At 64.6% G+C, this 57,671-nt stretch carries 45 protein-coding genes (1 of these 45 running past the window's edge); 14 read left to right on the forward strand and 31 right to left on the reverse strand.

The window, feature by feature from the left end; translation table 11 throughout:
* A partial coding sequence (locus tag ACXR2T_RS12675; RefSeq protein WP_489945539.1) for a transposase occupies positions 1 to 388 on the forward strand: 388 nt, incomplete at its 5' end.
* A gap of 55 nt (positions 389 to 443) precedes the next feature.
* On the opposite strand, the gene ACXR2T_RS12680 is transcribed toward ACXR2T_RS12675, so the two are convergent.
* From ACXR2T_RS12680 to ACXR2T_RS12710, 7 genes are all read right to left on the reverse strand, one after another.
* Positions 444 to 911: a hypothetical protein gene (locus ACXR2T_RS12680; RefSeq protein ID WP_458839980.1), complete on the reverse strand. Its 468-nt coding sequence runs from the start codon at positions 909 to 911 to the stop codon at positions 444 to 446.
* Positions 908 to 2,074 (reverse strand): hypothetical protein, encoded by a 1,167-nt coding sequence (locus ACXR2T_RS12685; protein ID WP_458839978.1) that lies wholly within the window; start codon positions 2,072 to 2,074, stop codon positions 908 to 910. Before ACXR2T_RS12685 ends, ACXR2T_RS12680 begins: the two co-directional genes overlap by 4 nt.
* A 64-nt stretch (positions 2,075 to 2,138) precedes the next feature.
* The gene (locus tag ACXR2T_RS12690) at positions 2,139 to 3,269 is read right to left on the reverse strand and encodes an AbiH family protein (protein WP_458839976.1); all 1,131 of its coding nucleotides are present in this window, start codon (positions 3,267 to 3,269) and stop codon (positions 2,139 to 2,141) included.
* Positions 3,270 to 3,711: 442 nt separating this feature from the next.
* Positions 3,712 to 4,317, reverse strand: coding sequence for a hypothetical protein (locus tag ACXR2T_RS12695; RefSeq protein ID WP_458839974.1), 606 nt, complete (start codon positions 4,315 to 4,317; stop codon positions 3,712 to 3,714).
* Positions 4,318 to 4,354: 37 nt separating this feature from the next.
* Positions 4,355 to 4,645, reverse strand: a complete 291-nt coding sequence (locus tag ACXR2T_RS12700; protein WP_458839973.1) for a hypothetical protein — start codon at positions 4,643 to 4,645, stop codon at positions 4,355 to 4,357.
* Positions 4,646 to 4,734: 89 nt separating this feature from the next.
* Entirely contained in the window at positions 4,735 to 5,250 is a 516-nt protein-coding gene (locus ACXR2T_RS12705) for an Abi family protein (protein ID WP_458839971.1), read from the reverse strand.
* A 175-nt stretch (positions 5,251 to 5,425) separates the two neighbouring features.
* The gene (locus tag ACXR2T_RS12710; protein ID WP_458839970.1) at positions 5,426 to 7,348 is read right to left on the reverse strand and encodes an S-layer homology domain-containing protein; all 1,923 of its coding nucleotides are present in this window, start codon (positions 7,346 to 7,348) and stop codon (positions 5,426 to 5,428) included.
* Between the two features lie 54 nt (positions 7,349 to 7,402).
* Here ACXR2T_RS12710 and ACXR2T_RS12715 point away from each other — a divergent pair, with 54 nt between their 5' ends.
* Together ACXR2T_RS12715 and ACXR2T_RS12720 are read left to right on the forward strand one after the other, a co-directional pair.
* Entirely contained in the window at positions 7,403 to 9,307 is a 1,905-nt protein-coding gene (locus tag ACXR2T_RS12715; protein ID WP_458839968.1) for a DUF6020 family protein, read from the forward strand.
* A 118-nt stretch (positions 9,308 to 9,425) separates the two neighbouring features.
* The gene (locus tag ACXR2T_RS12720; RefSeq protein WP_458839966.1) at positions 9,426 to 11,363 is read left to right on the forward strand and encodes an HNH endonuclease signature motif containing protein; all 1,938 of its coding nucleotides are present in this window, start codon (positions 9,426 to 9,428) and stop codon (positions 11,361 to 11,363) included.
* A 47-nt stretch (positions 11,364 to 11,410) separates the two neighbouring features.
* Here ACXR2T_RS12720 and ACXR2T_RS12725 read toward each other — a convergent pair whose 3' ends face one another.
* The 9 genes from ACXR2T_RS12725 to galE all read right to left on the reverse strand — a co-directional run bounded on the left by ACXR2T_RS12725 (position 11,411) and on the right by galE (position 23,413).
* On the reverse strand, positions 11,411 to 11,830 hold the full coding sequence (locus tag ACXR2T_RS12725) for a GtrA family protein (protein ID WP_458839965.1): 420 nt from the start codon (positions 11,828 to 11,830) through the stop codon (positions 11,411 to 11,413).
* The gene (locus ACXR2T_RS12730; RefSeq protein ID WP_489945540.1) at positions 11,827 to 12,777 is read right to left on the reverse strand and encodes a glycosyltransferase; all 951 of its coding nucleotides are present in this window, start codon (positions 12,775 to 12,777) and stop codon (positions 11,827 to 11,829) included. The genes ACXR2T_RS12725 and ACXR2T_RS12730 overlap by 4 nt, the downstream gene beginning before the upstream one ends.
* Positions 12,778 to 12,832: 55 nt before the next feature.
* Positions 12,833 to 13,879 (reverse strand): S-layer homology domain-containing protein, encoded by a 1,047-nt coding sequence (locus ACXR2T_RS12735; RefSeq protein ID WP_489945541.1) that lies wholly within the window; start codon positions 13,877 to 13,879, stop codon positions 12,833 to 12,835.
* Positions 13,880 to 13,969: 90 nt separating this feature from the next.
* Positions 13,970 to 17,446 carry a CHAP domain-containing protein gene (locus ACXR2T_RS12740; protein ID WP_458839961.1) on the reverse strand — a complete coding sequence of 1,159 codons (3,477 nt, stop codon included), beginning with the start codon at positions 17,444 to 17,446 and terminating at the stop codon, positions 13,970 to 13,972.
* Positions 17,406 to 18,260, reverse strand: coding sequence for a glycosyltransferase (locus ACXR2T_RS12745; protein WP_458839959.1), 855 nt, complete (start codon positions 18,258 to 18,260; stop codon positions 17,406 to 17,408). Before ACXR2T_RS12745 ends, ACXR2T_RS12740 begins: the two co-directional genes overlap by 41 nt.
* A gap of 183 nt (positions 18,261 to 18,443) precedes the next feature.
* Positions 18,444 to 19,862, reverse strand: a complete 1,419-nt coding sequence (locus ACXR2T_RS12750) for a CAP domain-containing protein (protein ID WP_458839958.1) — start codon at positions 19,860 to 19,862, stop codon at positions 18,444 to 18,446.
* 67 nt (positions 19,863 to 19,929) lie between these two features.
* Positions 19,930 to 20,907, reverse strand: coding sequence for a glycosyltransferase (locus ACXR2T_RS12755; protein WP_458839956.1), 978 nt, complete (start codon positions 20,905 to 20,907; stop codon positions 19,930 to 19,932).
* Between the two features lie 83 nt (positions 20,908 to 20,990).
* Positions 20,991 to 22,403: an LCP family protein gene (locus tag ACXR2T_RS12760; RefSeq protein ID WP_458839955.1), complete on the reverse strand. Its 1,413-nt coding sequence runs from the start codon at positions 22,401 to 22,403 to the stop codon at positions 20,991 to 20,993.
* On the reverse strand, positions 22,400 to 23,413 hold the full coding sequence (gene galE, locus ACXR2T_RS12765) for a UDP-glucose 4-epimerase GalE (protein WP_458839953.1): 1,014 nt from the start codon (positions 23,411 to 23,413) through the stop codon (positions 22,400 to 22,402). The genes ACXR2T_RS12760 and galE overlap by 4 nt, the downstream gene beginning before the upstream one ends.
* Before the next feature lie 244 nt (positions 23,414 to 23,657).
* Between galE and ACXR2T_RS12770 the strand changes: the two genes are divergently transcribed.
* On the forward strand, positions 23,658 to 24,767 hold the full coding sequence (locus ACXR2T_RS12770; RefSeq protein ID WP_458839951.1) for a glycosyltransferase: 1,110 nt from the start codon (positions 23,658 to 23,660) through the stop codon (positions 24,765 to 24,767).
* A gap of 173 nt (positions 24,768 to 24,940) precedes the next feature.
* On the opposite strand, the gene purE is transcribed toward ACXR2T_RS12770, so the two are convergent.
* The gene (purE, locus tag ACXR2T_RS12775) at positions 24,941 to 25,453 is read right to left on the reverse strand and encodes a 5-(carboxyamino)imidazole ribonucleotide mutase (protein ID WP_458816678.1); all 513 of its coding nucleotides are present in this window, start codon (positions 25,451 to 25,453) and stop codon (positions 24,941 to 24,943) included.
* Between the two features lie 767 nt (positions 25,454 to 26,220).
* On the opposite strand from purE, the gene ACXR2T_RS12780 reads away from it, so the two are divergent.
* The 4 genes from ACXR2T_RS12780 (at position 26,221) to ACXR2T_RS12795 (ending at position 31,343) form a co-directional block, all read left to right on the forward strand.
* Positions 26,221 to 26,877 (forward strand): FHA domain-containing protein, encoded by a 657-nt coding sequence (locus ACXR2T_RS12780; protein WP_458839949.1) that lies wholly within the window; start codon positions 26,221 to 26,223, stop codon positions 26,875 to 26,877.
* 16 nt (positions 26,878 to 26,893) lie between these two features.
* Entirely contained in the window at positions 26,894 to 28,480 is a 1,587-nt protein-coding gene (locus ACXR2T_RS12785; protein WP_458839947.1) for a variant leucine-rich repeat-containing protein, read from the forward strand.
* Positions 28,481 to 28,529: 49 nt separating this feature from the next.
* Positions 28,530 to 30,230, forward strand: a complete 1,701-nt coding sequence (locus ACXR2T_RS12790) for a DUF7937 domain-containing protein (protein WP_458839945.1) — start codon at positions 28,530 to 28,532, stop codon at positions 30,228 to 30,230.
* Between the two features lie 192 nt (positions 30,231 to 30,422).
* Positions 30,423 to 31,343, forward strand: coding sequence for a DUF3800 domain-containing protein (locus ACXR2T_RS12795; protein WP_458839943.1), 921 nt, complete (start codon positions 30,423 to 30,425; stop codon positions 31,341 to 31,343).
* 122 nt (positions 31,344 to 31,465) lie between these two features.
* Here ACXR2T_RS12795 and ACXR2T_RS12800 read toward each other — a convergent pair whose 3' ends face one another.
* From ACXR2T_RS12800 to ACXR2T_RS12830, 7 genes are read right to left on the reverse strand one after another with little or no spacing between them, the layout of a single operon-like run.
* The gene (locus ACXR2T_RS12800) at positions 31,466 to 32,614 is read right to left on the reverse strand and encodes a 5-(carboxyamino)imidazole ribonucleotide synthase (RefSeq protein WP_458839941.1); all 1,149 of its coding nucleotides are present in this window, start codon (positions 32,612 to 32,614) and stop codon (positions 31,466 to 31,468) included.
* 30 nt (positions 32,615 to 32,644) lie between these two features.
* Positions 32,645 to 33,460 carry an ABC transporter ATP-binding protein gene (locus ACXR2T_RS12805; protein WP_458839940.1) on the reverse strand — a complete coding sequence of 272 codons (816 nt, stop codon included), beginning with the start codon at positions 33,458 to 33,460 and terminating at the stop codon, positions 32,645 to 32,647.
* Positions 33,457 to 35,208, reverse strand: a complete 1,752-nt coding sequence (locus ACXR2T_RS12810; RefSeq protein WP_458839939.1) for a dipeptide/oligopeptide/nickel ABC transporter permease/ATP-binding protein — start codon at positions 35,206 to 35,208, stop codon at positions 33,457 to 33,459. Before ACXR2T_RS12810 ends, ACXR2T_RS12805 begins: the two co-directional genes overlap by 4 nt.
* Positions 35,201 to 36,217: an ABC transporter permease gene (locus ACXR2T_RS12815; protein WP_458816692.1), complete on the reverse strand. Its 1,017-nt coding sequence runs from the start codon at positions 36,215 to 36,217 to the stop codon at positions 35,201 to 35,203. Before ACXR2T_RS12815 ends, ACXR2T_RS12810 begins: the two co-directional genes overlap by 8 nt.
* On the reverse strand, positions 36,210 to 37,535 hold the full coding sequence (locus ACXR2T_RS12820) for a M20 metallopeptidase family protein (RefSeq protein WP_458839937.1): 1,326 nt from the start codon (positions 37,533 to 37,535) through the stop codon (positions 36,210 to 36,212). The genes ACXR2T_RS12815 and ACXR2T_RS12820 overlap by 8 nt, the downstream gene beginning before the upstream one ends.
* Before the next feature lie 34 nt (positions 37,536 to 37,569).
* Positions 37,570 to 39,141, reverse strand: coding sequence for an ABC transporter substrate-binding protein (locus ACXR2T_RS12825; RefSeq protein ID WP_458816696.1), 1,572 nt, complete (start codon positions 39,139 to 39,141; stop codon positions 37,570 to 37,572).
* A 56-nt stretch (positions 39,142 to 39,197) separates the two neighbouring features.
* On the reverse strand, positions 39,198 to 40,181 hold the full coding sequence (locus ACXR2T_RS12830; RefSeq protein ID WP_458839935.1) for an MBL fold metallo-hydrolase: 984 nt from the start codon (positions 40,179 to 40,181) through the stop codon (positions 39,198 to 39,200).
* A gap of 152 nt (positions 40,182 to 40,333) precedes the next feature.
* On the opposite strand from ACXR2T_RS12830, the gene ACXR2T_RS12835 reads away from it, so the two are divergent.
* On the forward strand, positions 40,334 to 41,602 hold the full coding sequence (locus ACXR2T_RS12835; protein WP_458839934.1) for an ROK family protein: 1,269 nt from the start codon (positions 40,334 to 40,336) through the stop codon (positions 41,600 to 41,602).
* A gap of 5 nt (positions 41,603 to 41,607) precedes the next feature.
* Here ACXR2T_RS12835 and ACXR2T_RS12840 read toward each other — a convergent pair whose 3' ends face one another.
* Positions 41,608 to 42,321 (reverse strand): MgtC/SapB family protein, encoded by a 714-nt coding sequence (locus tag ACXR2T_RS12840; RefSeq protein WP_458816701.1) that lies wholly within the window; start codon positions 42,319 to 42,321, stop codon positions 41,608 to 41,610.
* A 132-nt stretch (positions 42,322 to 42,453) separates the two neighbouring features.
* Between ACXR2T_RS12840 and ACXR2T_RS12845 the strand changes: the two genes are divergently transcribed.
* Complete coding sequence (locus tag ACXR2T_RS12845; protein WP_458839932.1) at positions 42,454 to 44,208, forward strand: DHA2 family efflux MFS transporter permease subunit; 1,755 nt, start codon at positions 42,454 to 42,456, stop codon at positions 44,206 to 44,208.
* Entirely contained in the window at positions 44,205 to 44,780 is a 576-nt protein-coding gene (locus ACXR2T_RS12850; protein ID WP_458839930.1) for a MarR family winged helix-turn-helix transcriptional regulator, read from the forward strand. The genes ACXR2T_RS12845 and ACXR2T_RS12850 overlap by 4 nt, the downstream gene beginning before the upstream one ends.
* Positions 44,781 to 44,801: 21 nt before the next feature.
* On the opposite strand, the gene ACXR2T_RS12855 is transcribed toward ACXR2T_RS12850, so the two are convergent.
* The 5 genes from ACXR2T_RS12855 to ACXR2T_RS12875 form a co-directional block, all read right to left on the reverse strand.
* Positions 44,802 to 47,978, reverse strand: a complete 3,177-nt coding sequence (locus tag ACXR2T_RS12855; protein WP_458839928.1) for an S-layer homology domain-containing protein — start codon at positions 47,976 to 47,978, stop codon at positions 44,802 to 44,804.
* A gap of 322 nt (positions 47,979 to 48,300) precedes the next feature.
* Positions 48,301 to 49,176, reverse strand: a complete 876-nt coding sequence (gene phnE / locus ACXR2T_RS12860) for a phosphonate ABC transporter, permease protein PhnE (RefSeq protein ID WP_458816710.1) — start codon at positions 49,174 to 49,176, stop codon at positions 48,301 to 48,303.
* Positions 49,177 to 49,260: 84 nt separating this feature from the next.
* Positions 49,261 to 50,085, reverse strand: coding sequence for a phosphonate ABC transporter ATP-binding protein (locus ACXR2T_RS12865; protein ID WP_458816712.1), 825 nt, complete (start codon positions 50,083 to 50,085; stop codon positions 49,261 to 49,263).
* A gap of 4 nt (positions 50,086 to 50,089) precedes the next feature.
* The gene (locus tag ACXR2T_RS12870) at positions 50,090 to 51,010 is read right to left on the reverse strand and encodes a phosphate/phosphite/phosphonate ABC transporter substrate-binding protein (protein ID WP_458816714.1); all 921 of its coding nucleotides are present in this window, start codon (positions 51,008 to 51,010) and stop codon (positions 50,090 to 50,092) included.
* Positions 51,011 to 51,047: 37 nt separating this feature from the next.
* Complete coding sequence (locus tag ACXR2T_RS12875; protein WP_458816716.1) at positions 51,048 to 52,211, reverse strand: TIGR03364 family FAD-dependent oxidoreductase; 1,164 nt, start codon at positions 52,209 to 52,211, stop codon at positions 51,048 to 51,050.
* A 164-nt stretch (positions 52,212 to 52,375) separates the two neighbouring features.
* Between ACXR2T_RS12875 and ACXR2T_RS12880 the strand changes: the two genes are divergently transcribed.
* Both ACXR2T_RS12880 and ACXR2T_RS12885 read left to right on the forward strand, forming a co-directional pair.
* Positions 52,376 to 53,140, forward strand: coding sequence for a GntR family transcriptional regulator (locus tag ACXR2T_RS12880; RefSeq protein WP_458816718.1), 765 nt, complete (start codon positions 52,376 to 52,378; stop codon positions 53,138 to 53,140).
* Between the two features lie 45 nt (positions 53,141 to 53,185).
* Complete coding sequence (locus tag ACXR2T_RS12885; RefSeq protein ID WP_458816720.1) at positions 53,186 to 53,917, forward strand: phosphonatase-like hydrolase; 732 nt, start codon at positions 53,186 to 53,188, stop codon at positions 53,915 to 53,917.
* 55 nt (positions 53,918 to 53,972) lie between these two features.
* Here the strand turns inward: ACXR2T_RS12885 and ACXR2T_RS12890 are convergent, their stop codons facing one another.
* Positions 53,973 to 54,938 (reverse strand): LysR family transcriptional regulator, encoded by a 966-nt coding sequence (locus ACXR2T_RS12890; protein ID WP_458816722.1) that lies wholly within the window; start codon positions 54,936 to 54,938, stop codon positions 53,973 to 53,975.
* 162 nt (positions 54,939 to 55,100) lie between these two features.
* Between ACXR2T_RS12890 and ACXR2T_RS12895 the strand changes: the two genes are divergently transcribed.
* Positions 55,101 to 57,671: the 5' portion of a proline dehydrogenase family protein gene (locus ACXR2T_RS12895; protein WP_458839926.1), read on the forward strand. 1,074 nt of this gene lie beyond the right edge of the window; the window shows 2,571 of its 3,645 coding nt (coding positions 1-2,571); its start codon is at positions 55,101 to 55,103; its stop codon lies beyond the right edge, outside the window.

Here is a 57,671-nt window from a genome sequence, read left to right on the forward strand (position 1 = left end):
TCACCAGACAATAACTGCGCTTCAGCGGGCGGTGCTCAACCGGAATACTGGCGGTGCTCAGAAGTCCGAATACTCACCGGCGGTCCATCGTCTATTCGCGCTTGCAAAGCGCATGATTGAAGGCACCTACCAAGGTGCGGGTACTGCCGCTCACCTTCAGGAGTACCTGGATGAGTTTGTGTTCCGGTTTAACCGGCGACACAGCACCCATCGAGGGCTTGTGTTCTTCAGGCTGCTCCAGCGTGCCGTCGCGGCAATGCCGGTGACCTACCGAGAACTCGTGCGGGACTCCAAACCAAAAGCCGCGAAGCTTCGTGGCGTCAGTGGTGAACGCGAAAAGCCGGGCACGTTGACCGCGCTCTCGCCGTTACGTCCATGGCGGGAGTGAATGCTCAGGCACCGAAATTTAAGTCAATGACTCGGCGCTTAAATGGATACCCCTTCTATTCAAAAAGCTGGCCGTCCGGCAACGTCCCAGTTGTTGGAATTTCACCACGGTCAATAGCGCCGAAATAGAGCTTTGCTCTATACACGCGCTCCGCCCGCTTGTTCATGCCTCGGAAGTCGGCGAAGCAATGTCCCGGCGCTCGTTTGCCGTTGGGTGGGAGTGGTGTCTTCGAATCATCGACAGCAACCAGGCCGGCACCCACGACTTCTGCAACTGAAACGGCCCAAACTCCGAGCGATGGGCGTGAAGCGTTGCCGGTGTGCCAGTCCCTAGCCTGCTGGGCGGAGACCTCGTTCGATCGTGAGTACGAGGGCTTCCCCCTGTCGATCGATGCCGGCCCGAATGCTGAGGTCGAGGGGCTTCCGTTGTCCATCATCAGGTCTGTGATCTGCCGATACATGAGCTCGGCAGCGATATCCATGAGCTCTTCGCCGTCGGCCAGCTGCACGTTAGGGACGCTCACTCGCCACCTCCACGCAGGAAATCCAGTGCCTTCTTAACGTCTCGTGTCTCCTCATGCTCGCCGTCATCATCGCTTCGACCCATGGCGAACAATTCGAAGGCTCCCTCGCTAGTTATCTCCGCGCTGAGAACACTCTCACGATCAGCCCACTCCACGAGGATGCCACCGTCTTCAGTGGGAAACACTCCTGGCGTCTCATCGTAGAATTCAAAGGCCTCACGAAGCAGTACCTGCGCGGCGTCGAGAGCGACAGAAGAAATTTGCTCCCCTTCGCCGTCCGACCACCCTGGGAGCAGCGAGGCAAACTTAGCAAGGCGAAGGCCCCAGCTAGTTTCATCGAATTCAAGTTGCTCGATGGAGTCAACCGGGTTGATGCGGAATGGCTTGCCGTCCTTAAAGGAAAGCGTCCCAGTTACGCGTGTGAGCGGTGCTTCGGAGGGAGAATCTATGACCTCGCGCAGGTCTTCGATCTTTTCTTGGTCCTTCTTGTACCAGCCTTTGACGGTGTGCCCATCGGCGAGTTCCAGCGTGAAGGTCTTTTTCCCTGCTTCAATGACGATCACTCGCCCGACAAGGGAAGCTTCTCTCGGCTCAATCTTGGCAACCGAGAGCTGCTCTGCCTCAGATACGAGAAAGTCCTCCTCAAACACGAGGTTCTTTACCGCCTCAGGCCGAGTCACAAGGCTAATACTTACCGCCGGGGAGTCCGGAGACGCTCGATACACCTCGATCGTCTGTTCACCCTTGAGGGTTTCACCGAATTCGGTCGCAGTATGCCGGAACTCAACACTCTCGTCATCGCTGATGTATTCGGGCAACAGCACCGCATGATCGGAGTTAGAGTATGCGGATGCAATAGCTGAATCCACCGCATCCTCGGCCGCGACGCGATACTCGGCATACACGGCTATCTGTTCAAAACCGAGCGCAATATCAGCACTGCCCTCGTTGATGCTCTCGATAGCTAGACGGACGGAATCATCGAAATCTGCCGGAATCTCTTCACCGGGATTGTCATGACGCCACTTGGCACGAGCAGCGATCCGGTGCAGCTCCTGATACTTCTGCAGCTCTACTAGCGAGTCAATAGGGAGGTGGCCGTGCTCAAAACGCGCACCTGTAAGCCGGAGCCTCTTCACCTCCGGCGTCTTCTCTTCGCCCATTCGGCCATCCTATGCGATTTGTGATCTCGGGTGTACAACTCGCGAAGTGAGTAAGGCTAAACCCTCATTTGACCTCCTCACGTTTGGTACTAAGAAAAATCCGGTCTTCTGAGTCCGTGTAGCTGACAACTGCAATCTTTCTGGCCAACTTCATCTTTTCGCCCGGATCCGTGATCTTGGCACCTGCAAAAAACTCTTCCGTCACCTCATCGTCGGAAAGCTTGGAATCGCTCGAGCCGTTCCATTTGTAGATCATGAGGCCAACCTTGTAGGCCTCGTCAGCGAGCAGTGCTTTGGCGATATTTGACCACCACCAAGCATCTGCAACCCCCATCGAGCAGCCGAAGATCACGAAGAGTGCCGTCTCGTTGAACATATGGCTATAGCGCTGCTCCACCCGCGCCCAGTATGACTTTGAGACCTTAGCCACAGCGTCACGCGACATCCCGTCACCATCAATGCCGAACAGCAAGGAACGCGGTGTGTTTTGAAACCCATGCGGATGAATTACAGGTTGGCATTCCAAAAATACTGAATGGCTGTAGTTCCATGGAATTTCACCCGCAAAGTCGCGAGGATTCGTGTCAAACCAGAAGTTCGTGTCCACGGTCGAATTCGGCAGCGGCTTGAACTGCTCCGAATCCATGTAGATGTAATTGTCGAGTATTGAGGTGTAGTTAAAATTCACAAACTGAAAGTTATAGAGCTCATAGTTCCCGCGTCGCATTCCAAAAGGAACCTTGCTTAGCTCTTGAGAGTTTTTGATGTCCCTCAAGAACTTTCCTAGCGTCCGCTCAGTCCATTTCATTCTCACTGTATCCGAGCTAAGCGCAGTGAGCAGGTCAGTATCCACAACATAATTCAGGAATTCTGCGAACCAATGCTGGATCTCTTGGACGGAAGCCCTGATGTCTTCAATTGGCTTCCCGTCAGCAACCAACTTCTCAATTCCGGCTTCAATGTCGCTCCAGTTTTCCGAGCGGGGCTTGGAGTTGAATGCTTCGGCCATCTGCTCAACTACTAGGTTGGACTTAGAAACCTTCTTCATCATTAGGAAATGAAAGAAATCCACGTAGCTCGTTGTGGTTTCGCGGCCATATTCGTGCAATACCTGAAGGTCGAAACCGTTCCCAACAAGAACCATGACGTTGTTGGTTCCAACTGCACCCTTTGGTTTTGGCTGGGTTGAGTACATTAGGCTTCCTTATCATTCGTTTTATACATCGTCGGACTACACCTCTTACGTCGATCAGGGCCCCACCGCCCCAAGACAGCCCAATCGCTTCCCGGTCTGCGTAATGTGGCGCACCGGCGCGCCTACCCGATATAGCTCCCGCTCCATCTGCTTGCGACTGATCGCCCGCCAGCACGGTACCGCAAATTATTTCATTCGCCGGTCCCCCAACGCCCTTTACCCTCAGGTATCAGATCGCTGGATGGTCGGCACCCCGCACGCACCTCACCCATGACTCGCCCACTGCACAGTGGGCAGGTAGCCACAGCGACAGTCGCTCCCGTAGCGTCCCTGATCCGGCGCGGCGTGACCATGTTGAACTTCGGCTCCCCGGCTCCCGCCACCCGGTGCTCCTCTAGAAACCCGCAACTACCGCAGGTCATCGAGTAGATGCGTGCACCACTCACCGCCGGATCCCCGCCCACGCGTCCTGCGCGAAATCGCCAGTGATCGTGTGGCTAACTGCGATGAGCACATCACCATCAATAATGATGCGATCGGTGTATTGGTGCTCCGCACTCTGCCCCTGCGTAAATCGCGCTTCCGCGCCCTCCGCCGCTACCTCCTCGTAGACCGAGTCGCGCAGTGCCGTCACCAACTCCGCTTTCGCAGCCTCGTTGACAACCGCAGCGCCGAGATACGCGAGCGCGCCGGTACCAGTAATCCCCCAGTCGCAGTAGAGCTGCTGGCCGCCGGCACGGAGCGTCGCCATCGTCTTCGGGCCGATCATCCCCGCAAGCTGTGTCTCAGCATCGACACCGGGGTGCGCCTCTAACCGCGGATCATACGTTTGCACCGTCGCCAGCGGCAGAAGCTCCTCACACGTCGAGGGAATCGCCGTGGTGGCGGGCTCTTCGACTGGCTCCGCCGGTGCCTCGGGCATCTCAGTGACCTCCGCCGCCCGCGGCGCCTCCGGCGTTTCTGGCATTGGTTCGGCAGCACAGCCGACGGCGGTAGCAGCGAGAGCGATGAGCGTGAGTGGGGAAAACAGGAAGCGGCGAGCAGACATGCCTGCCAGCCTATCTACACCCTCCCGCCGACCGTCCTCACCCGAGCCGCTCCATCAAGGCTCCAACTTCTTTGAGTAGTTCTACAGCCTTTGGCGCAGCAAGAAGGAATAGCGATCCAGCCGCGAGATACCCGGCAACCGCGTTCTCGTCGAATAGCTCTTCTACACTCACTGGCTCGCCCAGTCTCAGCGTGAAGGCTCGACTTCCCCGTGCCCGGTTGGTACTGACCCACAGAACTATGGCGGAGGTAATCGCAAATAGGTAGCTAGTGACGCGTTCGCCACCCACATGAACGATGGTGAGCAGCACAATCAAGAAGAACGCCACCCATAACCTTTGCCATCCCGCGCTCACCTGTTTTGGACTTAATGCATTGCTCAAATGGCCAAGTTATCGCTGAGCTGCAAGGTACATGTTCAGCCCTCCCGAGAGCCAGGGAATTGAGGGTGTAGTCGGAATGGCCGGGTACACACCAAGGCCGACGTTCCATAGTCGACGGTTCTATCGTCGTTGTGCGACCCAGTCGGCTCCGCGACGGCCTGCAACCTCGCATCAACCGTCTCTCGGACGATCCTGAGAAGCCCGTTGTGCTTCCCCTGGTCACGAAAATGATCAGGGTTAATGTACCAGTGTGCGTCGTCATACGCCGTGGACATGTGGTCTGTCAGTGCCGCACGCACCGCGACTTCTACCCGTTCGATCGCGTCAAGCACGAGCAGCCGCAGAGAGCGGTCGAACACGTAGAGGTCTAGGACTTCGTCGAAGGTGGTGCCTTCCTCGAACAGGTGGCCGGGCCCAGGCCGTTGAAAAGGGATCGTGTACGGGGAAAGGCGGTAGTAACCGATGTGACGCAAGTACCTCACTGCACGTTCTTTATCGGGGATGACCAGGCCCCTGTCTGCGAGACGAACGGCCAACGTGTCGAGCGACATGGGCGGCTTGTCGAAGAGGAGCTTTCCACGAGGTCGCGACGCACGCCGTTGACCCGCCATCGGGCTACCACTTCCTTCAGATAGAAAATCCCCCAAGTGCGCTTCATGGAGAGGCGTGGGGGATGTAGTGGCCTTATATTATCACGGGTTCCCCCTCGAAGGGGAGGACGGGACGCTAGTGTTTCAGGCGGTAGATGAACGCCGCCATCGCCTCACGCGACACCGCCGAGTAGGGTGCGTACGTCGGCTTGCCGCTGGGCTGCTTGTTGCCGTACGAGAGGCCCTGCTTGCGCATCCAAGTGATCTCTTTGTAGAATTTGTGCCCTTGCGAGATGTCGGCGAACGGTGACGTGGCCATGCCCGCGTAGCTGCTCTCTTGGAAGCGATAGAGAAACGCCGCCATCGCTTCACGCGACACGTTGTCTTTCGGGGCAAACTTGGGCTTGCCGCCCGGGTTTTTGTTGCCCGTGGAGACGCCCTCGGCATACATCCACGTGATCTCGTTGTAGAACTTGTCACCGGGCTGCACGTCTTCAAACGGCGACTCGGCGGGGCCCTTGTACTTCGACTTCTCGAGTCGGTACAAGAACGCAGCCATCGCCTCGCGCGTCACGCCCGAGCCCGGTTGGTATATGACACCGCGCCCATCAGAGACTTTTGTGCCGGTGCTGAGTCCACTCTGGCCCATCCACTCAATTTCCGTGAAGAACTTGTGCGTCTCGGGCACGTCAGGGAAGAACGTGTTCGGCGACCCAAACCAGGCGCGATAGTACTGATAGAAGTTACGGTTGCCGTAGGTAGCGCACGGGTGACTCGCGGCGTTCCATCCCGCGTCAAGCGCCGCCTGATTAGGACGGTAGGGGGTATAGATGTAGAGCGCCGCAGTAGCGTCGTTCTCAATGTACACATTTGATGTGCCGCAGCTCACGTCTGGATTCCACTGGATCGGGTTTATGCGACGTGGCTTGTATTTATAGTCGTTCGGTTTTGCTTGATAGCGCTTAATTTGCCAGGCCGAACCATAAATTTGGTCCATCAATCCCGCCGAACCTTTATTGCAGTTCGCAGAATTGCCTGGCCCCGAATCCGGGCAGTTCCACCCCATCGCGAAAGAGTAATTGTATACGGATGGCCAGGTGTCCGTAACTAGGCGTTGCTCAATCTGCAACCGCACTAATAGGACTTTCGGACTGATCCCGCAAGCTTGCCCAACTTTTACAATAATTTGAGCGGCTGTTTCGCTGTTCGCCCCACGATATGGTTGGCAATACTCATTCGCTGCGCGATTCTGGGTCGCAATTTTCACGTCCCTCAAACAATGAGTCGAAACGGTAGATTCGAAGACCGGAGTCCCTGCTTTACGTTCGGGATATCTTGGATCGTTGATCGTACATTTCGGGACTTCTTGATTTAAAATGGTCTGAATTTGCGGTGCAGTCAACGCCGTACCGTCGTACATATTGGCGTCAGAAATAATGTAGCCCGCTTTGAAGCCAGCGGATGGCAGCCCGCCCGATGCCGCCAGCAGTCGCGGCACTTCAACATCGCCCTTCGCGTCAGGATCATCAAACGGCACTAACGGCTTCGGATCAGATTGCTTACCAGGGCGCTGTGTCCCCTGCTCATCGTCAGGTTTGCCGTCTGCGTTTCCCGCTCCGCCAGAGTCACTGCCGCCGGCGTTGTTCGAGGCTGCCCCGGCATCGGCTCCCGCGTCAGCGCCCGAGTTCGCACCAGCACTCGCATCAGCACCGGTACCCGCATCAGACCCAGCACCAGCACCAGCACCAGCACCAGCACCGGCACCAGCACCCGCCCCCGCGTCAGACCCCGCGCCTGCACCTGCACCACCATCGGCCGCGGCATCGGAAGCACCGTCCGCAGCTGATCCGGCACTCGCGTTTGCGCTCGCGTCGGCGCTCGCAGCAGCGCTCCCGTCGGCACTCGCGTCGGCAGCCGACGCGGCTCCGGCGTCAGTGCGCCCGCTGGCGGCGGTGTCGGTGGCGAACGCGGGCGCGGTGAGGCCGAGCTGCCCTACAAGACCCGCGCCAAGAACGATCGCCAGCGCGGCGGTGGTGAGCGTGCGAAGCGGGCGAGACATAGCCCCCACTCTACGGGACACCGAATGATTACACCCCTGATAAAGTCAGGAGCTATGTCGATGCACAAGGCGGGTAGCGGCCCGAAGAGCGGGCTTGCACGTACCTGGCGAAACTCTTGGAAGACCGCCACCCCCGCGACGTGGTGGCTCGCCATCGTCGTGGCGCTCGCCTTTGGGTTCGCGAAGATGGCGGGCTGGCGCATTGTGCAAGAACAGAGCCTTAAACTCACCTCATTGTTACGCATCGTCGCGTTCGCGGGCGAGGTTCTGCTCGCGGCAGCCGTGTTTCTTGTCATTCTGCTGCCCATCTTTCATGCCGCGCGCAACTGGACGGGATGGTCGCTGCCCAGTCGTCGGTCAAAGTTCTGGGGGCTACCGTTCTGGCCGCTCGCCGCGGCTTTGTTTGGCATTTTCGCGGTAGGGTGGGGCGTTTACTGGGTGCTGCTTTGGCCTGGTACCATCTCGCCCGACACGCTGGTGCAGATTCGGCAGGCCCTCGGTAAGACACCATACGCCGACCATCACCCGCTCGCTAACACGCTCGCGATCCAGGCCGTGCTGCGGCCGGCGCTCGCGCTCACTGGCGACGTGCAGACCGCGCTGGGCATCGTCTCTCTTGTGCAGCTGCTGGTGCTCGCGGTGATCTACGCGCTGTGCGTCGCCTCGCTCAGAGAGTTCGCTCCGCCCCGCTGGCTGCTCACGACTTCGCTGGTGCTGCTCGTCGCGCACCCCATGATGGGCTGGTTCTCGGTGACGCTGTGGAAGGACGTCTGGCTCACCGCGTTTGTGACCGCATTTGCGACCGCTGCCGCCCTCATCGTAGTTCGCATGCGACGCGGGGTGGCGCCAGGTTGGCTGCTGTGGCTCGCGTTTGTCACGACCGCTCTCGGGGTGATGTTCTCGAAGAAAACGGGCATCTACCTCGTCGTGCCGATGCTGCTCATCGTGCTTTTCTTCTTGGGCCGTGACCGCCTGCAGGGGCTCTGGCGGGGCTTCTACCTGCGTCGCGCGCAGTGGCTCGGACTCGGCGGCACCGCCGTCATTTTGTACGTCGCGGGTCACGCCGCGCTGATCACCACGCTCGATGCGCTGCCCGGTGACAAGCGTGAAATGTTCTCGCTGCCGTCGCAGCAGATCGCGCGCGTGGTGCGAGACTACCCCGAGCAGCTCGACGCGTCGTCGCGCGAGGCCATCGACCGGTACTACGCTGGCGCCGACATCGGCAAGGCCTACGTCTTCGACCGGGCCGACGCCGTGAAGAACCGCTTTGATTCAGAGGCGTTCGATGCCGACCCTGCGGGCTTCGTGAAGCTCTGGCTGCGTCAGGGGGCCGAGCATCCCGCGAGCTACGTCGACACGCTGCTCGCGTCAACCACGGGCTACTGGTACCCCGACATGCCCTACGCTAAGCGCGGGCCCGCCTACCGTCTCGTGAGTCACGACGACTGGGTGATGATGCTCAACGCTTCGAGTACTGCGTTTAAGGGTGAAAACACCGCGCACGAACTCGACCCCAACCTTGACTCGGATCGCACCGAGCCCGGGCGGTACCGTGCATTCTTTGCGCACGAGATCAATCACAAGCTGCCGCAGCTGCCCATAATTGGTTGGGCCCTGAATATTGGTGTCTGGACCTGGGCCGCGGTGTTCCTCACCGCGATCGCGATGCTGCGGCGTCGCAGCGCTGCCGCCCCGGTCTCGGTACTGCTGCTGCTCGTCTGGGGCACGGCCATGATCTCGCCGGTGTTTGCCGAGGCGCGCTATGCCGCCCCGCTGCTCTCGATGCTGCCGCTCTTGGCTGTCATCGCCGGATCACGGCGCACCGCCCCCGGCGCCGGTGCCGGTGGTGGTACGGGTGCTGGTGGTGTTGGTGTTGGTGTTGGTGTTGGTGCTGGTTCCGGTGCTGGTGCTGGTGCTGGTGCTGGTGCTGATGCTGATGAAACCTTTGTAGGCCGCTAACCTAACGATCCAGTCGTTTGTTGTGGGATACCGAGAAGATCTCGCGACTTTCGTCGAGGCACGTGTTTTCGCCGTTTTTCGATGAGGCGATGTCGGTGGTCCCTGTTGTAATGAAATCATGCAACATCCATTCGACGTCGAAAGCCCTAACCGGGGGCAGCTCGCCGACCTGGTCACCCGGGTCGCCGACGTCGACGCGCGCATTCGTGGCCTGCAGGCCGAGCGAACCAAGCTGTTAGCAGCGGCGTTCGATCTCGCCGAGTGTGAAGGCGACAGGCCGGTCCTCCCCGAGCCCGGGTCGATGGAGGCAGAACTCGCCGAGGCACGCGAGGAGCTCGCTCGTAAGAATGAGACAGCGCATGCAACGCGCGAGACGGATCCGGCAGTGGGCGAGGCGGATCCGGCAGTGGGCGAGGCGGATCCGGCAGGCGCAGAGCCAGGCGCAGAGCCAGGCGCAGAGCCAGGTGCAGAGCCAGCTCCAGCGGCAGGCGTTGAGACGCGCCCCGCAGCGAGCAATACCCCGCGCCGGTCGGCGGTGTGGCGCGATCGGTGTCACCGGGTCGTGCGTGCTGAAATGAGCGCGGTTCTGCGCGTCTCTGAGGGCCGGGTCGCGAACGACATCACCCAGGCTACCCACGCGGTTACCCACTGCAGTGGCATGGTCGAAGCCCTGTCGCGGGGCGAAGTAACTGAACAACACGTGCGCAGCGTCGTCAACGCGGGCCATGTGATCGGGCACCTCGCCACTGAACAGCTCGGCACAACTCTCACCGATGCCGACGGGGCCCCATTGGACGACGAGGCGGCCGAGCGTGAGATCGCCCACCGATACGAAGTGTTCGATCTCGCTGTCGTCGCGCACGCGCGCGAGCTCACCCCACAGCAATTACAACCGGTGGCGAAGCGACTAGCCGAGAAGCTGGCCGGGGTGACCTTTGACGAGCGGCATCGCATAGCGAAGCGTGACCGGTGCGTGAAACTCATCGAGCGGGACGACGGCATGTGCGAGGTGCGAGCCCTCGTGACCACGTTTGAAGCGCACGCCGTGTTCGACCGGTTGACGCAGTACGGCAAGATGCTGCAGACCCACGACCTCGCGGCCGCAAAGTCGGCGACCTGCACAGCAACCCCCGCGGAGCCCATCTCAGCAGCGGGCGCAGCGGCCCTGAAGCGGCCCCTGGGCGAGGCGCGCGCCGATAGCTTGATCGCCCTGCTACTACACGGGGAGGTCGATGACGACGAACTTTACGGCCCGGGCAACGGTAACGGTAAGCGGCGCGGGCCTCGCGTAACCGCTCGTGTACAGGTGCTCGTGCCGGTGTCGCTCACCGGCCGTCTTGACGGTGCCGCCGACCAGCCCGACGGGGCCGATCAGTCCGACGCTGGGCAGGCCTTCCGCCCCGAAGATCACGAGGGTGGCTTCCAGCCCGAGCTCGTGGGTGTTGGGCCGATCGACTCCGACACAGCGACTCGAGTGATGCACGACACCCCCACCTGGGACACGGTCATCGTCACCGACGGCACCACCGAAGGCGCCACCGACGGCACCACCGACGGTGCAGCCGACGGTGCAGCCGGTGGCAACGAATCCAGCGGCGACATTCTCTCCGTAGACACCTATCGCGTACCGGCGCACCTGAGGCGATACCTGGCAGCGCGAGACCCGCACTGTCGCTTCCCTGGGTGTACTCTGCCCATCTACCGGTGTGACATTGACCACACCATCGCAGCCGAACATGGCGGCCCCACATCATTAAGCAACACTGGTAGTTTATGTCGCGGTCACCATGTGATTAAACATCACGGCGGTTGCCTCGTTGAACAGGGCGAGCGCGGCGAGTTCACCTGGACCTTCCCGTCGGGGCGCGAGTATCGCACCAAACCGCCTTCAAAGGTTATGTTTCGCACCGCGCTCGAATCGCCCGATGCCGCGGCGATCGCCGCCGAGAACAGAGCGAAGTATCCATTCGGGTACGACGAGTGGGATGACGACCCCGACCATCAACCAGCACGGCCACCCAATCGCTTCGATCCTAAGAACCGAGAACCGTTCTGATCCGCGGTCCTGGCCGGGATCCAGGTCCTGGCCCGGGCCCGGCAGCACTACGCCTGTTGCCGCCGGGGCTCAAGAATGAATCGATACCCAAAGTAGTTGCAGAGCGCCCCCACTCCCATCGCAACCACCTTTGCTGCTGGCGCGAGCACGCCGTGAGGCAGTCCCGGCGCGACAGCGACACCGAGCGAAATAACTCCCCACACAATGAATGACTGCACAAGCAGCCCCGTTACCAGCGTCAACCCCGCGAACGAGAAGAATGCCTGCCAACCCGAGCGGGCACCCTGAAACACAAAACGTCGGTTGAGCTGGTAACTCACCAGCACCGTAATGATCGTCGACGCGACGTTCGAGGGAATCTCTGGCACGCCAAACGCCACCGCAAACAGGCTAAACAGCCCTAGGTCGAGTGCGCTCATGCCGCCCCCTACGAGCAGGTAGCGAAAGAACGACCCCCCGAGTTTCACGCGCGCGTCGCCGGTCGGAACCGTAGGTAGGCGAGCCTGGCTGCTTCTCGCCTGCTCTTCAATACCGCGGCGATAATGGCCCCGGTAGTTGCCACGAACGCCGAAATGATGGCGAGCGCCGCGGCCAGCACAACCGTAGGCATGCGCGGTACGAGGCCCGTCTCGAGGTACTCAGCGATCACCGGCAGCCCGAAGATAAGGGCCAGTACCATGCTGATCGTCGCGATCAGCCCGTGAAACGCAAAGGGGCGCTCGTGCGAGAACAGGCGGGCAATGAGCCAGAGAATCTTGAACCCGTCAGAGAACGTGTTTAGCTTCGACTCCGACCCCTCGGGCCGGTCCTTAAACCCAACGGGCATTTCGCACTGAGGCACCCGCAGCGCCATCGAATGCACCGTTAGTTCTGTCTCGATCTCAAACCCCGCCGACAGGGCCGGAAACGACTTCACAAAGCGCCGCGAAAACACGCGGTACCCCGAAAGCATGTCGGTGACCCGTTCACCAAAGAGCCAGCCAACGAGGCTGTTAAACATGCGGTTACCCTGGGCGTGGCCCACACGGTATGCGGTTTGGGTGGGGTCGTCGACGCGGCAGCCGAGCACGTGGTCGTAGGGTCCCGACAGCAGCTTCTCGATCATCGCGGGAGCCATCGCTGCCTCGTACGTGTCGTCACCGTCGATGAGCAGGTACACGTCGGCATCGATGTCAGCGAAAGCGCGCCGCACCACGTTGCCCTTGCCGCGACGTTCTTCGCGGCGCACAATTGCGCCCGCCGCAGCCGCCACCTCTGCGGTGCGATCTGCCGAGTTATTGTCGTACACGTACACGACGATGCCGGGCACCGCGTCGCGCAGGTCGGTTACGACCTGCGCGACCGAGGCTTCTTCGTTGTAGCACGGCACGATAGCGGCGATTCTCTGGGCGGAATCTGGGCGAAGGTCAGTCACGCCATCATCTTACTGGAGCCCCGCACTACCTACTCACCTACCCCTGGACGGGTGCTTACTTCCCTTCGAGTCGGAAGAGGAACGCCGCCATCGCCTCGCGAGAGATTCGCTCCTTGGGCACATAGGCAGGCTTACCCGAGGGCTGCTTGTAGCCTCCCGAAAGCCCGGTTGCCGACATCCAGGCGATTTCCTTGAAGAACTTGTCCTTGGCCGAGACGTCCTTAAATGGTGTCTTGTCTGGAGCCTTCGCCTTGCTTGCTTCAAGCCGATAGATGAACGCGGCCATCGCTTCACGCGAAACCGTGTCTTTGGGCAGATACTTCGGTTTACCGGCCGCTTGCTTCGTACCCGTTGACACTCCCGTCTCGTACATCCATGCGATCGCGTCATAGAACTTGTCGCCCGGCTTCACATCCGCGAAGGGAGAATCAGTCGGCCCCACATAGCGCGTCGCTCCTTGGAATCGGAACATGAACGCAGCCATTGCTTCACGAGACACTCCGTCTTTCGGTAGGTACTCTCCTGCTGCGGTTCCGGTCGACACGTTTGACTTTTTCATCCATGCAATCGGCTGGTAGAACTTGTCTGCCGTGGTGACATCGCCGAACGGGCTCTTGGCGGGGGCCTTATATGCGGCATCGGTGCGCACTGGCCCGACAGAGAGTCCGGTCTTTCTCGTGCAGTTATTATTGGCGAACGCACGAAGTTCGAAGGTTATCCACTTGCCAATATCTGCCGTAGTCGGCTTGTACGTCAACCCCGTCGCGCCGCTGATGGGAACCATGCCTGCATTCGCATTTACGTCAGTGCTGTACCACTGGTAAACGGCGGTAGCCCCCGCGGGCACCACCGGCTCGTGGGAAGCTGAAAGCGTCTTGCCTACCTGAACTCGCCCCGTGACGATCGGCTCCGGAAAATCCCACCACGAGTCATTGCCGCACGGCAACGCAGACTGCGCAACCGGCTGGTCAGCGAGTTCACCAGTGACCGCCACCGGCTCTTCGACAGCCACCGGCTCGTCAGCGAGGGCAGGCGATGCCGCACCCATAACTAGCCCTGAGCTGAACATTGCAAAACCTGCCAGCAGAGCTAGCGCCTTCATACTCTTACGTCCCCCGGTACGGGGCTGGGCGGCTACTACTGGTGCGATCACACGAATCTCCCTATATTGGCAACCCGCCCAGTGTAGTCGTCAATGTTCCTGCCGCCCAGTTTCAAGTCGGTACAAGAACGCCGCCATCGCCTCACGAGTTACCGTGTCTTTCGGCGCATAGAAGGGTTTTCCACTCGCCTGTTTGTTGCCCGTTGACAGCCCCTCATTACCCATCCAGGCAATCTCCTTGAAGAACTTGTCGCCCTTCTTCATGTCACCGAACGGCGACTCAGACGGGGCCTGCGCAGTAGCTCCTTCAAGCCGGTAAATGAACGCGGCCATCGCCTCACGCGTGACAGCGTCCCTCGGCTGATAGGCCCGACCACCTGAGGCGGGCGAACCCGTCGATAGCCCCGATGTCGACATCCATGCGATCTCGCGATAGAACTTGTGGTCCACCGGCACGTCGACGAACGGAGAATCTGCGGGAGGCGAGTAGTCCCCCGGCGCTTCAAGCCGAAACAGGAACGCCGCCATCGCCTCACGCGACACGGCATCGCGCGGCTGGTAGTGCGGCTTGCCGCTCGGCTGCTTCACGCCCGTCGACATCCCCGATGTCGCCATCCACGCGATCTCGCGATAAAACTTCTGCCCGGTGTCTACGTCGCCAAACGGCGTGCTTGCCGGCAGCTCCGGTGTGCCTGGCACGCGCAGCGCCGTCGAAGTACGCGCGACGGTCTCGTAGGCGGGTTTCGTACCCGTCACGGTCACCGTCACTCGGTGCCCCACGTCCTCACGCACGAGCTGGTAACTCTGTTTCGTGGCGTTCCGGATCTGCTTGCCGCCCCTATTCCACTGGTACGTCAGTTTCACGTCACCGGGGCCCCACGATCCGGCGCTGGCCGTGAGCTTGGAGCCGAGCTTCGCAGCCCCCTGAACAGTGGGTACTGCCGCCTCAAGCCGGCCCTCAGCCACCTCGTGCGCGGTCGAGTTGAGTGCGACCCGGGCAAACCCGGGCTTGCTTGCGCTCACGTTGAGGGCAATCTTGGCACCCAGGTCGCCCGCGGTGAGGGTGTAACTTGTGCCGGTGGCGCCCGAGATCGCCTTGCCGTTGCGGGTCCACTGGAGCTTGCGCGTTACCGGCGCGGGTTCCCAGGCGCCGATGCTCGCCGAAAGCTTCTCCCCGACCCGCACCTCCCCCTTCACGACGGGCGTGGGGCGCTTCGACAGAGTCTGCACCCCGATGCCGCGGGGGTGCTGTGCGACGTTCCAGCCCGTTGCTTTGCGGCCAAACTGATTGAGTTCGAGCTTCGAAGCGTTGAACCCGGATCCATTGCTCAACGCAACACGGACTCCAGCATCAGCGAACCCCACGATGTCGGCGAGACCGTCGCCATTCACGTCGGTGACGTGACGCGGTTGCAGATCGGCGCGCCAGTCGGCGGCCCCAAACTCGCTGCTCCACTGGGCTGCGTGCCGAAAGCTCGTACCCGTGCTGAGCGCCACATAGACGCCCTCGGAACTGAACCCGACAACGTCGGCCCGGCCGTCACCGTTCACATCGGCGAGCACCCGCGGGTGAGCACCGACCTTCCATCCATTCGACACCCCAAACCCGTCGACCCACTTCGACCTCGGGCGCAACCCGGCGCCCGTATTGAGCATGACGTAAACGCCGTCGGACGCAAAGCCCACCACGTCGGGGAGGCCGTCGGCGTTCACATCAGCGAGGGTTCGTGGGTGCTGGGCAGACGTCCAGCCGCTCTGCGCCCCAAAGTCACGGCCATCGGCCCAGAGCGCCGCCGCCGCAAATTTAGACCCGTTATTCAACGACACGTACACGCCCAGGTCTGAGATGCCGACGACATCGGCCTTACCATCGCGATTCATGTCGACAAGGAACCTGCGGGTGGTGTCGGGCGACCAGCCGGATCCCGCCCCAAACCCCTTCACCCATTCTTTGGCCTTCGCAAACGAGGTGCCAGTGTTGACGGCCACTTCAACCCCGCCGTGGGCAAAGCCAATGACATCGGGCAGGCCATCGCCCGTCACATCGGCAAGCGCGCGTGGGCTATCGCGCACGTTGTAATTGTTGGCCGCCGTGAACCCGGTTGACCACAGCACCGGGTCTTTGAAACTGGACCCCGTGCTCAGAGACACGTAAACGCCCACGCCCCCAAACCCGACAACGTCAGAACGGCCGTCTCCGTTCACATCGATGAGTGCACGCGGATGGTCGAGGACAGTGTTCCAGCCGGTGTTCGTGCCGTATCCGATTCCCCAGGTTTTTATGGGTCCAAGCCCAGTGCTCGTGCGCAATGCTACGCGCGGACCGCTTGGGTGAAATCCCACGACGTCTGGCAGGCCGTCGCCGTTCACATCGGTGTTCCACTGCTGCAGTTCCTGGGTATCGTCGAGTCCGTTGCCGTCAAGGTCTGGCATCATGATCGTCGCTGTCGCGGCTGACCGCTTGACGGGCGACGCATAGCCTGGCCGAATACCGGTCACCTCCACCGTCAACTTCGTGCCGATATCAGCTGACACTGGCGAGTATGACTTGCCCGTTGCGCCGGCAATCACGGCGCCATTGCGTCGCCACTGATAGGTCATCTTCGTGGGGGTGGGCGACCAGCCGGAGGTTTCTGCCGTGAGCTCGCTGTTGGCGCTGTGCGCACCCGAGATCGTGGGGGCCGGCGACTTGGCAAACGGCTGCGTCATGTCTTTAACGTGAATATAGCCCTGAAACTCGTCGGTCCTCACCGTACGCGTACCGTAGCTGCCCGACCAGTTTGCGTTGTACTCCTCGATGACGATGTAACCGTTGTCGAGTACACGCGCCACCCAGGCAACGTGTCCGAACCCCGAGGCTCCCTCGTAGAGCGGCCCACTCCAAGCGATCGAGCCCACCTCGGGTATATTGTCGACGCGGATCCCCACGCTGCGGGCCGAGTTTGCCCACTGCCCGGCATCGCCCCATCGTGTGAGCCCCATGTACTGGTTCGAGAACTTCACGCCATTGGCACTGTTCATGCGCCATGCGACGAAGGAGGTGCACTGCCGGTAGGCGAAATTCCACTCGTCCCAAATGTTGTTGCTCGTGTACGGCCACGGCAAATTCTTGTACTTCGCAGGGTAGTCGTTGCCGATTACCGATCCTCGCCCGCCCGTGCTCATGGCACGCGCGGACTCGCGCAGCACTGCTTCTTCGCCGGGCCACGGCTTAGCGGTCTCCGGCCCCGGCGAAGATGAAGCGATCTCGCCGTTGGGTCCGCGCGGCTCGTCCCCCTGCGTCGTGACCGAGGGGTCCGGATCTGCTGGCTCAGACTCTGCTGGCTCAGACTCTGCTGGCTCAGGCTCTGCTGGCTCAGACTCTGCTGTTGCAGGCTCTGCTGTTTCAGGCTCTGCTGTTTCAGGCTCTGCCCGTTCCGACTGCGCGACCGCTTGCGCCCCCGGCACGTTCGGTATGGCGCCGAATGCCATCGCAACCGCCATGAGCGCCGCGAGCGCTGCTGTGCGAGTACGCCGAACCCCGACGCTACGCTCGATCACCTGGCAGGCCTTTTCCCACGACCTCACGAAACACGATCTTCTTCACCCATGCCGGCATGAGCCGGTATGCGCCCTTGAGCACCACGTTGCGCAGGTACTGCCCGCGCGTCACGAAGCCCATCTTGCGCATGGCGCTCTGCAGCTTCCACTCGGTGCGAGCCTCGGTCCACCCGCCGCGGCGCGCAAACGCGCCCGCCCCCACACGGTACTTCACGAGCGGCTCAGCAATATTCTCGACCCGCGCGCCCGCGGCGATCAGCCGAATACCCAGCCAGTAGTCCTCCATCTTGCCAAACGGCTCGTACCGGCCGACCCGTTCGAGCGCGTCGCGGCGGTACATCATGGTCGGGTGGTTGAACGGATTGTGGCTGCGAGCGTGGTCGCGAATGCGCGCCGCGCCGACAGGCGGTGTGCGCGTTGCTCCCGGCCTTGCCGGGTCACTGTCAAATTCGACCATGCCGGTGCCGACGAGGTCGTAGCCCTCGCTCATCAGCGCCCACTGTTTCTCGAACCGCGTCGGCTCAGACACGTCGTCGGCGTCCATGCGCGCCACCACTTCGCGCGTGCAGGCGTCGAGCCCGGCGTTGAGCGCCCGCGTCAGCCCGCCGTTTTCTGCCAGCCGCACCACGGTCACGGGCACCGGGCTGCGCTGTTCGATACTCGCGAGCTCTGCCGCGAGGGCCTCGGGCACCGGGCCGTCTTGCACGATCACCGCGTCGGCGGGCCGCAGCGTCTGCCCCTCGACCGAGCTGTCGAAGGCCAGCCGCAAAAAGGTGGGGTCATCACCCGCGTACACGGGCAGCAGCAGCGTGAACGGAGCGGTAGGTGCAGCGTCATTCATATCTGATGAGCTTACGCGGTGCGAGGCGCAGAGTGCTCGGTACGGAGTGTGGAGTGCGCAGTTGTGAGTCTGCGGCACGAAACAGCATCGAAACGACGAGTCGGCCCGATAAAAACGTATTTTTCATGCCGACTCGTCGTTTCGATGCCGACTCGTGCTTGCGCACATCGCTGCCCGGCTCAATTAGTGCCTGAGCCGGTAGATGAACGCGGCCATCGCCTCTCGCGACACCGACTGCCGCGGCTCATACTTGGGCAGCGCCCCCGGCTGCTTCGTGCCCGTCGAAAGGCCGCTGTCGTACATCCACGAGATCTGCGTGTAGAACTTGTCGTTCGGCGCAATATCTTGAAAAGAAGAAGTGCGCGGCGCTTTATACCCGTTCGTGCCCTCCATGCGTGCAATGAACGCGGCCATTGCTTCACGTGAAACAGCGCCCCGCGGATCATAAGTGGGTTTGCCCCGCGGCTGCGCGTTGCCCGTCGAAATACCGCTCGCGCCCATCCATGCGATCTCCTTATAAAACTTGTGGTTTGTCGGCACATCGGCAAACGGCGACGCACTCGGAACTGTGTATCCCGCCGGCTTCGTGGCTCCGGCCGGGGTCTTGAGTCGGTACAAGAACGCCGCCATCGCTTCGCGCGACACCGACGACTTCGGTAGGTAAGCGCGCCCCGAGGGCACGGCCGAGCCGTTCGACAGCCCCTCCTCAAACATCCACGTGATTTCTTTGTAGAACGGCGCACCGGGGTTCACGTCGACAAAGACCCCCGGCGCCGCGAGCCCGCCCGGATACGCGGCAAACACCTGCGTGTAGTACGGCACCCCTCCGGTGCTGTAGACGACACCCACTCCAATGTGTGTGTACGTTTCTTGAATGATGTTCTCGTAGTGGCCCTTCGACTTGCGCCACCCCTCCATTACCGCTGCGGCCGAGGTATAACCGTATGCCACGTTCTCGCCCACACGCACCCACCCTGCGGGCACCTGCGAACTCATCGCTGGGTTGTGTTTCATCGTCTTGTCGCGCGCCTGCACTTCGCTCCAGGTCAGCGCGATCGCATCGAGCCGCGGGTCACTCTTCACCGCTCCTGCGCCCTGCGCCGCCCGCAGCTCGTTCGTGATGCGTACGACGTCGGCCCGCACCTGCGCGAGCGTGGGCCGCTGCGCCGCCTGCAATCCCGGCTGCGCTGTCTCAGGCGCTGTCTCAGGCGCTGTCTCAGGCGCTGTCCCAGGCGCTGTCTCAGGCGCTGTCTCAGGCGCCGGATCGAGCGCCACCTCCCGCTGTGTACCGACGCCCTCGGGCTGCACCCCGGCGTCGGTCCCGGCGTCGGCGCCGGCGTCGGCGCCGGTTTCGGTGTCGGCGCCGGTGTCGGTGTCGGTGTCGGTGCCTGTGTCCGCGTCGGTCGCTACGTCCGCGCCAGAGCCGGGCGGCTCAACCTCTGTGCCCGCCCACGGCGGCGACTCCGCAGGTGGGCTGGCTGATCCGGAGCTCTCTAGAGCAGACGAAGCAGATATAGCGGGCAGAGCGGCCGCTCCGGGCGCCGCAAGATCGCTCCCCAACAGTAAAACGAGTGCGCAAAGCCCACTCAACAGCGGTTTCATTTGTGTCCCCCCAGGCGATTCCCCCGAATCACCTTTGCCTCAGCCTAACGAGGCGAGGGGACTTTGCCTAGCGTTTGTCGAGCTTCGAAAGCCGGTCGACCGCGACCATCACGTCGACGGGCACACCCGCATCGCGCAGCACGCGATGCGTCGCCTTGGGGTTCTTGCGCCAGCCGTCACGCCAGCCGCGCTTCAGGCAGTCGCGCAGTTGCGCGCGGTCACTCGAGGCCTTAAACGTGCGCAGCCAGCGGCGCGCGCTCGCGCCCGAGTACAGCACCTTCTCCCACCAGTACAGCGCGTGCGAGCGGCGAAACACCCACAGCTTGTTGCGCACCTCGAAGAAGAACCGGGGGCCGGGGTCGGCGTCGCTCGAGCCGCGCTTGGCGGTCTTGTGCGTAACCACCGATCCGGGCACGTACAGGCCGCGCGCGCCGCGCAGCAGCCGAGCCGAGTACTCGAAATCGTCGTTCCACAGAAAGTATGCGGCGAGCGGCAGGCCCTGTTCACGCACGCGCGCGGCGCGCAAGAACGCCGACACAAACGAGATCGACCTGATCTCGAGGCCGCCCGCGGCCGCGGCCCGCTCGCGCTCTGCGTGCGAGGCCCGGATCTTGGGCTTCGGCGTGTTCATGGGGTGGTCTTCGCCGTCGGTCCACAAGACGCGCGACCCCATCACGGCGAGGTCATCGGCGCCCAACGCGACGTACCGCTCGTGCGCGGCGAGCGCACCCGCGAGCGCCTCGGGTGTGGGCACCGTGTCGTCGTCCATCACCCACACCCAGTCGGTGTCGTCTTCTGCGACCGCGGCGGCGATGCCCACGGCAAAGCCGCCAGCCCCGCCCGTGTTAGCGGTGAGCTTGATGACGCGAGCCCGGTCACCCCACGACTCGGTCGCAGCGAGCGCGGCGTCGGCCGAGCCGTCGTCTGACGCGTTGTCGACCACCACGAGACGGTCGACGGGCCTCGTCTGTGCGGCGAGGGCGGCGAGCGACTCGAGCAGCAGCTCCCGCCTGTTGTACGCCACCAGTACGGCGGTTACGCGCATGCGAACACTCTCCTTCTCAAAACCTCGACAAGCTTACCCGTAGCTGCCCGTAGCTACCCGAAGATGCCCCTACCCGCCGCGGGTTACTCGCCCTCGGGGGGCGGTGATGCCGCCGCGACCCCGTCGGCCACCAGCTGGTGTGCGATCGAGAAATCGGGCGCCTCGGGGTTAAACGCGGGCGGCACCAGCTCGACGCTCACGGGTTCGTAGCCGCGGGCCTTCGTCGCGAGGTCGAGAAAACGCCCCAGCATCGACTCGGGAATGTCGGTTTCGACGAGCTCGGTGCCCGCCGACGCGATGTCTTGAAACCTGGTGAGCACGTTCTGCGGGTTCATCTGCGCGAGAATCGCCGCTTGCAAGATGCGCTGGCGCTCCATGCGGTCGTAGTCGCCGCCGGCAGAGCCATACCGCGACCTTGCGTACCACTGCGCGTTGTAGCCGCTCATGTGCTGTTGCCCGGCCTCGACCCACCCGGTGACGCCATTGCCAAACTCGTCGCCGCCAATGGGCAGCGGCTCTTCGACGTAGATGTCGACGCCGCCGAGCGCGTCGATCAGGTTCTCAAACGCGTCCATGTTGATGAGCACAAAGAACTGTGTCTCGAGCCCGGTGATGCCCGTGACCGCGTCTTTCGTCGCCTCGATGCCGGGCGACGAGCCGCGCGACGCGGCGTCGGCGTAGAACCCGCTGTACGACGGCGAGCCCGACGATTCGACCTCGGCCACGAGCGAGTTGAGCGCCCCCGTGGTGTAGCAGTAATACCCGCCACCCTCGACGACCTCATAGTTGTTGAGCTCGTCGCAGTACCCCTCAGGAAACACGTCATACATCGGCGAGTCTTCTGGAAACGGTGCGTCGACCAGGTCACGCGGCAACCCGACGATCACCGACTGCCCCGTCTTCGCGTCAACGCTCACGAGCGAAATACTGTCGGGGCGCAAACCTTCTCGGTCTGATCCGGCGTCGGTGCCCAAGAGCAGAATGTTGTAGCGGCCGTCGACCGGCTCGACCGCCGGAGCCGACTGAAACACGCTGTTAAACAGCGCCCGCGTCGATCCGACCGTGGTCGCCACCCAGGCCGCGCCCGCGGCCGGTGCGATCGTGAGCATCACCGACAGCACCGCGACCGGCACCCGCCAGTGGCGCGTCACGCGCGCCAGCCGCGTGAGCCGCAGCGTATCGAACCCGAGCACCAGCCACAGCACCGCGTAGCCATAGAGCAGCCACTGCAGCACAAACAGCGTGATGCTGTTGGTGAAAAACGTGAGGGTCGCGACCTGCGCGAGCAGCAGCCCCGCAATCGCCGCCACGCCGCCCGCGAGAAACACGATCGACGCAACGAGCCCGGTGCGGCCGAGCTTGCGCTTGCCCGCGAGAATCTGCGCACTGCCGGGCAGCACGAAGCCCACCACCACCAGCCACCAAGCTCGCTTGGTCATGAGCTGCTCTGAGGCGGCATCTGGGTACCGCAGCGGCTGCTCGAGGTTCAGGGTCATTCGCCGTATCCGTCGGGATTCGCCGACTGCCACGCCCACGAGTCCCTGCAGGCCTCGGCAAGGCTGCGGCTCGTGTGCCACTCAAGCTCTTCATTAGCGAGTGCCGGATCAGCGACCACCTCAGCGACGTCACCGGCGCGCGGGGGCACGATTTCGTAGGGCACCTCGCGGCCCGCGGCGGCCTCAAACGCGCGCACCACATCGAGCACGCTCGATCCCACCCCCGAGCCCAGGTTGTAGGTTTTGACGCCCGCCTCGAGCTTCTCGAGGGCGGCGACGTGCCCCTCGGCCAGATCCATCACGTGAATGTAGTCGCGCACGCCTGTGCCGTCGGGCGTCGGGTAGCTGTCGCCAAACACGCTGAGCTTGGCACGCTTGCCCACGGCAACCTGCGCCACGAACGGCATCAGGTTGTTGGGAATCCCTGCGGGGTGCTCGCCGATGCGGCCTGACGGGTGCGCCCCGACCGGGTTGAAGTAGCGCAGCAGCACCGCGCCGAGCTCGGGCCACGCCGCCTGCGTGTCACGAATAATCTGCTCGTTCATAAACTTCGACCAGCCGTAGGGGTTGGTGAGCTGCACGCCCGCGGGGGCCTGCTCGTCGATGGGCGAGCTGGCCGGGTCGCCGTAGACCGTGGCCGACGAGCTGAACACGAGCTTGTCGACGCCGCGCTCGCGCATCAGGTCGAGCAGCACCAGCGTCGAGTCGAGGTTGACACGGTAGTAGCGCGTGGGCTGCGCGACCGACTCGCCGACGGCCTTGAGACCGGCGAAGTGAATCACCGCATCAAACTCGACGCCCGTAAGCCGTGCCCGCGTCTCGTAACGGTCAGACAGGTCGGCCTCGAGCACGGGAATCGTCTTGCCCGTGAGCGCCTCGACGCGCCGCACCGCTTCGACACTGCTGTTTGAGAAATCGTCGAGCACTACGACCTCGTGGCCACGCTCAAGCAGCACCAGTGCTGTGTGGGTACCGATGTAGCCGGCACCGCCGGTTAGCAAGACTCGCATAGCCCCTAGGTTACTGGGCGTTTCTTTGGCGCGACACTCAGCCACTCTTTGGCGCGACATTCAGCCACGTGAAACGCGTAGCCGACGGGCCGCTCAGAGGCCAGTTATATGCACACGAATGTCTCGGTTGTGTCTCTTCACGTAACACACGGGGCTAATCGGGAGGTTTCACCGCCGCGGGTTCCGTAGACTGGGTACAGGCACCGGCTACACGTGTGCGGTGGCGAGAAAGCGGAGGGGACAGTTGGCATCACTCACGCTCATTGCCGAACCATTTCCTGACTGGGAGTTGCAGGTGCAGCGCGCCGCTGCCCACGACCTCATCAAGGCGATCGGGGCGACCGCGCCGCGCAGCTGCAGTGCACGCTTTCTGATCGCGAAGGGTTCGCCCGAGCTCGACGTGTCATCTGCCAAGATTCAGACCGAGCACCTGCCTATTCGTGCGGGCATGCTGCCGCTCCTGTGGCAAAGCGGCACGACCGCTCGCCCGCTCGACGGCGAGTTTGTGCACTCGCTCACCCCGCTTTTGCCGCTGCGCACCCGCGGCGAAGATGACGGGTCGCAGTCTTCGGTGACGATTCCGCACGCCATCGCGTGGGAGGCGCCGTCGCTCATGGGCGGCTCGCAAGCGCGCCTCTACCGCAGCTATGTGCGCCGCGCAGTAAAGCTCGCCGACGTGCTCATCACGAACACGCACGCCACTGCCCGCGCGCTGCAGCGCAAGTATGGTCACGACCTGCCCGTGCAGGTGATGCAGCTGGCCCCGCCCACCGCGTTCTTGCCCGGCGCCGACGCCGCCGAGCGCCGCGCAGCTCTGGGGCTGCCCGCGCTGTATTCGCTCACCACGGCTATGCCGGGCGAACTGGGCCGGCTCGAGTGGGTGTTTGAGGCGCTGCGCGTGACCCCTTCGCTGCCGCCGCTCGTGGTGCTCGAGGGGCTCGACCCGCTGCCCGGCACACGCGACGCGTCTGAACCGTCAGTGCGGGTGCCCGACGACCTGCAGCACCGCGTGACCGTGGTGCGGGCGCGCGAGCTCGCCGACATTGGCGCGGTGCTCGACGGTGCGGCGCTGCTCGCGCAACCGCAGGCGTACACCGGCACGGGCTACACCCTGCTTGCCGCGCTCGCGACGGGGCTGCCCGTGCTGCACGCTGGCCACGAGGCTACCGCCGAGATCGTGCTCGATGCCGCCATCGAAGCCACCGACCAGGCCGCGTTTGCCGCGCAGTTTGCCGCTCTCTTTCGCGACGTTGAGCTGCTGCACACACTGTCGGTGCTGGCGATCGACCGCAGCCGCGGTTTCACATGGGGGTCGGCCGCGTGGCAGCTCTGGGAGACGCACGCAAACCTGTAGTTCACGTGCGCCGTGTCTGGATTCTGCGAGTCGCAAGCTCCCGCAGAATGACGGGTTTCTACGTCATCCTGCGGGCGTGAAATACTCGGGCGAAGAAGCGAAGCTTTTTCGCGTATTTCACGCTGGCGCCACAGCGTCAGGGCGAGTCGCAGGATCCACACTGGATCCTCCGATTACTCGGCAGCGACCTTAGCTTTAAGCGCGTCGTTCTTGTCTGCAACCATGTCGGTGAGGCCCTGCGCGTAGTCGGCGAGCTTTGCCGCAAGCACCGGGTCGTTCGCGCCAAGAATGCGTGCTGCGAGAATGCCCGCGTTCTTCGCACCACCGATCGACACGGTCGCTACCGGAATCCCGCCGGGCATCTGCACGATCGACAGCAGCGAGTCCATCCCATCAAGCAGCGCGAGCGGCACCGGTACACCGATCACGGGCAGCGTCGTCATCGATGCGACCATACCGGGAAGGTGCGCCGCGCCACCCGCCCCAGCGATGATCACTTTGAGCCCGCGGGCTGCCGCGCCGCGCGCGTAGTCGACCATCTTGTCGGGGGTGCGGTGGGCGCTCACCACTTCTACCTCGTGCGCGACGCCAAACTCGCGCAGCATCGCCACGGCGTCGGCCATGACTCGGTAGTCGGAGTCGGATCCCATGATCACGCCAACGAGGGGCGCAGCAGTCTCACTCATGCCTAAATCGTACCGCCACGCAAGAAAGAAATTTCCGCTTAGGAGTCACCCAGAATAGGCTCAGTGTATTAAGAGCTTTCGGGCGCAGCTGGCGCGCACCGACATAGCCGACAGAATCGGAGCACAGTATGGCGAATCTACCCCCCAGGCAGCCCGCTCCCTGGGACAATCCCGCATTCGATCGTTCAGGCGCTCAGCAATTCGGTGACCAGGGTGTTCCGCTGCCACCGATTCCCGGCGGGCCGCCGCTGCCCCCCGCTCCCCCTGCGCCTCCGGTGCCGCCAGTACCTCCGGTGCCCCCGGCTCAGGGCGCCCCCCAATTCGGCGCCGGATCAGTGCCTCCCGCCCCGTTCCCGGCTGCGCCACCCGCGCCGCCAGCTCCCGCACCGGGGTTCCCGCCAGCCCAGGGATTCCCGCCAGCACAGGGATTCCCGCCCGCACAGGGCTTTCCCCCTGCGCCGCCCGTTCAGGGCTTCCCGCCTGCGCCGCCCGCTCCGTCTGCACCGGCACCGGGATTCCCGCCAGCACAGGGCTTCCCGCCGGCACAGGGATTTCCGCCGGCACCGCCTGCGCCTCCGGCACCGCCCGTGCCAGCAGCACCTGCACAGGGGTTCCCAGCGGTGCCGCCCGCCCCGCCAGCCCCGGCGGCTCCCCCGACACCGATGCAGGGGTTCCCGCCAGCTCCGCCAGCTCCGGCGGCTCCGGCTGCTCCCGCTGGTCCCGCGCTGGGATTCCCGCCGGCACCGCCTGCGCCTCCGGCGCCGCCCGTGCCAGCAGCACCGCCAGCCCCGCCCGCACCCGGCGGTGCAGTTCCCAGCCCGAGCTCCTTCGGCAATCCGTGGCAGCCACCCGCCGAAGACGCGCAAGCCACTGTCGTGCAGCCCTCCATCTTTTCAGCACCGCAGGCAGCCGCGGTCGTCACGCCCGAGGCGCCGCAGGCGGCCGATCCGGAGCCGCCAGCAGCCCCCTCACGGGCCGTCGACCTGAGCGACTTCGAGAGCGACGACCCCGACGAAGAGTTCGAGGCGACGGTCGTGCTGACGCGCGCGCGTTCAACAACCGACTGGAACCTGGTCGACATTGACGGCACGAAGTTTCCGCTGGCACCGCGAAACGTGCTCGGCCGCAAGCCCAGCTCCGGGCCCGACGACGCACAGTACATTGCACTGTCGGACCCGAACCGCGTGCTCTCGCGCACCCACCTGCTCATCGAAGTCGAAGCCGACCAGCTGTGGATCACCGACCTGAAGTCAACCAACGGCACCGAGATCGTCGCCGGCGCAGGGGTGGCCTCAACATCAGGTGCGGGATCGAGCGATGAGATGCAGCCCTGCGAGGCGCTGAGTCGGTATGCGCTTACCGCCGACCAGGGGCTAAGCCTGGGCGGCCGCTCGATCACCTTCGAACGCCCCGCGTCGTCTTAATTTCGATGGAGTTTTAATGACTGACCCCCGCGTCGAGCTATCCCAGCCCGCCACCACTGCCGAGCGGTTGGCCCAGATCGCGAGTGAGCGGCCCGATCTCGCAGCCGAGATCGCCGCGCACCCCAACGCTTACCCCGAGCTGCGGGCTTGGCTTGCGCAGTACGGGGCGCCCGCGGCGGCGCTCGGTCAACCCTCAGGGCAGGCCACGACCCAGCAGTTCGCGCAGCCGACGCAGCAGTTCCAGGCCCCCGGCCAACCGTTCGCACAGCCAGCGCAGCAGTTCGGTGCTGGCAGCCCGGGCTCCCCCGGCAAACCGCGGTCGAAGCGCACGCTCCTCATTGTGCTGGCCAGCGTTCTGGCGCTGATCCTCGCGGTCGGTGGCGGCGCGTGGTGGTTCGTCGCGGGCAAGATCGGGGGTTCGTCGTCGCCCGAAGCGGCCGCGACGAAGCTGCTGCACGGGCTCACCAACCAAGACCTGCTCGCCCTGTACGGTTCGCTCGCTCCGAGCGAGTTTGCGCCGTTCGAAGAACCGTTTAAGCGTGTCACCGCGATCTCGAGCAAGGACGCCGACACGAGTGTCAACGACTCGCTCGCCGAGCTGCGCAACGCCATCACTATCACGGCCGACGGCATTGAGACCCGCAACGAGGTCATCGCCGAGGGCGTCGAGCGCGTCATCTTCAGCGACGGCACCATCACGTTCGACGGCGACAGCCGCGAGGTGGGGCGCATCGTGGCGCAGCTGACCCGGGCTTACGACCCCGACGCTACGAGCTCATCGATGCGCGACCTGGAGTACGAGATTGCCGAGGAGCTCGACCTGCCCTACACGCTCGACTTTGCCGAGATCAGGCGAGACGCCCGCGACTATGGCGGCCTCTTCGAGGGTGTGAGTGTCGTGAGTGTACAGGAGCCCGGCGGCTGGTACGTGAGTCCGCTCATGACTATCGCCGACTATTTCTACTTAGACGCAGGCAACAGCGATTACCGCTTGGGCAACAAGATCATTGAGGCCAAGCCTTCTGCCTCGCCCGAGCAGGCGGCCGAGGAGCTCGTCAGCGCCTTCATCGGTGACGGCTTTTCCGGCATCGCCCCGTACATGCCGCTCGCCGAGCGTCGCTTGATTTCGATCTACGGGCAGTTTCCTGGCGACCCATTCAACCCTTCTGAGAGTGGTCTCGAGGTCTACGAGCAGCAGTTCAGCGCCAAGGTGAACGGCGACCGCGCGAGGCTCACCATTGAAGAACTGCAGGTGGGCGTCGAATCTCGCGAGCACGGCTTCGACCTGTTTAACGGCGTCACCATCACGGGTCAATGCGCCGAGTTTAGAAGCGAATGGACCTATGACGATTCAGACAGCTACTACTACGAAGAGTGGGAGCTGCGCGACTCGGTTGACTCGGGGTGCCTCAGCGACATTCCGCTCGCGAGCGAATTCGGGTTCGACGAGATCGCCGTGATCGCGGTGAAAGAGGGCGGCGGCTGGTTTATTAGCCCGCTCGCCACCTATGCCGACGCGCTGTCGATCGTCACTGAGCGCGTTGCCCAGCTCTCAGAAGATGGCCGTCTCACCGACGTCATCGAAGAAGAGCTTGGCTACTAATACCCATGAGCAAGCATTAACCGGCCAGAGCAAGCACGAGGAAGAGATCATGAGCAATCCGTGGCAGGGACACCAGCCTCCCCCGCAGGCACCGTTCTCGGGGCAGGCACCGTTTCCAGGGCAGGCACCGTTCTCGGGGCAGGCACCGGCGCCTGGTTATGGTCATACGCCGGACTACCAGCCCCAGCAGTTCGCGCCCGGGTATGCGCCGCAGCCGCAGCCCACTCCCAACGCCTTCGCGAACACACCGATCGGCGACTGGGTGCGCGACGGCGGTGCAGCTGTGCTGCTGCTTGTGTCGCTGGCGCTGCCGTGGTCTCTGAGCTTCGACGGCGGATTTAGCGGCGACTACCTAAACGTCGCCGCTACGCGGGTTGAAGTGCTACTCATCACCCTGCTCTCACTGCTGTCGCTGTCGATCGGCTATCTCGCACGGTTTGGTGCGTTTGGGCCCACCTTCACCGCTCCTCGTGCCGCGCTCACTCGCGCCCTCTTGAACATCCCATATGCTCTGCTCATACTCACGTACGTAGTTCTTGACGCGCTGCGTTTGAGCGATGGCTGGCTGGTCGGCGGTGTGGGGTTGGGGGCCGCAGCAGCCATCGGCCTCACCGGTGCGATTCTCGCCGCCGTGCCGCGCAGGTACGAAGTACTGTCGCCGGCGTTCTCGGCGACAGCTGCGAAGCACGGCTATGGCTTTCTCATCGGGTTCACCATTTTTGCGGGCCTCGCAACTCTGCTCGGAGTTGTGCTCTCGTTTATCAACACCGTGTCGATCTCGTCTTCGCAGACCGCGGGCATGCTGATCGTCGCTTCGCTACTACAGTTACCGGTTACGCTCGCGCCGATTGCATTCTGCGTCTTCATGCTTCGGCGATTCGAGACTGCGCGGCTGCTCGCATTTGCGTTTGGTGTCGCAATGGTGGTGGGCACCTTGATCGCTCAGCTGGCGTCACAGTGGCAGCTCGAGTCGGTCTGGGGGTCATTTGGGTACGCGACCCTGCTGACCGCTGCCCTACTTGGAGTTGCCAGCCACGCCGGACTTCCCTACGCCATGCGCCAGCAGCAGCCCATCGCCGTCTGGTACGGGGCGATGCGGTTCGCTCCCGTGACACAGGTCATCGCGCTGGGCGTCGCCGCTATCGGCTACGTGTTTTTTATCATCGAGAGCCAAGGCTTCGGTACGGGCTACGGCGTCGGGCTGCTCGTCTGCACTCTGCTCGCAATTGTGACCACGCTCATTTTGCGTCAACAGTTTGTGGCTAACTTTGCCGGCGCGCGAGTGCTCGCCGCGAGCCTCGCCGGCGCCCTGCTCGTACTCGGTATCATCGCGACCGCGGTGGCGGGCGTCGGCGCCGCAGCGGCGGGCGGGTTCTCAATTTCACGAACGTTCGTGGGGTTCGCAGCTCCTGCGGCCTTCATCTTGTACGGGTTGTTCGCCCCGCAGCCTGTGCGCGAGTACTACGCCGCAAACCAGCCACAGCAAACCCAACCGGCAGTGACGCCCCAGTTTGCGCCGCCCGCCGCTGGCGTGCCGGGCATGCCGGGTGCCGCGCCCGCTGATCCGGAGCTTGCCGCCTACGCTATGAACCCCGCGCTCACCCCGCAGCAGCAGTTTGATCTTGCGCAACGCCCCGAGGCGCGCGTGTATCTCGCGCAGAACCCGGCGCTCTACCCCGACTTGCGTCAGTGGCTCGCGCAGACCGGAGACCCGGCCGTATTGCAGGCGCTCGCGGCCCGCGGCTACTAGACCGTCACGCTAGCGATCGGCCGTCACGCACAGAGAATCCTCGGAAATTCTGTGCGTGACGGTCGATTTGTGTTTCTAGGTCGATCCGCGGGTCCGAACCCCGTTGAGGGATTGACTATGAGCCTGTATCCTTGGTCTTGGACGCGCAGTAGCGCTCCACTTCCGAGGCCCGTGCTAAACACACGGGCTTTCGTGTACCTGGGGGTGCGCTTGTACATCGGCTATTTCGACGAGTTTGGTCACAACGGCTTGTATGTCAGCAGAGGTGACTCATCGTACAAGACCCATCCTGTCTTCGGTCTCGGCGGATTCATCATGCCCGTCGATAGAGTGCGCGAGCTGTCTGGTGTCTTCCGATATATCAAAGAGTCGGGCCTCAAAGAGGAAATAGACGCCAAGGTCATTTCCAAAGGCAAGCGTGTTGAACACTGGGAGAAGAAGGGCTCAGCGCTCCTGACGACACAAAACGTCGAAAAGTATCAGGAGGTCAGACGCATCATCGGGCGCATCCTGACCAAACTTGAAGAGCTGGGCGCCAGGGTCGTGTTCTACGGCCAAGAAAAGCCACGAGGCGGCCCCAATGAGGTGCCTGAAACAAACGCCGAGCGCTATGACCACGCAATGAAACAGCTGATTCAACGCATCCATTGGGATCTCCCCGAGGATGAGAACCTCATGATGATCCTCGACAAGCAGGGCGACAGGGAACGCCTCGAAGTGTTCGCTGGCGCCGCATCGTTCATGTTCTCGCACAGAAACGCGAACCGTTTGTTGGAGCCACCAATGGAGGTCGAAAGCCACCTGTATCAAACGGTGCAGTGCGCGGACTGGATTTGTGCATTGATCGGGCGAATCACCGCATACAAGTTCGACCCTGACTTCGAGGAGTTTAAATGGGCGCCTCGCTACTTCGGTGATCGACTGGCGAAGATTACGAGCGACAAGAGCAAGGTGCTAGCACTGAGCGGCGGAAAGGATTTATATCCGAGATACATGGGTAACTTCGCAACTTGCTATGACGCTACGCGCGTACCGGCATCACAGAGTTCGCTTGCAGCGTTGCAAGATCGATTCCCAACTGTGCATCGCGACTCCGATCGACCGTCACGCTAGCGATCGGCCGTCACGCACAGAGAATCCTCGGAAAATCTGTGCGTGACGGTCGATTTGTGTTTCTAGGTCGATCCGCGGTGCGGGCGCGATCGTGAACCGGATCGCGCCCCTCGCCCGCGCGCTTACGCGAACGCGGCGGCGGCGGACCTCGCCTCGGCCAACACCTCGTCGAGGTTGTCGCCCGTGACAGTGACGTGCCCGACCTTGCGGCCCGGCCGCGGCAGCTTGTCGTAGCTGTGCACCTTGGCGCGCGGGTGCGCGGCGAGCACCGCCTGGTAGCGCACCGGCATGGGGCCTTCGGCGGGGCCGCCCAGCACGTTGACCATCACGGTCGCGGGGGCGGTGAGCGCCGTGTCGCCCAGCGGCAGGTCGGTGACCGCGCGCAGGTGCTGCTCAAACTGGCTCGTGACCGAGCCCTCGATCGAGAAGTGGCCCGAGTTGTGCGGGCGCATCGCCAGCTCGTTCACGAGCACGCGCCCATCACGGGTCTCGAACATTTCGACGGCGAGCACTCCGGTGACCTCGACTCCCTGTGCGACGACAGCGCCGATGCGGGCCGCCTCATCGAGTGTCGCGGGGTTCTGCACGGGCGCGGGGGCGATCACCTCGGCGCACACGCCGTCCTTCTGAATCGTCTCGACCACGGCCCAGGTACGGGTCTCGCCGCTCGGGCGGCGTGCCACCAGCTGCGACAGCTCGCGGGTAAAGTCGACGAGCTCTTCGACGAGCAGGTGGCCGCCGTGCGCGTCTTCGGCGAGCGCCGTGAACCAGTCGCTCACTTCACCCGCGCTCGACACTACGCGCACACCCTTACCGTCGTAGCCACCGCGGGCCGTCTTCACGACCGCGCGGCCGCCGTTGGCATCGATGAACTGTTGCAGCTCGGCCTCGTTCGAAACGGCCGCCCACTCAGGAATCGGTACGCCGAGCTCTTGCAGCTTCTTGCGCATCACGATCTTGTCTTGTGCGAACTGCAGGGAGCCCGGGCGCGGGTGCACCTGCTTGCCGCGCGCCTCAAGCTCGACCAGAATCTCTTGCGGCACGTGCTCGTGATCGAAGGTGATCACGTCGACAGTCTCGGCGAACGCGTACACCGTCTCGGGGTCGCGGTAGTCGCCCACCATGTCTGCGGCGCGCTCGGCGCTCGACCCCTCGGTTTCGGCGAGCACGCTGATGCGCAGCCCCAGGTGAATCGCCGGCGGCACCATCATGCGCGCAAGCTGCCCGCCACCGATCACGCCAACCCGAATGCTGCCACTGTTCAGACTCATGGGTTCTATTCTGCCGTAGTTTCGCGCGTGCTACGCCGCCACCGCGTCGAGGGTAAACCCGGGCGCCCCCGGCACCGAGGCGAGCAGCTGCCTGGTGTACTCCTCGCGCGGCTCACGAAACACCTGCTCGATGGGGCCAGACTCTACGATCGCGCCCCGTTGCATCACGACTACGTCGTCGCAGAGACCTTCAACGACCGCGAGGCTGTGGCTGATGAAGATCATCGTGAGGTCCATGCTGCGTTTGAGTTCGTGCAGCATTTCGATGATCTCGCTCTGCACCGAAACGTCAAGCGCGCTCGTAATCTCGTCGGCAATGATCAGCTGCGGCCTCAACAACAGGGCCCGCGCGATCGCAATGCGCTGCCGCTGCCCGCCCGAGAACTGGTGCGGGTACTTGGGCAGCACCGTCTCGTCGAGCCCCACCGCATACAGCGTTTCGACGATGCGCTCGTGTTCGCCGCGGGCCCGCGCTCTGCCCGGATCGAGTGCCTCAGCGAGCGTCTGCATAATGGTGCGGCGCGGGCTCAGCGACGAGTATGGGTCTTGCGGAATGTACTGCACCACCCGCGCAAGCTCTCGTCTGGTGCGGCGTGAGACCCGACGAATGTCGTGCCCAAACACTTCGATGCTGCCGTGCTGTACTCGGTTAATGCCCACGACGGCTTTGCCGAGCGTTGACTTACCCGAACCCGACTCTCCTACGAGGCCCACCACCCGGCCCCGCTCGATCTCGAGGCTGAGCCCCTCGATGACGCGCACGTGACCAAAACTGATGTCGATGTTGTGGGCCGCGAAGGCGGGTGCTTCCCGAACTTCGGCATGCCGGCTGCTGGTTGCATTCATGACTGATCCATTCGTTGGTGCATCGCGGCCACCGTCTCGTCGCTGAGCTTGGGCACGGCCGCAAGGAGCTTGCGGGTGTAGGGGTGCGTGACGTCGCCGCGGCGCAGCTGATCGGCGGTGAGCCGCTCAATAATCTCGCCCTGCTGCATCACCAGCACGACGTCGCTCACCGCTTCAACAACGCCGAGGTCGTGGCTGATAAACAGCATCGCCATTTGCTCGTCGTGGTGCGCGCGGCGAATCTGCCGCAGCACCTGCAACTGCACCGTCACGTCAAGCGCTGTCGTTGGCTCGTCTGCGACGAGCAGCTTCGCGTTCGTGCTCATCGCGGCCGCGATCATCGCACGCTGCCGCATGCCGCCCGAAAATTCGTGCGGTCGCTGCTTCATGCGCCGCTCTGGCTCGCTGATGCCAACGCCTCCAAGCGCGCGCCGGATCATCTCGCCCGCGCGACCGCGCGGCATTCCGTAGTGCGATCGCAGCACCTCGGTGAGCTGCGTGCCCATGCGCATCGCCGGGTTAAACGTGCTGCCCGGATCTTGGTAGATGATCGACATCTCGCGGGCGAGACGCCTACGGTTTTGCTTGCCGAGCATGTTCATGCCCGCAAACGACAACTCGTTGGCGCGCATTTCGAGCCCTTCGGCCTGCAACCCTGCGATTGACATGGCCGTGAGTGACTTCCCTGATCCGGATTCGCCCACAAGCGCGACGACCTGGCCCGGTGCGATTTCGAACGACACCCCCTTGACGAGCTCCTTGCCGTCGGTCGTGCGCACGCGCAGATCGTCGACGCACACGAGCGCGCCGTCTGCACCTGCTGCACCGTCTGCGCTGGTCGTGACAGACCCGGTTGCGACGGGCGCCGACGCCGGGCGCACCTGGCCGCGCGGGTTCGCCCGCCCCGCGAGCGCATCGCCCACGAGCATCGCGGCGAGGCCCGAGACGACGATCAGCAGCGACGGGCCCACGGCCTGAATCGGCTGCACGTACATCGCGTCGAGCGAATCATTGAGCAGGCTACCGAAGTCGAACTGCGGTGCTTGCACGCCGAGTCCCACAAACGACAGCGCCGAGATGTCGATGAGCGACAGCGCAAACACGGTCGCAGACAGGATCAGCAGGGGTTCCGCCATGTTCGGCAGAATGTGGCGGGCCGCAATACGCAGCGGGCTCACACCAAGCAGCCGTGCCGTAGTCACATACTCGCGGGCCGAGATGCCGGCGGCGAGGTTTGACATGAGCCGCGCAAAGGCGGGGATCCCGGCGAGACCGATCGCGAAGACCGCCGAGGTCGCGCTCGCGGTGAGAATCGCAGCGACCACGAGTGCGAAGATGAGCGACGGGTAGGCCGCCGCCGTATCGATGACACGCAGGCACGCCTCGCGGGGCCTGCGCGGCATGAGCCACACGCCCACGCCCACGATCACACCGCCGCCAATGCTCACGAGCGTCGCGCCGAGGGTCATGATGAGGGTGAGCCGTGACGCGACGAGCGCGCGGGCCAGGTTATCGCGACCAAAGTCGTCGGTGCCGAGCAGGTGTTCGGCAGACGGCGGCAGCGTCGCGTTGGGTGTCAGCTGCGTCGCGTCAGCCCACAAGAACATGGGCGCAAACACGGCGGCGAGCAGCAGCAGCCCGAAGAGCACGCCGCCCGCCCAGAGCGCAATGTTTGCGCCGCGAGACTTGGCTACCGCCGTGAGATTTGCGGGTGAAGTGGGTTTTGCGGGTGAAGCAGACTTACGCATTGAAATCGCCTCCCAGGTTGCGGGGGTCGATCATGGCGAGCACCAGATCGACAACGATGATGATGAGCGTGGCGAGCAGCCCCAGCGTGAGGATGATGCCGCGAATCGTCGGGTAGTCGCGCGTCAAGATCGCGGTCACGATGCCCTGGCCCAGGCCCGGCCAGCTGAACACGTTCTCAATGACGATGGCACCGCCCAGTTGCGCCGCAAGGATAAGACCCGAGAGCGTCAGCGTCGTCGTCACGACGTTGGGCAGCACGTACCGCAGGTTCGTGCGCAGCTTGGTGAGTCGCCAGCCGCGCGCCGTGCGAATGAAATCTTGGTCGAGCACGACCGCCGCCTCGCGGCGCACGACGCGGCCGATCGTACAGATGGGCTGGATCATGAGTGCGACGATCGGTAGCACGAGAGCACTCAGTGTGGCGGCGCCCGCCGCCGGCAGCACCCCGAGACCGATCGCGAACACCGCGATGAGCAGAGTGCCCATCACGTACTGCGGAATCGAGTAGAAGAAACCGGTGACGGCGTTAAAACCGACGTCGAGCCAGTGCTTGCGACCACCCCGCGTGGCAACCGCCACGCTCAGCCCGAGCGGAATCGCGATCACGAGAATGCCCACGAGCGCGACAATGGCAATCTCGGCTGTGAACGGGAACCGCGCCGCAATGATCGCGGTGACCGGCTCCCCCGTCGTAAACGAGGTGCCCAGATCGAACCGCAGCACCCCACCCACATACGCCAGCAGCTGGGTAAGGAACGATTCGTTGAGCCCCAGTTCGTTGCGAATCTGTTCGATCTGCGCGGGCGTCGCGCCCTCGCCCGCAATATTTACGGCCGGATCACCCGGCAGCAGCGGCACGATGAGGAACGTGACAAACAGCAGCACCACGAACGAGAGCAGCAGCCCCCCGAGCCGGCTCAGCGTGAACGATACCCAGGGGTTGCGACCACGTGAGCGCTGCGGCTTCACCCGCTCCTGGGTCATGATGACCGCGGTGGGCTCAGACATGATCCAGGCTCCTCGCATCTGGTTCGGCCCCGACACCCGCGTCAAACGTTGCGGCGAGCGCGGCGAGCGCCGTGGCCGCGTCGCCCAGGTAGGAGTCATCGAACACGGCGTGCGGTGAGTGGTTGAGCGGCGACTCGTGAGGGATCGACCCGGGGGCGCCCGTGCCGAGCAACAGGAAGGACCCGGGCACTTCGTCGAGCACAAACGAGAAGTCTTCTGAACCGGGCAGCGGGTCGCGCATCTGAGTGACCCGTTCGGCCCCGAAAAGGCCCGTGAGCTCGTGCTTGGCTCGCTCCGTTTCGTGCGCGTTGTTGCGCGTGACCGGGTACCCCTCGTCGACCGCAATGCTCACCTCGAGGTTGTGCGCCGAAGCAATGCCGCGCGCAACCTCGCCGATCCGGCGCAGCACGCGCTCACGCGCCGCAGGCGAGTAGCTGCGCACCGAGACGCCGCAGTTCGCGCGTTCTGGGATCACGTTGGGAGCGGTGCCCGCATCAACCACGCCGACGTTTATGACCACGGGGTCGAAGATGTCGAACTCGCGGGTCACGAGAGTTTGCAGCGCGAGGACGCTCTCGCAGGCGGCGGGAATCGGATCCTTCGCGCTGTGCGGGGTGGATCCGTGGCCACCCGCGCCACGAAACTCGATGTCGACCGTGTTGGCGCTCGCCATGAGAGTGCCGGGGCGCAGGTAGAACACACCCTGATCCATGTTGGCCGAGAACACGTGCAGGCCGTAGGCCGCACTCACGCGAGGCCCGGCGGCGTCGAGCACGCCCTCTTCGATCATCAGTTTCGCGCCGCCTAAGCCTTCTTCGCCGGGCTGAAACATGAACACGACGTCGCTGCGCAGCGCGGCCCGTTCTTGGTAGAGCGACTGCACCGCTCCGAACAGGGCGGCCATGTGCAGGTCGTGCCCGCAGGCGTGCATGGCACCGTCGATGCGCGAGCTAAACGATTCGCCGGTGTCTTCGTGCACGGGCAGGGCGTCCATGTCCCCGCGCAGCAGCACCGCGGGCCGGGTGCCGTCTGCGCGTTCGGCGTTGCCTCCGCGCAGCACCACGATGATGGATGACAGCTGCTCGCCTACGCTCACCTCGAGCTCGGGCATAGCGGCGAGCTCGTCGAGCAGCAGCTGCTGGGTCTTGGGCAGCTCGAGCCCGATCTCGGGGATCTGGTGCAGGCTGCGCCGCAGTCGGGCAAGCCCGGGCTGGAGTTCGGCGCAATGCCGGGCAAGGCGTGCGGTGAGCTGCGCAATCTCGAGGGGCGTGTCGGGTGCGGTCTCGAGTGCAGTCTCGTGTGCAGTGTCGTGTGTCATGATGCTCCGTTGCATGTTCTGGCGCGAGGCGCCGCTAGTTTGTGACGCGCATGGTCATGTCTGCGCGCGACTTGTTGGGCGAGCGCATCGTGAAGCCCTCGCGTGTGCCCACCATGGAGGCCATGGTGCTCAGCGGCACTACCCTGGCCTCTTCAATGAGCCCCTTCTGGGCGTCGGCGTAGATTGCGCAGCGCTTCTCGGGGTCAGCCTCCTGCATCGCCTCGTTCACGAGTGCCTGGCGAGCGTCGTCGGCGTTGCCCGTCCAGTTCGCACCGCCGTCCTCGGTCGGGGCGCCCACGAACAGTGACATCACGCCCCACATGGTGGCGGCCGCGTTCACGTTCGCGAACACGATCAGGTCCCAGCTCTCGGGCTTCTGCATGCCGTTGGCCGCCCAGGTGGCGTTGTCAACGTTTTCGAGGCTCACGTCTGCGCCCGCCGCGCGCAGAGCTTCTGCCACGTAGGTGTTGGCCGCACCGTTCGGCCCAAAAGCCTGTGAGCCGAGCACGCGCACCTTCACACCGTCGAGGGCGGTGGCCGCTGCCGCCTGGTCTTCTGGGATCAGCAGCGCATCATCTTGGTTGTAGCAGGGCACAGCGGGCAGCGCGAACGATGCTGCGAGCTCCCCCAGTCCACCGTTCGTCGCCTGGTTGAACGCCTCGCGATTCATCGCCTGCGCCACCGCTCGACGCTTCGCTTCGTCTGCAAAGGGGTGGCCCTCGCGCTCGTTGAACAGCAAGAACAGGTTTGCGGCGGGAATGCGCTCGGTGTTGACGTTCTTTGCCTCTTCAAGCCGCATCATGTCTTTGCCGCGCACAATCGCCACGTCCATTGTGCCGGTGAGTAGCTCGTTGGTGATACCGCTGCCCTCTGAGTTGACCGAGAACAGCAGCTCTTGCGCTGGCGTACCCTCGAGCGGTTTCTTGTACGCGGGCCACATGTCATAGTCATCGCGCAACGCGAACTCGTACTGCACGCCAGCCTGCTTCTTGGCGAGCGTATAGGGCCCGGTGACCGCGGCGTCAACGGTGCCCGCGGCGGTGCCGTCGGTGTCGGCGAGGCCTGCGGGGCACACGATGCCCGATGCGGGCAGCGCGAGGCCCGAGAGCACGTCAGTCCAGGGCTGCGCGAGGTCGACGGTGACGGTGTGCGCCGCGTCGTCGGCGGTGATGGTCGGAGTGCCCGCCCCAAACGTTGTCGAAGCAAACGTGGCCGAGTGCTCAGCGAACTGGTTGAGTGAATCAGCAACGATCGTCGGAGTGATCTCTGTGCCGTCGCCGCACACCGCGCCCTCGCGAATAGTGAAGGTTGCTTGTTCTGGCGTCACGTCCCACTCGGTCGCGAGGCCGGGAATGAACTCGTTGCCATCGTCTTTGAAGACGAGTGGCTGATACATGAGGCTGGCGGCCAGGTAATCGTCTACTGCGCTGGCCTCCCACGGCAAAAAGCTGTGCGGGTCGGCGGCGAAGACCGACCGAATCTGTGAGGCGTCGCCGCCCGAGCTGCCGCCCGAGGTGGTGCAGCCCGTGAGGGCGAGTGCGAAAGCTAAGCCGGCAGCGCCGACAGACGCGACGTTGCGCCCGACTGTGCGAGTGGAGTGAGCCATGAGAGTGTCCTTAAGTATCAGTGAGGTGGTGAGTAACGTTGTGAGAATGGGGCCCGTTAGCCGGGCACGTGGTAGACGCCCAGGTCGGCTGCGACCTCTACGCTGCCGCTGTGCCTGGTCGCTTGTTGGCGCCAGACCTCTGCGGGTGTGTTGCCCGGCACCAGGTGGTGCAGAACCAGTCGGGCCGCCCCGGCCTCGTCGGCCATGCGGCACGCGTCAGCCGTGGTGGTGTGCGATTCACGGTGGTGTGCCAGCGAAGCGCGCTGCACGTCAGTCGCCTCGGCGTCAGGCGGGTATGCCGCGGTGAGCCACTCATCGTCGATCGCCTCGTGCAGCAGCAGGTCAGTACCACGAGCGAGGTCAGTGAGCGCCTCGCACGGTGCCGTGTCTCCTGAGATGGTGACTGATCCGGCGCTGGTATCAAAGCGAAACGCGTAGGCGGGCTGCATGCTGCCGTGATCGACGCTCGCAGCGGTCACCGCGACGTGCTCGTCGCGGTAGACCTCGTGAGCGGCGGGCGCGATTTCGCGTGCTTGCCAGACCGCGTCGAGCCCCTGGCGCAGGCCGTACTCCATGCGGTCAAAGAGGTCGTCGGCGAAGGCCGCTTCGATGCCGCGCATGAGCCCCGCGGTGCCGCCACGCGGCAGGCCGCCACGCGGCAGGCCGCCCTTGTTGGCCATGCCAGGATGCGGCGCCGGGCCAATCACGGGAATGGGCAGGTGCGGCGAGGCGGCCGCCTCATAGAGGCTAAACAGCATGATCGCTGGCAGGTCGACCGTGTGGTCCGAGTGCAGATGGGTGACGAACACCGCGCGCACCTGGCCCAGGCTGTATCCCGCCCGTGCGAGCTGCACGGCGGCCCCGTACCCGGCATCGACGAGGTAGACGTCGTCGCCCACGATTACGGCGGTGCTGATGCCAGCGCGAATCTCGCCCGGCGCCGTCTGCCGCCACCACTGTGGCCCGCCCGCGGTGCCGAGCGTGACAATGCGAATGCCCTGCGTAGGCTCCCCCTGAGCCGCACCAAAGTTCGTTGTCACTGTGACCTCCTCGTCATCAGTTCGTGTCGCCGGGACTGACCTGCGCCCGACGTGGATCAATATACTACACGCTTCGTAATAAATGGGTAACATTTATAAAGTAGCCTGATCACAACGCAGAATTTCACCCCAGAGCGCAAGGAAGCAGCACCATGACGCGAAGCACTCCCCTCACGAGCGCCAGACCGCTCGGCCGCTCGCTCACTGACCTGCGCGAACACAACCTCGCCCAGGTGCTCGACGCGCTCGTGGCGCAACCAGTCAGCACCCGCGAGGCGATCGAGCACCACACCGGGCTGCGTGCCTCAAGCCTCACCAAGCTCGCCGAAGAACTGCAGGCACGCCAACTGGTGATTGAGATGGAGCCAGTGCAGCTCGCCCAACGCGGCAGACCCACCAAGCCGCTCGCGCTGTCACAAGAGCGGTGGCTACTCATGGGGCTCGTGCTCGACCGACACGAGGTGTGGGCCACGATCAGTTTTCTCGACCTCGAGCTCGCCGCCGAGCGCCGCTTTGCCATCGACCCAGAATGCGCGCCCGAGCACTACCTCGCGCAGCTTGCGCACATCGTCTCTTGGGCCGCAGACTATGCCGCCGCAGGAGGCCGACAGGTCATTGCAATCGAACTCGCCATTCCCGGCGCAGTAAACCACGAGACGGGGCGCGTGACACGCGCCACGATGAACAGCTGGCACGACCTCGAAGTTGGCGCCGCCCTGCGCTCGTACGCCGCTACCGCGGGGCCCGGCATACACCCCGAGGCTGCGCTCAGCGCCGACCGTGACACCAACTATTCGATGCTCGCACAACTGCACGAGCATTCCGACTGGGCGACAGGGCCCACCCAGCATCCCGTCGCGTATTTTGGGGGCCGCTACGCTCTGAGTGGCGGCGTCTACGACCACTCTGTTTTTCGCGGCACGGCCGGGCTCGCGGGCGAGTTTGGTCAGCTCGTCGTCGACCCGCAGGGCGAGCTGTGCTGGTGCGGGCGAACCGGCTGCCTGGAAACCAAGATCGGCCTGGCTCGGCTGCACCAACGCCTGTTTGGCGGGTCGGTACCCGCTTCTGAGCTGTCACGCCGAGGGCCCGACATGCTCGCAGATCTCATCACCGCACGCGATCGACGCGACAAACAAACACTCGAAGTACTCAAAGAGGCCGGCCACTGGCTTTCAATTGGTGTCGAAGCGATCACCGCCGTCATCAACCCCGGCCGCGTCATACTCGATGGTTACCTCGCCCTACTCGGCGAGCCGGTTTTTGCGAGCATGACGGGTCGCCTCGACTCACTCGTGTCGGTGCCACCGATCAAGATGCTCAAGTATGAGCTCGCAGACGGGCACGCATCACGCGTACAAGAGGGCTTGCAGATTGCAGCACTGCGCGCCGTCGCCACCAGACCAGCGCTCGCGAGCGGGTAGCGCCGCTACGGACCTGCCTCGTCCTCATCATCGTCGTCGCTGTCGCGGCGCACCTCGATCGATTTCACCCCCGCGATGTCGTGCAGCGACGGCAGCAGCTTGTTGAGCGGCGACCGCCCCTTAAACCGCACCTCAAGTTCAACAAGGTCGGTGCCCTCGCGCCTACGGTTGGCAAGAATAAACGTGGCGAAGCCCGTCGCTGTCGCCTCAGATAACACGTCTCGCAGCACGCCCGCGCCGTCAACGTAGACGATGCGCACCACACGGTTCGAATCACGGTTGGGCAGGAGCCCCGCGAGCGGGCCCACGACGAGCAGGGTGAGCAGGTGCACCCCCGTGAGCCCAATCGCGAGCGACACCATACCGGCGCCCGCCGCCATACCCACCGCGGCCGCCACCCAGATCGTGGCGGCGGTCGTAAGCCCGCGCACCACGTTACGCCGCGTAAAGATCACTCCCGCACCCAAGAAGCCGATGCCCGTAACGATCTGTGCGGCGATGCGCGACGGATCCAGCGTAACGTCGGTGCCGAGCACCGGCCCAAACCCAAACGCCGAGACCAGGGTGAACGCAGTAGACCCCGTGCCCACGAGCACGTGCGTGCGAAACCCCGCCGCTTTCTGGCGGTACTGCCGCTCGATGCCAATGAGCGCGCACAGCACAAACGACAGGGCTAGCAATTCGAGCTGCAACCCCGACGTCGACATCCACCACTGCATGTTTCACATCCTAACGAGGGCGGTGCAACAGCACACCGCCGCACTTAGTTGACAAAGATCAACGATCGCAATACAGTTGACTTTCATCAACGATATTTCTGTCTACTTTGCAGTAAGGACTCCGCGCCGCACATGAGTCGCACCACCACCCTTCCCGCCGACGGCCTCCTCGAGGGCCGCGCGAAAAACCTCGCCCTCACAGGGCTCTTCCTGTCAATGGCCGTCTCGATGCTGTCGATGACCGTCGTTGGCACCTCGATGCCCGTGATCCTCGCCGACCTGGGCGGCGACCAGGCAGCCTTCACCTGGGTCGTCACCGCGACCATGCTCGCCTCGGCCGTCTCGACCCCCATCTGGGGCAAACTCGCAGACCTCACCAGCAAGAAAGCCCTGCTGCAGATCTCGCTCGTGCTCTTCACCGTGGGCTCGGCCCTCGCGGGCACGGCCGGCGATCCGGGCTGGCTCATTGGATTTCGTGTGCTGCAGGGCCTCGGAGCCGGTGGCCTAGGCGCCCTCGGCCAGATTGTGCTCGCCGAGATCATTAGCCCGCGCGAGCGCGGTAAGTATATGGGCATCATGGGCGCGATCATGGCCGTTTCGACCGTGGGCGGGCCGCTCTTGGGCGGTTGGATCACCGACGCGATCGGCTGGCGCTGGAACTTCTACGTCGCAGTCCCCATCGCCCTCGCCGCGATCATCGTGCTGCAGCGCACGCTGCACCTGCACACCGTCAAGCGCAAGATCAAAATCGACTACTGGGGCGCCATCCTCATCTCGGCGGGCTTCTCGAGTCTGCTGATCTGGGTGACCCTCGGCGGCACCAACTTCGACTGGTGGTCGTGGGAGACCCTCGCCATGGTGGGCGGCGGCGTGCTGCTGCTCGTGGCCGCGGTGCTTGTCGAGCTCAAGACCAGCGAGCCGCTGATTCCGCTCTCGCTGTTCAAGAGCCGCACCTTCACCCTCGCGGTGATCGCGTCGCTCGCGGTGGGCCTCGCCATGTTTGGCACCTCGGTGTTTCTCGGCCAGTACATGCAGCTCGCGCGCGGCAAGACACCCACCGAGTCGGGCCTTTTGACCATTCCCATGATGGCGGGCGTGCTCATCGCTTCGACCCTCGTCGGCCAGATCATCACGCGCACCGGCAAGTGGAAGCGCTACATGGTCGCGGGCTCCTTCATTCTGCTGGCTGGCCTCCTAATGATGGGTCAGCTGCGGTTCGACACCAACTTCTGGTACGTGGGCGTCTCGATGTTTGTGCTGGGCGTGGGCGTGGGTCTGTGCATGCAAAACCTCGTGCTCGTCGTACAGAACACGGTCGACCCCACCCAGATGGGTGCTTCAACCTCGGCCGTCACCTTCTTTCGCACGATCGGCGGCACGGCCGGCATGAGCGCCATGGGCGCGCTCTTGGGCAACCTCGTTGTCACCTACATCAAGGACGGCATGAAGACGCTCGATCCCAAGCTGCTCGCGGGCGCGGGCGACCTTGCGACAAGCGCGATCCCCAAGCTGTCTGAGCTACCCGAGCCCATTCGCATCATCATGGAAACCGCCTACGGCCACGGCATCGGCAACGTGTTTCTCGCCGCCTCCCCCGTCGCGATTCTCGCGATCCTCGCGATCGCGTTTCTGCCGAACATTCCGCTGAGCACCAAGAGCAACGCGCAAAAGCTCGCTGAGCTGCGCGCCGCGGCCGAGGCTGACTCTGCCGGCACTGTTACTGCCGACTCTGCTGCTGTGGGCTCGGGCGCTGTGGGCACGGGCGCTGTGGGCACGGGCGCTGCCGGTGATCCGGATCATGCCGTGCCCAGTCACGCCGTGCCTCGTTCGAACACGGGCCCGCACGATCCCGAGACCGGGCAGCTCGCGGCGGTGAGCGGGCGATGACCGACAGCACTCACGAACTCACCCCCGAGCGCAGTGAGCAGATTTCGCAGATCATCGCCGAGTTTTCTGAGGTGTTTGCGTTCGTGCGCACGCGCTGGGCACGCTTCGCCGAAGAGACGCACCCCGACCTGCGCGGCTCGGGCATCATGGTGTTGCAGGTGGTGCTGCGCAAGGGCCCCGTCACGGTGACGGGCTTAAGTCAGCTGCTCGATATCGACAAAGCCATGGTCAGCCGTCAAATCTCGAAGCTGCGCGACCTGGGCCTCGTTGCGTCTGAGCCTGCGGCAGAAGACCGTCGCGTCACGCTCATCACGGCGACCGACAAGGCCCGCGAGACGATCGAAAAGCTGCGCGCCCGCGCTGCCCACGACTACCACCTGCGGTTTGCACAGTGGGACGACGCGGCGCTCATGGAGCTGGGCGAAAGCCTGCACCGCTTCAACTCGTACTCCCCCGAGCACGCCGACGGCCCCGCCGTGCGCTGTGCCCGAGGGCACGGCGGGGGCGCCAAGGCTTCACCTGAGCCAGCGGCGGAGACTGCGCCTGCGGAGGATGCGTCTGCGGCGCGCTAGCTGCCGCGGTCAGTGCTCAGGCTAGCGCTCGGCGCGGTACAAGAACGCGGCCATCGCCTCGCGTGTGACGTCACCCTTCGACTCGTACTTCGCCTTGCCCACCGGCTGCTTGGTGCCAGTCGAGATGCCCGCTTCGTGCATCCACGCGATCTGCTTGTAGAACTTGTCGTTCTTCTTCACATCAGCGAACGGTGACACCTTGGGCTCCTTGTACCCCTCGGGCGCATCCTTGCGGAACAAGAACGCCGCCATCGCCTCGCGGGTAATGCTCTGCTTCGCACCAAAGGTCGGCTTGCCCGACTTCTGCTTGAACCCGGTCGACAGGCCTTCGTCGTGCATCCACGCGATCTGCTTGTAGAACTTGTCACCAGGCTTCACGTCGACGAACGGCGATACCTCGGGCGCTTCGTACCCCTTCGGCGCTTCGAGTCGGTACAGGAACGCTGCCATCGCCTCGCGCGTTACCGGGCTCTTCGGCCGGTACTCGAACACCGTGTTGCCTGCGGCATCGGTCGTCTTGTTGCCGGTCGACAGACCCGACTCGGCCATCCACATGATCTCGCGATAGAACTTCGACGACTTCGTGATGTCGCTGAACGTGACTGCGGGCTTACCCGGCTTCTCGGGGTCAGTCGGCTTCTCAGGGTCAGTGGGCTTCTCGGGCTCCACCTTTTCTACCGGAAGTGCGATGTCGACGTGCTTAATCTCGGTCGGCTCGGCCTGCCCGTTAAACCCGTACACGGTCGCGCGCAGGCGGTCTTCGTAGAGCGAGATGCGCATGCCGGCGGGGTCAGCGCCGCCCACGCCCGTCTCACCCCAGTCGCCGCTCGGGCCGTACTGCGTGGTGACTGCGGCCGTGTTGATGACCGTAGGGGCCTGGCTCGTGGTGGGGTCGAAGCGCTGCTCGACGCTCCAGTCGTGCAGCTTGGGGTTCCAGTGCGTGTGCGAGCTCATCACCGTGACATTGGGGTAGGCGGCGATGAGGCGCTCCATACGCTCCTGGTCGTTGCCAAACTCGCGCTTGTACAGGTTTGCGTACGAGCCCGAGACCGAGTTCTCGAACACGTGGTGCATGCTCAGCAGCACCGGGGTGTTGCTGTCGCGGTAGTGGTCGAGACGGTCGCGCAGCCAGTTGTACTGTTCATCCCAAATCTCAACAAACGGGCCCGATCCGCCCTTGTACTCGTGGCGCTCACTTCCGATCCACAACACGGGCAGCTTGTCGTCGACGACCACCTCACCCCACAGCCCCTTGTTGTCAGACGTTGAGCCTTCGACGCCCAGACCCTTCATGCCCGTCTTCTCGAGAAACCGCTCAATGTAGGTGGCCGATCCGTCGTAGCCGTAGAACTCGTGGTTGCCAATCGTCGAGATGCTGGTTGCGTAGTCGCCCCCGCCGCCCGCGCTAAACGCCTTCAGGTAGCTGTCGTACTGCGCGGGCGTGCCATTGCTCGTGAGGTCACCGTTCGAGATTACGACGTCGGCGCGGCCGCCCTCGAGTTTCTTAAACCCGGGCATCACCTGGTTTTGCAGTTTGGCGTTCGCCCCCTGCACGTCGCTAAACACGTCAACAATCGCCTCTGGTGCGGCGTCTTCTGCGAGGGCCCCGAGCGGCTGCACGATCTGCACGTCGTCGAGCATCCACGATCCGGCGCCCGCGGGCGCGTCGTACCCAAACGCGACCGTCACCTTCCCCGCCCCCGCGGGCACAGTGAACGGCAGGCGTGGCTGCGCCGATTCTTCTTCTGCCGACTGGGCGCGCAGTTCGACGGTTTCACCAGAGTCGAACGTGAGCGTCACCGTGCCGGCGTGGGCGCCGTCGCCGCGCACCCTGAAGTGGCTGTCGTAGCGCAGCTCGAGCTCGTCACCAGCGGTCACCGCGACGGGCTTCGAGGAGAGCGTGCCGGTAAAAGCCGCGCCCGCGGTTTCTGCCACCGCGATCACGCCCGAGGCGCGGGTGAACGTGTGACGCCGGTCGAGCCCGTACGTGTCAATCACCTGCTGGCGGGTGATGAACTGCCAGTCGCCCTCGGCCTTCCAGTTGTCGACGGTGCCGTCGAACCCGTCCCACCACACCTGCGGCTCGGTCGTCTGTGCCTGCTCGCCGATCTCGTCCAGCACCGTCACCGTAAGCTCCACGGGAGTGATGCCCGCCCCGGTGATCGTGAGCGGCAGCGTCGCCTGCGCCTGCGTGGCCGCAATCGCCACGTCAAAGGCGACTGTGCCGTCGGCGGCAGCGGCGGGAATACCTGCCACCTGCACGGCGGCATCACCCGCGCCGAGCACGGCCTCGGGCTGCTGGCCGGGGCGCAGCCCCGCGAGCTGCACAGTGGTCGCCTTGCCGGGCGCCACCACGGGCTTCACGAGCGAAGTGATCTTGGGGGTCACATCGGCGGGGGCGCCCTGGGCGACCTGCACGTTGTCGATCATCCAGAACCAGTTGTTGCTGCTCTCGAGGTACTGCCACCCGATCTGCACCTTCTGTGCACCGGCGGGCACATCGATGCTGTGCGACATTGCCTGGTTGAGCTGCTGCGCGCTGTAGTCAGCGACGACGACGGGCGCCCCGCCGTCAAACTTGGCGACGAGCGCGGCCTTCTGCGGCGCCTGCCCCTGCTTGTAGTGCGTGTCGAACTGCACTACGACGGCGCCGCCTGCGCTCGCGCCTGCGCCCGTGCCCGCGCTCGCACCTGCGGCGAGCGCCACCTCGGGCGACCACAGTGTGGAGCTAAAACGGCCGGTCGTGGGCCGGTTAGTGTCTGACTGCACCACCGCAAACTTGCCGGTGCCGCGGGCGAACGAGCCGCGGTCTCCCGTTGCACCAAACGTGCTCGTCACCTCGTCAGTGGTGTGGAAGGTCCAGCCGCCCCACTCGGGCTTCATGCCGTCGATGTTCTGGTGTTCAACAGACCAGCCGGCGGGCGCGCCGGTCGCGGTCGCGGTGTCGAACGATTCGCTGATGAGCGCGGGGGCCGCGGCGGCGTCAGCCGCTGCCGCCGCAGCCGGCGCCTCTACTGCGGGCGCTTCAGGCGCAAGCGCCTCAACTGCGGGCGCTTCAACTGCAGGCGCCGCTACTGCGGGTGTATCGATCGCGACCGCGGGCGCGATGGCGAGGCCGCTCGTGAGGGCGAGGAGGGCACCGCCCGCAAGCGCAACCGTGAGGCAGCGCTGCGTGCGACGGGAGGGAGTGAGGTGCATGTTTTTTCTTTCTGTCTCAAAGAACAACGAAGGTGTATCGGAGGTGAAGATTTTGTGCGCAAACACCAAAGTCGATGTGACCGCGCCCTTCGGCATGGTCACATCGACTTAGTAGGTGTTGCGGTTGCGGGTACTGCGGGCTGCTTGGCCTGCGGGCCGCGGGCTGCTTCGCGCTTCAGGCACCGATCCGGATCGAGCGTCAAGCACCTTTCTCGCGAAAAGCATCAACAATTCGAGATTTCTGATGCTTGACGCTGGATCGATGCCTCTGGCGAGATCAGAGCGGATCATGCGGGCGACGCCGCACGCAAGATCGAGTGCGCTACTGCAGTTTCTTGCGGATCCAGGCCGAAGCGAGATCGACCGCCACGATCACGATCAGAATGATGATCAGGTAGGTGAGCATCTCATCGAACTGGAAGGTCTTGATCGCCTTGTTGATGAGCAGGCCGATGCCGCCGGCGCCCACGAGCCCGAGCACGAGCGACGAACGCACGTTCACGTCGAAGCGGTAGAGCAGCAGGCCGGTGAGCTGCGGCAGCACGCTCGGGATCGTCGCGTTCGCGACGACCTGCCAGCGTGAGGCGCCCGCGGTGCGAAGCGCCTGCTCAGGCCCCGGATCAATGTCTTCCATGGCCTCCGACCACAGCTTGCCCATCACTCCGGTGTTGTGGCAGATGAGCGCCAGCACACCGGCGAACGGGCCGAGGCCCACGGCGGTGACGAAGATGAGGGCGAACACGATGTCTGGCACAGCACGGAAGAACGAGAGGATGCCGCGTGCGATCTGGTACACGAACGTATTGGGCGCGGTTGTGCGTGCGCCGAACACCGCGAGCAGCAGCGCGAACGGGACCGACACGGTCGTGCCGAGCAGGCCGATCCACAGTGTCGTAAGCGCCCCCTCGAGCCCCTTGACGACGACCTCGCTCGAGAGGTCGGGCGGAAACGCCTCAGACAAGAAGTTGGCCATGCCCGTCGCGCCCGTTACGAGCTTCTCGGGCTTAAAGTCGGTGGCGTTAAACGCGACCAGGTGCAGCACGACGAGCACGGTGATGATCACGGCCCACGAGCCCGCGCGGTACGGCACCCGCGGGTCGCGCGGCACCGGCAGAGTGCGGGCGGCGGTCGCCCGGGCGGTCGCCTTGGACGCTGACGCCGGGGTGTGGGCGCTATCGCGCACGAGGGTGTTGGTCACGATGTTCCTTAAGAGTGTGGGTTCTGCGACTCGCTACGCTCGCGCAGAATGACGAGAGAGCAGCGCGCGGCGGGCGATGGAAAGCTAGACGTAGAGCGACGCGAGCTGTGCGTCGTCGATCTCGGCGGTGGCGGCGTCGAATACGAGGTGGCCGTCGCGCAGGCCGATCACGCGGTCGGCGTAGGCGCGGGCGAGGTGCGGCTGGTGCAGCACCGCGGCGACCCCCAGCCCCTCCTGGCTCGCGAGGTCGTGCAGCAGCTGCATCACGTCGTCTGCGGCCTTCGGGTCGAGCGCCGAGACGGGCTCGTCGGCGAGGATCATGCGCGGCCGCTGGCACAGCGCCCGCGCGATCGCGACGCGCTGCTGTTGGCCGCCCGATAGGCTGCCGGCGCGGTCGTGGGCGCGGCTCGCGAGCCCCACGCGCTCGAGGCACGCCATCGCTTCTTCCTTCAGCTCCTGCCCAAACAGGGGCGGGATCGAGCGCCACGCGGGGAGCCGCGAGAAGCCTCCCGCGCACACGTTGGCGAGCACCGAGCGGCGCTGCACCAGGTGAATCTTCTGAAACACGGTGGCGGCCGTGCGGCGGGCCTCAGCCCGCCGCGCAGCGCTCGCCTCGTTTAGCTTGACCCCGGCGATGGTGACATCGCCTGAGTCGGCCTCGATGAGGCCGTTCACCGCGCGCAACGTGGTCGACTTACCCGAGCCGTTGGCTCCGAGAAAGGCGACCACTTCGCCAGCGTGCACCCGCATGCTCATGTCTTGCAGCACGACGCGGTCACCAAAGCTCTTCGAGATGGCGCGCACGTCGAGCAGCACCTCGCCCTGCTGGTTCGCAGCGGGGGGCGATGCGGGTTCGACGGTCACGGCGGTGTCTTGCGCGGCGGTGTCTTGCGCGGTGATGGTGGTCATCGGTTTAGACGTCTTCCTCGGTGAGGCCCATCGTCTGTGCGAGATCGAAGAGCGGCTGGTAGGTCTCGGTGGTGACGGGGATCAGCGGGCCGGCGGGGTCGACACCGAGGAAGCCGCTGACGGCTTCGACGTCGGCCGCGTCGAGGCTCAGCAGCGCCTCTGAGACTGCGTCCTTGAACTCCTGCGGCATGTTGCCGCGCACCGTGATCGGGTCGTTGGGAATCTCGGCCGACTCCCACACCTGGCGGTACTGCGACGCGTCGAAGGTGCCTTCGGCCTCGGCCGTTGCGAGGGTCTGCGAGTTGATCTGCGCGGCGTCGACGGTGCCGTTGACGAGCGCGAGCAGCGCCTCGGGGTGACCGCCCGAGTAGTCGGCCGTCACCTCGTCTTCGAGGCCCGCGTCGATGATCGCCGACATGGGCAGCGCGTCGCCCGAGGTGGATCCTGGGCTGCCGAGCGCGAGGGTCTTACCTTTGAGGTCGTCGAGCGTCTTGACGGGTGAATCCTTGGGCACCCAGATGCCGCCCGTGTAGGTGGTGGGCTGCCCCTCGGCGTCACCGAATGAGGCGAGCGGGGTGGCGTCTGCGCGCTCGCTTGCGAACACGAAGCCGAGCGGGCCAAACTGGGCGATCTCGAGCGAATCGTTCTCCATCGCGAGTACCTCGGCCGCGTAGTCCTCGGTGATCATCACCTCAACGGGGCAGTCGAGCTTTTCTGACAGCGCCTCTGCGAGCACCTGGTACGCGGGCTCGAGGCGCTCGGGGTCTTCGTAGGGCAGAATGCCGAAGCGAATCTCGCCGTTCGGGCAGGTTGCGCTCGCCGCGTTCGCCGCGTCTTCTGATGGGCCGCTCGAGCACGAGACGAGGCCCAGGCCGAGTCCTACGAAGGCAACCGAAGCGGCTGCGCGAATCAGGTTCTTCTTCACGATTCTCCTTGGTGTGTGTGGATGTGAAGCGGGTTGGTTAGTGGGTAAGTGCGTGGGCGAAGCCCGCGACGGTGCGGGCGCCGAGGCCGAGGCCTACGGTCATGCCGGTGCCGGTGGTGACGCTCACGACGTGCACACCGGGCGTGGGCTCGGCGACAAGCAGCTGCTGCTTGGTGCTCGTCGCGTACACGCCCTGCCAGCGTTCGAGCACCTCGAGCCGCTCGGTTCCGAGCAGCGCGGCGGCCTCTGCGAGCAAGATGTCGCTCCAGCGTTCGTCGAGAAATGGCGGGGCCGAGTCGTGCGAGACGTGCGAGTCGCCCACGAGCAGTGTGCCGTCAGCCTGCTGGGTGAGCATCACGTTCGCGTCGATCTCGATGAGCTCGGGGCGCTCGCGCTCAAGCTCTGCGCGCAGCGCGGCCTGCGCCTCGCCCGCGAATGCGCCGTAGCGCAGCATCGACGTGCCGGTGAGCACGGCGGGGCCAAGACCCATGTCACGCGGGGCGCGCACGCGGGCCATCTGCAGCGCGCACTCGCGCACCTCGCCCGCCGCGGCAACCTCGGGAAACAGCCTGCCGACGAGGTGCCCCGCCGCGACCACGACCCGGTCGCAGGTGATGCGGCCCCGGCTCGTGAACACCTCGCCGGTCGCGGCACCGTATACGGTCTCGCCAAAGCGCACCTCGCCACGCTCGTGCGCCCCCACCCACGCCGCGATCTGGGCGACGGCGGTGCGCGGGTTCGCGGTCAGATCGCCCGGCAAGAAGAGCCCTGCGCGCGGCGTCGCGCTGCTGGGCAACCGCAACTGCGCGGCCACCGCTTGGCCGGTGAGGGGCTGCGCTGATCCGGAGCTTGCTGCCGCGGAGCCCTCTGTTTCGAGCCCTGCCGCGAGCTCAGTGAGCACCGCTTCTTCGGCCGCGGTGCGGGCGACCGCGATCGTGCCGGATCGCCTACCCTCGGCCCCGGCCCGCGTAATGAGCGACTCCCAGATGGGCAGCGAGGCGCGTGCCAGTTCGCCCAGCTCGCCGGCCTGCACCGAGGCGCACACATGGCCGAAGTTGCGCACGCTGGCGGTGACGGCCTGGGCGTCTTGCTCGAGCACGGTGACGCGGTATCCGGCGTCGAGGGCGGCGACAGCGTGGCCCAAGCCGACGATGCCGGCGCCGACGATAACGACGTGCAGCGGGGTGTGTGAGGAGGTCATGTTTCGATCATGCGGCCCCGAAAGTAGTCATGACAACTTCTCACGGCGGTGTTCTTTGACCGTTCATCGACGTCATTTTTGCGCAACTTTTTGTCATCACGTGTTCACCATTTCGCTACCGTACGGGCCCCAAAAGTAGTCATGACAACTTGTAGTCTGGCCGCATGACCACGCCTTTTACGCTGCACGCCCAGCTGTACGACGAGATGCTGCGCCGTATTCGCACGGGCGAGTGGTGCGCCGGCGAGAAGGTGCCGAGCGAGAAGTCACTCATCGCTGAGTTCGGCACCTCACGCGGCCCAGTACGGCAGGCGCTCGCCGCGCTGCGCGCCGAGGGCATGATCGTGGGAGGCCGGGGCGCCCCGCCCCGCGTACACCGCACTGCACCGCACCAGTCGTTCGACACGTTCATGTCGTTCACCGAGTGGGCGCGCGAACTCGGGCTGCGGCCCGGGCAGAAGGTGCTCGAACGCGTGAAGCTCCCCGCGACTGAAGAGCAGGCGCGCGAGCTGCGCATCGCCCCCGATGACCCCGTCGTCGAGGTGATTCGACTGCGACTACTCGCCGACAAGCCCGCCATGCTCGAGCGGTCACTGTTTCCGTTTGCGGTGGGCCGGTACCTGTTGGGCGCAGACCTCGACGGCGGCAGCATCTACCAAACCCTTGCCCGCGCGGGTGTCGTGCCGGTGCGCGCCAAACACGTCATCGACGCGATCCCTGCCCACCCGCTCGAAGCCGAGCAGCTGCACGTCGACCACGGTGCACCGCTCATGCGTGTGCGCCGACTGTCGTACGGTGCCACGGGGTCCGTCATTGAGACCGCCGACGACCGCTACCTGCCCACCATGACGAGTTTCGTCATCGAGAACAGCGCCGAGCATCGCACACCCCTCGCCCGCCAGGCTTTCGAACAGACGCAGTTCTTGTAGTTCTTGTAATTTCACCGAATCACCCACACTGTTTTTAGGAGCAATATGATCACCCTCGCCGCATTCGACATGGCCGGCACCACCATCAACGACGGCGGCGCTGTCTACCGCGCGCTCGAACAGGCCGTCACCGAGACCGGTGTAGCGGTCGCCCCCGCCGACCTGCAGACGTGGATGGGCGCCGAGAAGCGTGCCGCCATCACCGCCCTGATTCGCTTGGGCGGCGGCTCCCCCGAACCCGCCTCGGTGGTCGACGCGGCCTACGCGAGGTTCCAAGAGATCCTGGACGAGCTCTACACCGCCACCCCGCCGCAGCCCATCGACGGGGTACCCGAGACGATCGCGCTGCTGCAGCAGCGCGGCATCAAGGTCGCCCTCACCACAGGGTTCTCACGCGACGTCGCCGAGGGGATCCTCGCGCAGCTCGGCTGGGTGGTCGGGGCCGCAACCCCCGCGAGTGAACCCGCCGCCGCAGGTGAGCCCGGCGTCACCCGTGTGGACGCGCTCAGCTGCGGCGACGAGGTGCCCGCGGGCCGCCCCGCCCCCTTCATGATTCACCGCGTCATGGAGGCCACCGGCACCGCCGACGTCGCCCAGGTGCTCGTCGCGGGCGACACCGTCGTCGACGTACAGGCCGGCGCTGCCTCGGGCGCCGCTGTCACGCTCGGCGTGCTCACCGGCAAGCTCGAGCGCGCGGCATTCGACGGCCAGCCCTTCACCGCGGTGCTGGGGTCGGTCGCCGAGATCCCAGCGTTTCTCGACGCCCGCGTGATCTAGCGCAAGCGACGAGTCAGTATCGAAACGACGAGTCGGTGCGATAAATACGTACTTTTCATGCATACTCGTCGTTTCGATGCAGTCTCGTGACTCCAGGCTCCGCCATGCCCCGCTCAAGCCTCGCCGCCTCGGCATGCAGCGCACTGCGCACGGCTGCAAGCGCCGGATCCTCGCTGCCCGAAGCGCGAGCGGCCGTGAAGATCGTGCGCTGCGGATCCGGATCGAGCGTCACGCGCCGCAGTCTTCCTGTGGCGCCCACATGCACGAGCCCGGGCAGCAGCGCGACCGCGTTGCCGGTCTCAACGAGCCGCACGTGGGCCTGCAGGTCGGCGGTCTCGAACCGCACATCGGGCTCGAAGCCGGCTCTGCGGCACCGCTCCTCGGCGTAGTGACGCGAGGCCGCGCCGCGCTGCTCCATCACCCACGGCATGTGCGCGACGTCGGCCAGCGACGTGACGAGCGGCGGGGCACCGGGCTCGTCCGAGGGGCCTGCTGCCACGCACAGCGACACCGTGTCGGTCATGAGCGTCACCCGATCGAGCCCCGCCAGGTGCGGCGCCGAGTGGCCCGGATAGTGCTCGGCCACCACCAGGTCAAAGCTGCGCGCCCGCGTCTCCCACAGCGCCTCGGCCGGCTCGTACTGCGTCATCTCGACCCGCAGCGCCGGGTGCGTTCGCCCAAGCCTCGCGAGCACGGTGGGCATGAGCGCGAGCATCGCGGTCTGAAACACCGCGACGCGCACGGTGCCCGCTACCTCGTCGCGGCTGCGCCGCAGCCCCGCTTCTGCGCGCTCGAGCCCCGCGAGCAGTCCCTCGGTCTCGACGACGAGGCGCTGCGCGGCGGGCGTGAGCTCGAGGGTGCGGCCGATCCGCCGCAACAGCGGCACACCCGCCTCGCGTTCGAGCTGCGCGAGCTGCTGCGACACGGCTGACGGAGTGAAATTGAGCGCCTCGGCGACGCGGGCGATCGTGCCGCGCACCGATAGCTCCCACAGCAGGTGCAGTCGTTTCATCTCGAGCACGTCGCATCTCGTTTCTGTCGGGGCAGCGCTTGGCGGCTGAGGTTGCGGTCGGGGCAAGGCCAGCGGTGGCACCCACCCAACCCATCATAATTAGTTTTGCTAATGAATAACCTACACAAAGCATTGCTTTACGTGATGCTTTTGGCGGCGCACACTGGAACTATGACTCGCCCCCAAGACCTCGCCGACGAGGCCGTTGCACTCACCCGCCGCTGGCTCGCAGAGGCCGCTGACTACCCGGCCGACCCGGCAGCGACCAGGCTCGCCGGCGTGTTGAAAGACCCCAACGGGCTCGACTTTACCGTTGGGTTCGTTGACGGTGTGGTGCGCCCCGAAGACCTGAGCGTCGCGGGCAAACACCTGGGCGAGCTTGTCCCGCTCACCCCCGCTTTTCTACCCGCGCCGATGCGCGCCGCGATTCAGGCGGGAGGCGTGTTCGCGAAGCCGCTGCCGCGCGTGGTCGTGCCCATTGCGCGCCGCGTGCTGCGTGAGATGGTGAGCCATCTGATCGTCGACGCCACCGACTCAAAGCTCGGCCCGGCCATCAAGAAGATCAAGCGCGACGGCGTACACCTCAACATCAACCTGTTGGGCGAGGCGATTCTCGGCGAGCGCGAGGCCGAGCGCCGCATCGACGGCACCGAGAAGCTGCTCGCCCGCCCCGACGTCGACTATGTTTCGATCAAGGTGTCATCGACCGTCGCCCCGCACAATCACTGGGCGTTTGACGAGGCCATCGACAAGATCGAACAGCACCTCGTGCCGCTGTTTCGGCAGGCCGCTCAGTCGACGCCGCACAAGTTCATCAACCTCGACATGGAGGAGTACAAGGATCTCGATCTGACCCTCGCCGTCTTCACACGCATTCTGGGCCGCCCCGAGTTCACAGAGCTCGCCGCAGGCATCGTGCTGCAGGCGTACCTACCCGACGCGCTCGGCGCGATGATGCACCTACAAGAGTGGTCGGCCGCGCGAGTTGCAAAGGGCGGCGCCCCCATCAAGGTGCGGCTCGTGAAGGGCGCCAACCTGCCCATGGAACTCGTGCAGGCCGCCGTGCACGGCTGGCCCGCCGCCACCTGGGACTCGAAGCAGGCCAGCGACACGAGCTACAAGGCCGTGCTTGACTATGCGCTGCACCCCGCCCGCATCAAGAACGTGCGGCTCGGCATCGCCGGCCACAACCTCTTCGACGTCGCGCTCGCTTGGCTGCTCGCCAAGACCCGCGGCACGACCGACGGCATCGAGTTCGAGATGCTGCTGGGCATGGCGACCGGCCAGGCCGAAGCGGTGCGCCGCGAGGTGGGGCACCTGCTGCTCTACACACCCGTCGTGCACCCCGGCGAGTTCGACGTCGCGATCGCCTACCTCATCAGGCGCCTCGAGGAGGGCGCGAGCCACGAGAACTTCATGTCGGCCGTCTTCGAGATGGGCGACAACGAGGCGCTGTTTGCGCGCGAAGAGGCCCGCTTTCGCGCCTCCCTCGCCGATCTCGAAGCGATTACGGGCGACGGCAGCGACGCGGCGCTTCAGACGCCGCGGCCCAATCGCACGCAAGATCGCGCTGCAGAGCGCGAAGCCGATCGCACGCAAGATCGCGCTCCGGATCCGGCCACGCTTTTTGTCAACACCCCAGACACCGACCCCGACCTGCCAGCGAACCGCGCGTGGGGGCGCGAGATCGCCGGGCGCATGGCAACCTCGCAGCTGGGCATGCAGGCCGTAGCGAACGCGCGCGTCGAATCTGAGGCGGCGCTTGAAGCCGCGATCGAGCGGGGCGTCGCCGCGTCGCAGGCGTGGCGCGAACTGGGCGCCGACGGCCGCGCGAGCGTGCTGCACCGCGCAGGCGAGCTGATGGGTGCGCGCCGTGGCGAGCTGCTCGAGGTGATGGGGTCAGAGTGCGGCAAGACGCTCGATCAGGGCGACCCCGAGGTGAGCGAGGCCATCGATTTTGCGCACTACTACGCGACGCTCGGGCGCGAACTCGAAGCGGTCAGCGGCGCAACGCACACGCCACAGCAGCTGATCGCCGTGATTCCGCCGTGGAACTTTCCCGTCGCGATTCCGGCGGGCGGCACCTGCGCGGGCCTCGCCTCGGGGGCCGCCGTGATCTTGAAACCCGCCACCCAGGCCGCCCGCTCGGGCGCCGTGATGGTCGAAGCGATTTGGCAGGCCTTCGATGAGGCTGGCATCTCACGCGACGTGCTGCAGCTCGTGCAGTTTCCCAAACGCGAGCTCGGATCACAGCTCGTCTCCGACCCGCGCGTGGGCCGCGTCATTCTCACGGGCGGCTACGAAACCACGGCAGCGTTTCGCGCGCTTCGCCACGACCTTCCGCTGTTCGCCGAGACGAGCGGCAAAAACGCCATCATCGTCACCCCCACGGCAGACCTCGACCTTGCCGCGCGCGACGTCGCCCAGTCGGCCTTTGGCCACGCCGGCCAGAAGTGCTCGGCCGCTTCACTCGTGATTCTCGTGGGATCGGTCGCCACGTCGCGCCGGTTTCACGATCAGTTACTCGACGCGGTGCGCTCGCTACAGGTAGGCACCCCCGAGCATCTCTCCACGCAGATGGGGCCGGTCATTGCCGCCCCTACGGGCAAGCTGAAGCGTGGCCTCACGACGCTCGCGCCGGGCGAGACGTGGGTCGTGAAGCCCGCGCCGTTTGTGAGCGATAGCCCCCTTTCTGCATCTGCCGTAGAGCGCTCTGCTGGCGAAACGCGGCTGTGGAGCCCG

It is taken from the genome of Leucobacter faecis (assembly GCF_054456635.2).

What these genes read in the sequence shown, in the direction of transcription:
- ACXR2T_RS12710 (WP_458839970.1), bottom strand. Translation starts at nt 7,348, where the DNA reads ATGTCTCGCCCGCTTCGCACGCTCACCACCGCCGCGCTGGCGATCGTT.
- ACXR2T_RS12750 (WP_458839958.1), bottom strand. Translation starts at nt 19,862, where the DNA reads ATGAAACCGCTGTTGAGTGGGCTTTGCGCACTCGTTTTACTGTTGGGG.
- ACXR2T_RS12875 (WP_458816716.1), bottom strand. Translation starts at nt 52,211, where the DNA reads ATGACCTCCTCACACACCCCGCTGCACGTCGTTATCGTCGGCGCCGGC.
- ACXR2T_RS12685 (WP_458839978.1), bottom strand. Translation starts at nt 2,074, where the DNA reads ATGGGCGAAGAGAAGACGCCGGAGGTGAAGAGGCTCCGGCTTACAGGT.
- ACXR2T_RS12790 (WP_458839945.1), top strand. Translation starts at nt 28,530, where the DNA reads ATGAGCAATCCGTGGCAGGGACACCAGCCTCCCCCGCAGGCACCGTTC.
- ACXR2T_RS12845 (WP_458839932.1), top strand. Translation starts at nt 42,454, where the DNA reads ATGAGTCGCACCACCACCCTTCCCGCCGACGGCCTCCTCGAGGGCCGC.
- ACXR2T_RS12825 (WP_458816696.1), bottom strand. Translation starts at nt 39,141, where the DNA reads ATGGCTCACTCCACTCGCACAGTCGGGCGCAACGTCGCGTCTGTCGGC.
- ACXR2T_RS12745 (WP_458839959.1), bottom strand. Translation starts at nt 18,260, where the DNA reads ATGAATGACGCTGCACCTACCGCTCCGTTCACGCTGCTGCTGCCCGTG.
- ACXR2T_RS12835 (WP_458839934.1), top strand. Translation starts at nt 40,334, where the DNA reads ATGACGCGAAGCACTCCCCTCACGAGCGCCAGACCGCTCGGCCGCTCG.
- ACXR2T_RS12855 (WP_458839928.1), bottom strand. Translation starts at nt 47,978, where the DNA reads ATGCACCTCACTCCCTCCCGTCGCACGCAGCGCTGCCTCACGGTTGCG.
- ACXR2T_RS12760 (WP_458839955.1), bottom strand. Translation starts at nt 22,403, where the DNA reads ATGACCCTGAACCTCGAGCAGCCGCTGCGGTACCCAGATGCCGCCTCA.
- ACXR2T_RS12705 (WP_458839971.1), bottom strand. Translation starts at nt 5,250, where the DNA reads ATGTCGCTCGACACGTTGGCCGTTCGTCTCGCAGACAGGGGCCTGGTC.
- ACXR2T_RS12850 (WP_458839930.1), top strand. Translation starts at nt 44,205, where the DNA reads ATGACCGACAGCACTCACGAACTCACCCCCGAGCGCAGTGAGCAGATT.
- ACXR2T_RS12880 (WP_458816718.1), top strand. Translation starts at nt 52,376, where the DNA reads ATGACCACGCCTTTTACGCTGCACGCCCAGCTGTACGACGAGATGCTG.
- ACXR2T_RS12820 (WP_458839937.1), bottom strand. Translation starts at nt 37,535, where the DNA reads ATGACACACGACACTGCACACGAGACTGCACTCGAGACCGCACCCGAC.
- ACXR2T_RS12810 (WP_458839939.1), bottom strand. Translation starts at nt 35,208, where the DNA reads ATGCGTAAGTCTGCTTCACCCGCAAAACCCACTTCACCCGCAAATCTC.
- galE (WP_458839953.1), bottom strand. Translation starts at nt 23,413, where the DNA reads ATGCGAGTCTTGCTAACCGGCGGTGCCGGCTACATCGGTACCCACACA.
- ACXR2T_RS12690 (WP_458839976.1), bottom strand. Translation starts at nt 3,269, where the DNA reads ATGTACTCAACCCAGCCAAAACCAAAGGGTGCAGTTGGAACCAACAAC.
- ACXR2T_RS12800 (WP_458839941.1), bottom strand. Translation starts at nt 32,614, where the DNA reads ATGAGTCTGAACAGTGGCAGCATTCGGGTTGGCGTGATCGGTGGCGGG.
- purE (WP_458816678.1), bottom strand. Translation starts at nt 25,453, where the DNA reads ATGAGTGAGACTGCTGCGCCCCTCGTTGGCGTGATCATGGGATCCGAC.
- ACXR2T_RS12755 (WP_458839956.1), bottom strand. Translation starts at nt 20,907, where the DNA reads ATGCGCGTAACCGCCGTACTGGTGGCGTACAACAGGCGGGAGCTGCTG.
- ACXR2T_RS12865 (WP_458816712.1), bottom strand. Translation starts at nt 50,085, where the DNA reads ATGACCACCATCACCGCGCAAGACACCGCCGCGCAAGACACCGCCGTG.
- ACXR2T_RS12715 (WP_458839968.1), top strand. Translation starts at nt 7,403, where the DNA reads ATGTCGATGCACAAGGCGGGTAGCGGCCCGAAGAGCGGGCTTGCACGT.
- ACXR2T_RS12695 (WP_458839974.1), bottom strand. Translation starts at nt 4,317, where the DNA reads ATGTCTGCTCGCCGCTTCCTGTTTTCCCCACTCACGCTCATCGCTCTC.
- ACXR2T_RS12815 (WP_458816692.1), bottom strand. Translation starts at nt 36,217, where the DNA reads ATGTCTGAGCCCACCGCGGTCATCATGACCCAGGAGCGGGTGAAGCCG.
- ACXR2T_RS12720 (WP_458839966.1), top strand. Translation starts at nt 9,426, where the DNA reads ATGCAACATCCATTCGACGTCGAAAGCCCTAACCGGGGGCAGCTCGCC.
- ACXR2T_RS12885 (WP_458816720.1), top strand. Translation starts at nt 53,186, where the DNA reads ATGATCACCCTCGCCGCATTCGACATGGCCGGCACCACCATCAACGAC.
- ACXR2T_RS12805 (WP_458839940.1), bottom strand. Translation starts at nt 33,460, where the DNA reads ATGAATGCAACCAGCAGCCGGCATGCCGAAGTTCGGGAAGCACCCGCC.
- ACXR2T_RS12735 (WP_489945541.1), bottom strand. Translation starts at nt 13,879, where the DNA reads ATGAAGGCGCTAGCTCTGCTGGCAGGTTTTGCAATGTTCAGCTCAGGG.
- ACXR2T_RS12785 (WP_458839947.1), top strand. Translation starts at nt 26,894, where the DNA reads ATGACTGACCCCCGCGTCGAGCTATCCCAGCCCGCCACCACTGCCGAG.
- ACXR2T_RS12840 (WP_458816701.1), bottom strand. Translation starts at nt 42,321, where the DNA reads ATGCAGTGGTGGATGTCGACGTCGGGGTTGCAGCTCGAATTGCTAGCC.